Here is a 57,671-nt window from a genome sequence, read left to right as displayed (position 1 = left end):
TTCTTCATGTTGAACAAAAATAATGGGCGCATGGTGTTGGCGGTAGACAGCAATACGCTGATTGACCTTTTCCAACACTGCTGGCAGACGGTACAATTGCTGCGACGGACTTTCGATGCCTTTTTGAAAGTCAATTAAAAGTAATGCACGATTTTTCATGAGCAATCCCCACTTTCTATAAACTAGTTGTTTTCAGTATAACGAAAAAAGGCGCTCTCTAAAAGTGTCTCGAAAATTCCCAAGCGAACGTTCAAAAAAACAGCATATTTACTCGTTTTCCTATATAATAGTAAGAGAAACAGATAGTTTGTAGAAAGAAAGGCGACAAGATGAATTATAGAGAATTAATGCAAAAGAAAAATGTTCGTCCTTACGTATTGATGGCTCGTTTTGGTTTAGAAAAAGAAAACCAACGTAGCACACGAGAAGGGCTTTTAGCGACAACTGATCATCCCACGGTTTTTGGTAACCGTTCTTATCATCCATATATTCAAACAGATTTTAGTGAAACACAATTAGAACTAATCACGCCTGTAGCAAATAGCGGCACAGAAATGCTTCGTTTTTTAGATGCCATTCACGATGTGGCTCGTCGTTCGATTCCAGAAGATGAAATGCTGTGGCCATTAAGTATGCCGCCACAATTACCAACAAAAGATGAAGAGATTAAAATTGCTAAATTAGATCAATATGATGCAGTGTTATATCGTCGTTATTTGGCAAAAGAGTATGGCAAACGAAAACAAATGGTCAGCGGAATTCATTTTAATTTTGAATATGACCAAGCCCTGATTCAGCAATTATATGATGAACAATCCGAAGTGACAGATTGTAAACAATTTAAAACGAAAGTGTACATGAAAGTTGCCCGTAACTTTTTACGTTATCGCTGGTTAATTACGTATCTTTTTGGGGCTTCACCAGTTAGTGAAGACGGCTACTTTAGAGTCTATGACGACCAACCGCAAGAACCTATTCGCAGTATTCGGAATAGTACGTATGGCTACAGAAATCATGACAATGTGAAAGTATCGTATGCCTCATTGGAACGCTATTTAGAAGATATTCATCGCATGGTGGAAAATGGTTTACTTTCTGAAGAAAAAGAATTTTATGCGCCTGTGCGCTTACGTGGCGGGAAACAAATGTCTGATCTGCCTAAAACAGGTATTCGCTATATCGAGTTGCGTAATTTAGACTTAAATCCTTTTTCACGTTTAGGCATTGTGGAAGATACCGTGGATTTCTTACATTATTTCATGTTGTATTTATTGTGGACAGATGAAAAAGAAGAAGCGGATGAATGGGTGAAAACTGGGGATATTTTTAATGAACAAGTGGCTCTTGGTCATCCTCATGAAACGATTAAGTTAATTGCAGAAGGCGATCGGATTTTTTCAGAAATGATTGATATGTTAGATGCTCTAGGCATTCGCAAAGGCAAAGAAGTTGTCGGTAAGTATTATCAACAACTGCGGAATCCACAAGACACCGTTTCTGGCAAAATGTGGACGATTATTCAAGAAAACTCCAACAGTGAACTGGGAAACATTTTTGGAAACCAATATCAAAGTATGGCCTTTGAACGCCCTTATCAATTAGCTGGTTTCCGTGAGATGGAATTATCCACACAAATTTTCTTATTTGATGCGATTCAAAAAGGTCTGGAAATCGAAATTTTAGATGAACAAGAGCAATTTTTGAAACTGCAACATGGCGAGCACATTGAATACGTCAAAAATGCCAACATGACTAGCAAAGATAACTACGTGGTACCATTGATTATGGAAAACAAAACCGTGACAAAGAAAATTTTGTCTGCAGCAGGTTTCCATGTGCCTGGCGGTGAAGAATTTTCATCTTTTATTGAGGCACAAGAAGCACATTTGCGCTATGCCAATAAAGCGTTTGTCGTGAAACCAAAATCAACGAATTACGGTTTAGGAATTACCATTTTTAAAGAAGGCGCTTCGTTGGAAGACTTTACGGAAGCGTTACGGATTGCTTTTAAAGAGGACACAGCGGTTTTAATTGAAGAATTTTTACCTGGAACAGAATATCGGTTCTTTGTGTTAGATAATGATGTAAAAGCCATCATGTTGCGCGTGCCAGCCAATGTTACCGGAGATGGCAAACATACTGTAGAAGAATTGGTGGCCGCTAAAAATAGTGATCCATTGCGGGGAACCAATCACCGTGCACCACTAGAATTAATCCAGTTAAATGATTTAGAAAAACTAATGTTGAAAGAACAAGGTTTAACTATCTATTCTGTGCCAGAAAAAGAGCAAATCGTGTACTTGCGAGAAAATTCTAATGTTAGCACGGGCGGGGATTCGATTGATATGACCGATGTCATTGATGATAGTTATAAACAAATCGCCATTGAAGCCGTAGCTGCTTTAGGAGCCAAAATTTGTGGCATTGATTTAATCATTCCTGACAAAGACGTAAAAGGCACACGTGATAGCTTAACGTACGGGATTATCGAAGCAAACTTTAATCCAGCCATGCACATGCATGTGTATCCTTACGCTGGAAAAGGACGCCGTTTAACAATGGACGTTTTAAAACTTTTATACCCAGAAGTGGTTCAATAAAAAAGAATACCGCCAAAAAGTCATAATAGATTTTTTGGCGGTATTCTTTATAAAAACGTTTTCTTGGTGAACCCAATAGGTTATACTAAAACTATTACCAATGAAAGTTGTATGACGGTGGCTCTGAGTTAGAGAGGCAGGTGATGCCTATGTGTATCCGATGCACTTTAACGAAAGGAGCATTTTTTTGTCAATCGAAGCGGCATTGGAATTGATGATTAGTTTTGCTCTGAGGCTAAGGCGAAAGCGTTTAGCTCCGAGAAATAAGAAGGAATTTCCGAAAATAGTTCTTCAATTTTTGGAGAATTTCGGCTTATTTCCGAAGGAGTTGCTTTTGTTCAGCTGATTAGCGTTTGTTGCGTTACTGATTTTCGGTATCCTTGAAGCAACGAAAAACAATAAAAAATAACCGTTCATAAGCTTGACAGGCCGAACGGTTAAATAGTAACAAAAATTTAACTCAGTAAGCCACCAGTTCTTATAACTGGCGCTGGTATAAAGGAGAGGTATGTACCCGCATACCTCTCTTTTTCATCTTTATAATAGCACAATTCTATTATAAATGGAAGCGCTCATAACTTATGTTTAAACAATCCAATGACTCATAACTTTTCTTGAGCTTTTTATGAGTGAAATAGTTTTTGCCAGAAGCCTTTTTTAGCTTTTGGCTCTTCTTTTGGCGTTTCGGTTGCTTGAGGATATTTTTCTGTAACGTCAATCACAGGTTCATCGACTGCATGATTTTCAGCTAGCAGTAAGCCGAGAGAGTCAGGGTTGTTCTCCACAAAATTGTTAACAATCTTAAAGGTTGCGCCATGCTGATTTAATAATTTAATATAGGTACTTTGCAGGTCAGAAGAGATTTCGCCGTTTAAAAGTACTGTAACTTCAGGATGCTTCGCTAATTCTTCTAATAAATGTTGTTGGTTCTGTGCATCTTTCATTTCAGCGACGGTCATGGAGAGACGGCAGCGTTCACGAAATGTGCCCATGTATTTGTGTTGTTCTTCAGGATTGACGAGGGGCGTACCATACATTCCTTTATCCAGACGTTGTTGTAAGTCATCATTCGCCATTCAGTAACACTCCTTTCCTAACGTTTCCCTCCATTATAGCATATCTTAGATAAGTCGTTGGTCAGTCGGCTTGAGAAGAAGTTTTTAAGAAAGGAAAAAAAGTGGTTGCATTTGTGATGGTTTTCTCATACACTGTAATTAAGAATGAGAATCATTCTCAATTAAATAAAAATGGAGTTTTCTCATGAAAAAGATTGGTTTGTTTGTTCTACTATTACTTTTCAGCTTATTGTCATTAGTGATAGGGGTGAAGGACATTGCACTTTCTCAGTTGTTTCAATTAGATGCGCAGCAACAATTTGTTTTATTTACCACCCGTGTTCCCCGCACGTTGAGTTTAATCATTGCTGGTAGTACGATGAGTATTTCTGGATTGATTATGCAGCAACTCACACAAAATAAATTTGTCGCTCCTAGTGTCGCTGGAACAACCGATAGTGCAAGGTTGGGTATTTTAGTTGCAATGTTATTTTTCCCAACAGCTCCGTTTCTCTATCGAACGGCAATTGCTTTTATTTTTGCGCTAAGCGGGACCTTATTATTCTTAGCGCTCATTCGATTATTACCAAGTAAGAATCAAGTAATGGTCCCTTTGGTGGGCGTGATGTTTGGTAACATTCTAGGCTCAATTGCCACATTTTTTGCCTATCAATACCAATTGGTTCAAAATATGTCTGCTTGGTTACAAGGAAATTTTTCCACAGTTATGAAAGGGAATTATGAATGGTTATTTTTAATGATTCCTTTGTGGTTTGTTATTTATTTATTTGCTTATCATTTCACTGTCGTTGGTATGGGTGAAGCATTTGCAAATAGTCTTGGCGTCCATTACCAGCGAATTCAATTTTTAGGTTTGACGCTGGTTGCTTTAGCAAGTGCCATCGTTTTATTGATGGTGGGGAATATTCCGTTTTTAGGAGTTGTGATTCCCAATCTCGTGTCTTTACGTTATGGCGATCATATGAAAAATACCTTGTGGTTAACTGGGATTTGTGGAAGTTTATTCTTGTTAATCTGTGATATTTTAGCACGAGTATTGATTGCCCCCTATGAAATTCCTGTCAGCGTGGTTGTCGGAACATTAGGGAGCATTTTGTTCATTTTATTATTACTAAGGGGGCGCAAACGATGAAACGGCCTTTAAAAAAATGGCTTTCATTACTTTTGCTTTTAGCTGCCGTAGTAATTGTGAGTCTTTGTTATTTAACTTATAACACGTATGGCAATTGGTCCTTTGCTTTGGCGTTACGAGGGAAAAAGTTATTGGCTTTTATTTTTGTCGGAATCGCTGCGGCTTTTTCAACCATTAGTTTTCAAACGGTCACGCAAAATCATTTCCTAACGCCAAACATTTTAGGGATGGATTCCTTGTACGTCTTTGTGCAGACGGTGTTTTTTTTTCTTTTAGGAGGCGCACAAGCGTTAGGTCAAGTAAGTCTTGGTTCGTTTTTAATGAACGTCTTTTTAATGGTGTTTTTAAGTACTAGTTTATCGTATTTTCTATTACGCAAAAATCAATCCGACTTATTTTTATTATTGATGATTGGCATGATTTTAGGTACTTTTTTCAGTAGTATTAGTACGTTTTTACAAGTGATTATGGATCCTAACGAATACGACTTACTCCAAGGAAAGTTGTTTGCCAGTTTTGGTAACGTCAATAGTCAGTATCTCGTTTTCGTTGGTGTGACGGTACTCATAATTTGTGGGATACTTTGGCGGGAAAGTTACCGTTTAGACGTTTTACATTTAGGGAACCATCAAGCACAGAATTTAGGGATTGCTGTGAATCAGTTTCAATTAGTGTTGTTGTGTTTGATCAGTAGTCTGGTCGGCTTATCAACAGCATTAGTGGGACCGATTACATTTTTAGGTTTTATCGTGGCCAATATGAGTTATCAATTCATGAAAACCTATCGCCACCGAGAACTGTTTGTGGCAGGGAGTTTAATAGCAGTTTTTTTACTGGTGTTTGGTCAATTGATGGTTGAACAGGTCTTTCATTTGAATACCCCGCTAAGTGTGGTGATTCAATTTGTTGGGGGCGTTTATTTTATATGGAAAATTATTGCAGAAAGGAAGCAACGCACATGATCCAGATGAGTGATGTATCAAAAAAATATGGCGATAAATTTGTCGTTTCAGACATTGATTTACCTATTTCTGAAGGCAAATTAACAGCCTTTATTGGACCAAATGGCGCTGGGAAAAGCACGCTGCTAGCCATGATGAGTCGCTTAACTCCCAAAGATACCGGGGAAATTTATCTGGACAAGCAAGAAGTAAAAACCTGGAAGCAGTCAGCTCTTTCACAAAAAATTGCCCTTTTAAAACAAGCCAACGGTGTACAACTTAAATTAACTGTGCGAGAACTGGTCAATTTTGGTCGTTTTCCTTATTCCAAAGGTCGCTTAAAAAGCGCTGATCATGAAAAAGTAACAGAAGCGTTGGAACAATTGGGCTTAACTGAAATGGCGGAAGAATACATTGATACCCTTTCTGGGGGCCAATTACAACGGGCGTATATTGCCATGATTTTAGCCCAAGATACCGATTATATTTTATTGGATGAGCCCTTAAATAACCTCGACATGAATTATGCGGTTCAAATGATGCAGATTCTTAAACGCTTAGTGGATGAACTAGGAAAAACGATTCTGATTGTTCTACATGATATTAATTTTGCCGCAAGCTATGCAGATGAAATTGTCGCCATGAAAGGCGGAAAGCTCTATGCGCATGGCGCAACAGAAGAAGTTATTCAAACAAGTATTTTAAATGATCTTTATGAAATGAATATCCGGATTTGTGAAATTGAAGGAAAACGCTTTTGTCTTTATCACTAAATCGGGCAATTTAAAAATAACGTTTTTGGAGGAAAAGAATGAAAAAGAAATTTTTAGCAATGATTGCAGTTTCAATGATGGGACTGTTAATGTTAAGTGCTTGTCAAACAAATAAAAAAACAGCAGATTCTGCAACAACAGAAACAACAGCTAAAACGGAAGTCACAGTCAAAGACACCAATGGTCAATTAACCGTTCCCAAAAATCCTAAGAAAGTCGTTGTTTTTGATAATGGTTCCTTGGATACAATGGATGCACTAGGTGTCGGTGACCGCGTGGTAGGTGCGCCAACTAAAAATATCCCTGCGTATTTGGAAAAATACCAAAAAGTTGAATCAGCAGGCGGTATTAAAGAACCAGATTTAGAAAAAATCAATCAACTAAAACCAGACTTAATTATTATCTCTGGTCGTCAACAAGATTATCAAGAACAATTAAAAGCCATTGCGCCAACCATTTACTTAGCTGTAGATGCCAAAAATCCTTGGGCATCAACGAAACAAAATATCGAAACGTTAGGCACTATTTTTGATAAAGAAGAGGTAGCTAAAGAAAAAATAACTGGCTTAGAAAAAGAAATTGCTGACGTGAAAAAACAAGCAGAAGCTAGCGCGAATAATGCGCTTGTTGTGTTAGTTAACGAAGGACAACTTTCCGCTTACGGAAAAGGCTCTCGTTTCGGTTTAATTCATGATACATTTGGCTTCAAAGCAGCAGACGATAAGATTGAAGCTTCCACTCATGGGCAAAGTGTTTCTTACGAATATGTTTTAGAAAAAAATCCTGGGATTCTCTTTGTGGTAGATCGCACCAAAGCAATTGGTGGCGACGATTCAAAAGATAACGTCGCTGCAAACGAATTGATTCAAAAAACCGATGCTGGTAAAAATGATAAAGTCATTATGCTTCAACCAGATGTTTGGTATCTAAGCGGTGGCGGATTAGAATCAATGCATTTGATGATAGAAGATGTTAAAAAAGGATTAGAGTAAAAAAAGCCTAGGACAAAAATCACTTTGGATTTTTGTCCTAGGCTTAAAAGCTGATAAACGGCGGGAACAAAAGCAACTCCTTCGGAAATAAGCTGAAATTCTCCAAAAATTAAAGAACAATTTTCGGAAATTTCTTCTTATTGCTTTCTCGTCAAAGACTCGTCGCAGTTTTGTCCTTGAGAGTTCTCGGAGCTAAACACTTCTGTCCCGACCTTCTTAATGAAAAACAAAAAAGTTTTAAATTAAAAATGTGGTTGACGGCCTCGAAAATGTTTGCTAAACTATCCGTAAATCAGTATGATTGATGAAACAAATAAAAGAACAAAATGTGATGAGAAGGAAAGTACTTTTTAAAATAGCTTGCAGAGAGCCTCGTTTGGTGAGAAGAGGTAGTGACGTTAAAGGGGAAAATGGCCTTTGAACAGGTTGGTTGAAGCCGTTTGCTTAAACCAATTCAGGTGCGCCTGTTATAGCGCTACAGTATGATTGTACTGGAAACGAGCGGATCTTTTTTAGCGAAGAGATCAACAAAGGTGGTACCGCGATTGCATAAGCATTCGTCCTTTTTAGGACGAATGCTTTTTTTATTTGTTTAAAAAATATGAGGGGGCAACAACATGAAATTGGGGAAAAAAGTAGTAGGTTTGATTGCAACAGGGTTTCTTTTAGCCGCATGTGGCGGAACCAAAGAAGCGGCAGAGAAAGTAGATTCGGGAAATTTAGCAGCTGAACAAAAAATCAGTATTAGTTCACCTGCACCAATCTCAACATTGGATACAACACAAACAACAGATAAAAATACCTTTACAATGGCGCAACACTTATTTGAAGGCCTGTATCGGTTTGATGATGATAGTGCCACGGTGCCAGCTCTTGCTAAAGACGTCAAGATTAGTGACGATGGGCGCAAGTACCACTTTACCTTACGGGAAGGGATTAAGTGGAGCAACGGCGAGCCGATCACGGCCCAAGATTTTGTTTATTCTTGGAAAAAACTGGTGACACCAGCGACGATTGGACCGAATGCTTATTTACTAGATAGTGTTAAAAATAGTTTTGAAATACGCAACGGTGAAAAGTCAGTCGATGAATTAGGGATTTCAGCCCCTAATGACAAAGAATTTATTGTTGAATTAAAACAGGCCCAACCTTCCTTCTTAGCAGTCGTTTCGATTGCTTGGTTAGCGCCGCAAAATCAAAAATTTGTCGAAGCGCAAGGAAAAGATTACGCCTTGGATAGTGAACATTTACTTTATAGCGGGCCATTTACGCTAGCCAATTGGGATGCGACTTCAGATACTTGGACATTGAAAAAAAATCCAGAATACTATGATGCGGATCAAGTGAAACTGGAAGAAGTTGCGGTTAGCACAATCAAAGAAGATAATACTGGGATTAACTTATATCAAGCGAATGAACTAGACTTAGTTCGCATTAACGGACAATATGTTCAACAATATCAAGAGGACCCAGGCTATGTCAGTTATCCAGATGTGGCCAACTACTTCTTAGATTTCAACAAAAAAGAAGGAACGCCATTAGCAAATGTTCATTTACGAAAAGCAATTGGCCAAGCAATAGATAAAGAAGCCTTAACACAAAGTGTCTTAAACGATGGGTCAAAACCCCTCAACGGATTAATTCCAAGTAAACTTTATGCGAATCCAGAAACAGATGAAGATTTCCGAGCTTACAGTGGCGAATATTTGAAAAATGACGTCAAAAAAGCCCAAGCTGAATGGACGAAAGCCCAAGCGGATGTCGGTAAAAAAGTGAAACTTTCATTGCTGGCGGCAGATACAGATCAAGGAAAACGAATTGCGGAATATGTTCAAAGTCAGTTACAAGAAAATCTGCCAGGTTTAGAAATTACCATTTCATCGCAACCAAGTAATAATGTGAACCAATCGCGACGTGAAAAAAATTACGAGCTGTCTCTTTCGGGATGGATTGCCGGCAGTAGTGAATTAGACTCTTACTTTAACTTATATGCGGGAGAATCAAGTTACAATTATGGCAATTATCATAATGCCAAATACGACCAACTAGTAGAAGATGCACGAACGATTAATGCCAATAATCCAGAGAAACAGTTTGCAGAATACAAAGAAGCGGAAGAAATCTTGCTGAACCAAGATGCTGCCCAAGTACCGCTGTATCAAAGTGCCTCAAATTATCTAATCAATCCTAAATTGAAAGGCATTAGTTATCACTTGTATGGGGATTATTTCCACTTGCGCAATGCCTATTTAACAGAATGATTCAGGAAGAAGGAGTAAGAAATGGAAAAATTAGTCGAACGATTTTTAACTTACGTGAAAGTTAACACCCGTTCAGATGCCAACAGTCAAACCACACCGACGACGGTCGGTCAAGTGGTTTTGGCCAGAATGATTGAAACAGAACTTCATGAATTAGGTTTGGCCGATGTGCATTATAACGAACAAAACGGCTTTTTAACGGCACGGTTGCCTGGTAACCAACCTGCAGCGAAGAGTATCGGCTTGATTGCACATCTAGATACGGCGGATTTTTCAGCAGAAAATATCCGTCCCAAAGTCATCACTAATTATGATGGTCAAGATGTCCTCTTGAATCAAGAACAAGGCATCGTTTTATCGGTTGCTGAATTTCCCAATTTAAAAGAGTATCAAGGGGAAACGTTGATTACTACAGACGGAACCACACTTTTAGGAGCAGATGACAAAGCGGGAATTGTCGAGATTTTAGCTGCTGTTGAGTATTTTTTGGCACATCCAGAAGTACCGCGGGGCGATGTTTGGCTCGCCTTTGGTCCAGATGAAGAAATTGGACGCGGCGCCGATCAATTTGATGCGCCGAATTTCCCAGTCGCTTTTGCGTATACAATTGACAGTGGCCGTGTGGGGCATTTCGAGTATGAAACGTTTAACGCTGCTCAAGCTGTGATAACAATTGAGGGAACCAGTGTCCATCCGGGAACGGCCTATGGTTCGTTAGTAAATGCCATTAAATTAGGCGAACAACTTGATCAATCACTGCCGCAAAAGGAAGTGCCAGAACAAACACGTGGAAATGAAGGATTTTATTTACTCAATAAATTTACAGGAAGTATTGAAAAAGCAGAACTTGTCTATATCATTCGGGATCATGATCGAGAAAACTTTCAAGCGAGAAAGCAATTTTTGGAAAAACAAGTCCAACGTTTAAATGCGCTGGCGGATAAACCCAGACTAACAATTACTTTCCAAGACCAATACTATAATATGAAGGAAATCATCGAAAAAGATTGGACCCCTGTGGAATTAGCCGTCCAAGCAATGGAAAGTTGTGACATTGAACCAATCATCACACCATTTCGTGGCGGGACAGATGGTTCTAAGATTTCTTTCATGGGCATTCCCACGCCTAATCTATTTACAGGCGGCGAGAATTTTCATGGGCAATATGAATTCATTACCGTTGAATCAATGGCCAAAGCTGTTCAAACGATCATTGCCATCATTCGCTTAAATGCTAATTAAAGAAACACGCGAGGGAAATGCCGATTTTCCTTGCGTGTTTCGCTGTTTTTCGGTAAAGTATGTAGAAAAGTAGGGAGTTTTGCTCATGAATTATCCATTGATTTTTGCAGAAAACCAACGAATTGAAACCGAACGCTTGATTTTAAGACCTGTCACATTAGCCGATGCAGAAGATATGTACGAATATGCTTCAGATGAGGAAACGGTCCGCTATGTGTTTTTGAAAAACCAAACAATCGCTGAAACACGACAAAACATTGCTAAATATTTTATGGGAGAACCTTTAGGAAAATATGGGATTGAAGTGAAAGAAACGGGCAAAATGATTGGGACGATTGATTTGCGGGTCAATGAAACCAATAATGTTGGAGAATTAGGCTATGTCTTGAACCGTGCCTTTTGGGGCAATGGCTACATGCCTGAAGCCGCGACGGCGTTAGTCGAACTGGGTTTTGCAAAAATGAAACTCATGAGAATCTTTGCTTTACATGATCAAGACAATCCAGCTTCTGGTCGTGTCATGGAGAAAATTGGTTTTACCTACGAAGGAACACTGCCCAATGCCCGAATTAGTAAAGGGAAAATTGTCACAGATGTTTATCGTGGGATGACACTGGAAACATGGCAAAATCGACAAAAATAGAAGCAGAAGACAAGTTAAGAGAGGAATTAGAGAAATGTTGATGTTTACAGAAAAAGAATTCGCAGCCTTTGAAGTTGCTGGATTAGATGAACGAATGGCGGTTATCCGTGCGCAAATTCAACCTATTTTTCAAGAATTAGACACGTATTTTGCCGAACAACTAGCGCCTGAACTAGGAACGGAGTTGTTTGTCCATATTGCGCAACATCGCCGTCGCACCGTGTATCCACCAGAAAATACTTGGTCAGCACTTAGTCCGAATAAGCGCGGGTATAAAATGCAGCCGCATTTTCAATTAGGCATTTGGGGCGACTATGTGTTTATGTGGTTGTCATTCATTGATAATCCTAAAAATGAAAAGCAGATTGCGCAAGCCTTTTTAGAGAATCAGCAATTATTCCAAGCATTACCAGAAGATACGTATGTTTCCTTGGATCATACGGTTTCTCAAATTACTCCGCTGCCAGAAACGGATTTAGAAAAAGCCTTAACTCGTTTTAGAGATGTAAAAAAAGGTGAGTTTGAAATTGGGCGCATCATTCCCAAAGATAGCGATTTGTGGCAAAATCCTGAAAAAGCACGAGCTTATATGTTGGCAACCTATCAACAACTCCTACCATTGTACCAATTGGCTATTGCCCAATAAGAGAAACAGACAGTTATTTTATGTCTTAGTGTTATTTTATCGAATTATCCAATCGTCAAAAATGAGAAAAGCTCACAATGTTAGTGTTCAACACTAACATTGTGAGCTTTTCTTTAGTTTAGACAATGGAAATTTAAGAAATTAAAGATGCTTTTTTTAAAAAAGGGGATAGTCTTTACTGTTTTCCCTTGTTTCCTTTAAATAACGCAACGTAAAAGACACGATATATAAGGAACTTGTTAAAATAAGGGTTGTTAACTGGAAAAAACTGTTGTTTTTAAGAGTATTTTCTTTGCTATCATAGAGGTATATAAAAGGTTGTGAGAGATACTTAAATTCAAAAGGAGGTTTTAAAATGAAAAAAAAGCGTTATTTAATTATTGCGTGCCTACTATTTTCCCCTAGTTTTTTTATAAATGTTGAAGCATCTGATGGTGGTTCTAGTTCGGTGGGGGTGGGATTCTATCGAAAAAATCCAGCGAAAGTCGCTCCCCAAAAGCCCTCGCCGAAAACAGATGCGCCAGCCGCTAGTCCGCAGGGGAAAGCAAAGGGACAAGCTGGCACTCCACAAAGGTGGTGGTTCGGCACAAGCCACCACGACTGGCTCGCAGCTCCCTAGCACAGGGAGCAAGAGTCAGGTAAATCTTAGCATTCTCGGCTTAGCCTTAATTGGTCTTGTCGGAATGGTACATAGAAAGAAGGGGCAGCATGAAACAGATCAGATTTAAACACCTAGTAACATTGGGATTATGTTGCTCGTTATTAGTGAATTCAATTACGGGAATCACGGCTATTGCCGAAACTGTGACGATTGAAAGTAGTCCGACGGTGGAATCTACGAAAGAAAGCACAAAAGAAAGTACAGAAGAAAGTGCAAAAGAAAGTGCAAAAGAAAGTACTCAGAAAAGTGAGACTTCAAAGCAAGAAGAAGCAACGACAGAAACAACAGGAGTAACAGAAAAGACTGTAAGTAGTGATACAGAAACGCGAGAACAAAGCACAACGCAAGAAGTTGTAAAGGAAGAGGAACCAGAACAAACAAAGGTAGAACCACAAGTCTCCCAAAATCTATTACAAAATCGAGCAATTGGAGTTAAGGCAGGCAACTTAGCTCAGTTTAGTACACAATTCGTAAATTTGGCCAATTCATTTCAGACTGGCACAATGTTCAATGTTCCAGAAGCTCGAATTGGCGTCCTATTTAAGTCTGATGTAGGTGCACTTACGATGTCTGATTTTGGGGTATCTACTAACATGACTTTAGATACCTGGGAAACATATGGGACAAATACCTATACTCCGAGAGAACTTCAAAATATATCAGTTCCTGTTACCATTGCTTCAACAACAAATGGTTTCGACATAACGATTCCAAAAAGGACCTTATCGGTTACCGTTAAAAATAGAACTATATTGCAAAGATACTATTTAAATAATATAGGTCTAACAGTGCCAAAATATGTAGAAAATATCAGTATATCTAAAGTAGGAACAGCTAAACAGCTAATAAAATATTTTAATGTAGCTTCATCTCAAGTGGCAGATACGCCATTTAATATAGAAGTTGAGAAATCCAATAACACTAGCTACCTTGTTAAATTTCCAACAGGCGGAACACTGTGGGGAGCTCCAGCTAGTTACACAGGGTATAATGTAAGGTTATCTACTACCAGAACCGATGTGGCAGACTTAAGGGCAGAGTTTCCAACAGAAGACATTCAATTAACAGTGTCACATAAAAAAGTCACCGAAAACTTCAAAGATGTAAACGGCACCGCCATCCCTGCACCAACTGGTTTCACTCAAGGGAAAAAAACAAGTATCACCAATAATAATTACACCTTCAAACAAAGTGGCGCTTTGCCTGAAACTTACAAAGCTAGCAACGGCAAAAACTACAAATTCAAAGGCTGGTACAAAGGCAAAACCAAACCAGCAACCTTAAAAACAACGAAAACACCAAGTTACGCAGTGACTTATGATAACAATGATGATTTGAATGTGGTGTATGAGGTGGACACGGCTAAAGACTACAAATTCCCAAGTAGAACCGTGAATTTCCAATTTGTCAATGAAGCCGGAGCAATTTTATTACCAACGCCTTTTACAATAACAACCGATTTACAACAAGAAATTAATTCCACTTATACAAAGCTTGGATCAATTACTGGAACTAATTCAGGAAATACCAAACAGGTGACGATTCCCGCCAAAACGATTAGAGCAGATGTGTCTTTAGGCGGAGTGAATAACTATGGAACAACCAACACGAGAATCACTATTCCAAAATTTTATGAAAATATATCTCTTTACACAGGAAATGCCTATACACAAGCTACGTTGAATGAGTATTTAACTGTAAATAATGCACCCGGTAAACCAGTCAATAATCCGCCATTGCATTATGGTTTAAGTAAAGTGACAGCGACACAATTTAAAATAAGCGAAGTTACTAATGGTTCCAATTATAGATACAGTCGATTGTTTGCAGCATCTAATCAATATAATTTAGAAAAATATTATACACCAGTAGGAACAATTTACTATCAATTAACCAATCGCAAAGTCACCGAGAACTTCGTCGATGCCAGCGGTACCAAAATCACACCACCAACTGGCTTCACCCAAGGCAATCAGATTCCGATGACTAGTGACACTTTCAAGTACACGAGCGCAAAAGTTTTGCCAGCTAGTTATTCAGCAGGTGGAAAAACCTATGTCTTCCAAGGTTGGTACAAAGGCAAAAACAAACCGAACACGTTGACCACCAGCACTACGCCAACGTATGACACAACCTTTGATGACAATGACGATATGACAGCAGTCTACAAAGAAGCGAGCATCAGCGCTAACTTAACGATGCGTGGTGCAGTCGATGTCATTGACAATGGTGGAACCATGGAATATTGGGAAGTGCTTTTAAAAAATACTGGAGAAGCACCATTAACCTCAATTAAGATTAAACCAACCACTGACTGGGAGTCTGGAATTAGTACACCCACGGAACTGTTTATTTTAGGTACTGGTCAAAATACGAAAGTTCGACCAATCACGAAAGAACAGTGGGAAGCAGGCTTTGAGATTCCTTTAGACAAAAGTCTTCCTGTTGGTGGGCAACTAACAATTAATCTCATAGGAACAAAAGTTACTGGACAACCAAACCAAGTGCTAAAAGCCGCTGTGGAAGTGTCAGGAAACTTTAACAAACTGACGGCCTCAGATACTGTTCGGATCAAAGATTTAGATCAAGAAACAAAGGAACCAACTGGGGAAGGATTTATCAGTGTACCAACTTTCGATTTTGGTCAAGTTGGCGTTGCTAGCGCTACGAAGCAACATGGTTTGAAGAAAGCCGCTGATTACTATGGCAACGGTACTCGTAATCCCTATGTCCGAATTAGCAAAACCCAACCGAATTGGAGTTTAACCGCACAATTGTCACAACCAAAATCAGCTACTGATAGTCTACCGACAGCGACCCGCTTGATTTTGGGGCAAGTCCCTATTTACAGCGTAGGAAATTATAACCTGCCCACGGAATTAATGACCAGTGTGGGCGTTACGAGATCACTTGGCTTAACAGCCGACAATAGTAGCGTGAGCATTATTGGTAACCAAGAATTTAGCGGCGCCGATGTTTATCAGTTGGATTTCCAATTTGACAAAGTCAAACTCGAAGTGCCAGCCAATCAAGGCGTCAAAGGGCAACAATACCAAGCCGCAGTTACGTGGAATCTTGTGACTGGACCTTAAAAAATACGTAAATAAAATAATAAACCGCCCCCAAAAAAGTTAGACTTTTTGAGGGCGGTTTATTATTTTTATGGAAAGCCAATTTTATCTAATGGATAATAACGAAAAGTTAAAACACCTTCCACACTCTCTTGTTTAACAAAGCCAAAATAACGACTGTCATCTGAGCGCGGGCGATTATCCCCCAAGACAAAATACATGCCTTCTGGAACGGTCAGGGATTGGGTGGCTTCTAAGGTCTCTAGCGTAAAATCTTGGGTATAATTTTCATTTTTAGAGACATTTCGTTTAGCACTTGCTAAGTAATCTTCACTGAGTGATACACCATTAATATAAAGGGTATCATCGCGATACTCGACTGTTTCGCCAGGTAAACCAATTAAACGTTTGGCTACTCGTTGGCCGTTGCGCGGGCTAGGAAAAGCGATAATATCAAAACGTTGTGGCTTTTTAATCGAGGTCACCCATAAACGGTCGTTGTTATGAAGTGTTGGTTCCATTGAAGAGCCGTTCACCGCAGCAGGGGAGAAAACATAGTGTCGAATCAGCAAGACAGCGACGACTAACAAAACCAACTGAACCAATCGTTTTAATAATGAGGACATGGACTTCACTCCTTTGTCCTTTTAGTGTACTACAGACAAGGAAAAGAAAAAAGTTTTCCCCTTAAGAAAGGTGTGCTAAAAAACGTTTCATAAAGCGTTGGCGAATTAAAATACCAACATAAGCAGCTGCGACAGCCTTGATGATACCAGGAATAATAAACGGAGCAAACCCGCCAGCAAAAGCGTTTGGCCACGGTAGATTTGCGGAATATTTCAACCAAATCATACCGAAAACTAAGGTAACTAAGGCGCCGGCAATATTTGCGATAATGGCCCAAGTATAGTTAAAGGTTGTTTTTTCTAAAATATAACCAGTTAATAAGCCGTTAAAGATAAACCCGATTAAATAGCCGCCAGTTGGTCCGAAGAGTACACCGAACCCGCTAGACATCCCCGCGTAAACGGGTAAACCAATTAATCCTAATAAGAAGTAAATTAAAATAGCGTAGGTCCCCGTTCGCTTACCCAAAACGGTAGCGGTTAAGCCAATGGCAAATGTTTGTCCAGTTAAGGGGACAATCCCCAATGGAATTGTAAATTGTGAAAGTACAGCAATAATCACAGCGAATTCTGCTGCTAAAATTAAAGAGCGTAACGATGCTTTATTCATAAGAAGCCTCACTTTCTATTGTTAACCAATTATTTTTATTTGGTTAACAATAGTTTAGCGGAAGTAAACAATTTTGTAAAGAGGGCAAAGAAAAAAACCTTGCCAAGAAAGGCAAGGTTTTGAAAGAAGGTAAGAACCGCAGTTCGACCTTTTGAAATCTTAAAGTTTTTGGTTGTAGTATTCAACGACAAGTGCTTCGTCGATTTCTGGGTAAAGTTCATCACGTTCTGGTAAACGAGTGAAGCTACCTTCTAATTTTTCAGTGTCAAAGCTTACGAATGCTGGACGTCCAACAGTTGCTTCAACCGCTTCTTTAATTGTTGAGATGTTTTGAGATTTTTCACGAACACCGATCACTTGACCAACTTCAACGTGATATGATGGAATATCAACACGTTTGCCGTCTACAGTGATGTGGCCATGGTTAACTAATTGACGTGCTTGACGACGAGTAGTTGCAAGACCTAAACGGTAAACAACGTTATCTAAGCGTTGTTCTAGTAAAACCATGAAGTTAACACCGTGTTTACCTTCTTTGATTTTGCTTGCTTTAATGAACAACGTACGGAATTGACGTTCGTTCATGCCATACATATGACGTAATTTTTGTTTTTCAGTTAATTGCATTCCGTATTCAGAAACTTTACCACGGCTGTTAGGTCCGTGTTGTCCTGGTTTGTAAGGGCGACGAGCTAGTTCTTTACCAGTACCTGATAAAGAGATACCTAGACGACGAGATACTTTCCATGATGGTCCAGTATAACGAGACATTAAAAATTCCTCCAATAAATAAATGTTTTTTTGGAGTAAAATAATTAGATGAAAAATTCATATTCGTTCAGTTCATTCTTCAACCTTCGCCTTTGCAGCCGCGGTTACGCAGTTGAACCAAGTTTGGCAATGAACTGTTGACGAGTTATTATTCTTCTGCTGCAATTATTTTACACAAAATCTAGTATACTTAATAGGATAGGAAACGTCAAGGTTTTAAAGTGAAATATGAAAAAAAGGTAGACAAAAATACTTTTCCTCATTAGAATAAGGGGAGATGTTTTGAAAATATAAGTTGAAAACGGAATGAAAGGGAGTTTACAATGAAGTCTGGTTCACCATTGTTTGAACAAATTGATAAATCCATCGACAAGAAAGTGAATTTATTCTCAAACAGCTTTTCCCGCTACGCTGTTCGTGCAATGCTTGCTTGCCTATTTTTAACGTTGGGAACAGCCGTTGCTTTTGCAATCGCAATTAAAGGAGAAGGAATTTCTCATGGTTTAGGGAAAATGCTTTACGCCTTCATGTTCAGTTGGTCACTTGTAATGATTTTATATATGAATGCCGAACTTGGTACCTCGAATATGTTGTACATGACTGTTGGGGTCTATCGTAAAAAAGTCAACTTTTCCTTAGCTGCAAAAATTTTATTTACCTGTATCTTATTCAATTTAATTGGTGGCGTCTTGTTTGGTTTCTTGGTATCACTTACGGTGCCGTTCCAAGATTTGCCAAAAGATAGTTTCTTCTTTACATCGATTGCTGGAAAATTAGAAAAAACTACCCTACAGATTTTAGTTGAAGCTATGTTCGCCAATATTGTGGTTAATACAGCCGTATTAGTGAGTATGCGAATGAAAGATGACGCCGGCAAAGTCGCGGCCATTATTTTCATTATCTTTATCTTTGCGTTCCTTGGTTTTGAACACGTGATTGCCAATTTCCCAGCCTTCAGTTTAGCTTACTTTGCTTCAAACGGCGCAATTGAAGCTTTCACAGCTGGTAATGTTATTCATAATCTTTTCTGGGCCTTTATTGGTAACTTTATCGGTGGTGGCTTAATTATGGGTCTCGGCTATGCCTGGTTAGATAAAGACAACAAAAACTTAACGTATTTTGATTAATTGACCAACCAACTATACTAAAACATGGTACACTGTTTTAGTATAGTTTTTTTTTTTATAAGGAGCGAAGGAATGGACACACTTCAATTTCAGAAGAACCCAGAAACAGCAGCAAAAATGTCTGCTTATATGAAACACCAATTTGTTTTTGCAGGCATCCCCGCCCCAGAACGTCAAGCGTTAAGTAAACAACTTTTAAAAGAAAGTCATACGTGGCCAAAGGAAAAATTATGCCAAGAGATTGAGGCTTATTATCAAAAAACAGAACGAGAATATCAGTATGTCGCTATTGATTTAGCCCTTCAAAATGTTCGGAGATTTTCATTAGAAGAGGTCGTAGCGTTTAAAGCCTATGTTCCACAAAAAGCGTGGTGGGATAGTGTGGATGCTTGGCGAAAATTTTTTGGGTCGTGGGTGGCGTTGCATCTGACTGAATTGCCAACGATTTTTGCCCTTTTTTATGGCGCTGAAAATTTCTGGAATCGGCGTGTTGCGCTGAATTTACAGTTGATGTTGAAAGAAAAGACCAATCAGGACCTGTTGAAAAAGGCGATTATTTATGATAGAACTACAGAGGAGTTCTTCATTCAAAAAGCGATTGGCTGGTCATTACGCCAATATAGTAAAACGAATCCGCAATGGGTCGAGGAATTGATGAAAGAATTAGTGTTGAGTCCTTTAGCACAACGAGAAGGCAGTAAATATTTAGCGAAAGCGAGCGAATAAGGAGAAATGATGGAAAGAAAACTTTTTGCATTTGATATTGATGGGACGTTGTTAAATTCGGAGAAGAAAGCATTGGATAGCACGAGAGAAGCGCTAGCAAAATTGCGGGAGCAAGGACACTTAGTTACGCTGGCAACTGGCAGAAGTCGTTACATGGCGCAAGAGGTGATTTGGGATTTAGATTTTACTAATTACGTATTATGTAATGGCGCCGCGGCTTTTGTGGATCATGAGCAATATTATCAAAATTTATTGCACGCTGAAGCGTTGGAACGTTTGGCACAAGATAGTGATCAACGCGGCTTAGGATTTGCTTGTGTGGGCTTAGATGATATTAAGAAGAGCAACCAACACCGTGCTGAAAAAATGGAAATTGCGATGAACTCTTTTCATTTTCATTCACCTGCTTATGATGAACACTTTTATCGTCAAAATGATATTTACCAAGCGCTGGCTTTTTATGACGCAGAAGATCAGTGTACGTTTGAAGAAGAATACCCAGAATTTCGCTTTATTCGCTGGCATCAACATAGCGTAGATGTTGTGCCTAAAGATGGCTCAAAATCAGCTACGTTAACGTATTTAGCCAAACGTGTGGGCATTGATGCAAAAAATATCATTGCCTTTGGGGACGGCGAAAATGACCGAGAAATGCTAAGCCATGCAGGGATTGGCGTCGCAATGGGCAACGCGAGTCCTTCCATTCAAGAAGTGGCCACAATGGTCACAGATACCAATGATAATGATGGCATTTGGAAAGCCTTAAAAGAAATGAAGGCCATTTAAAAAACTGGGCCGTTTGTCTGAAAACAAACGGCCCAGTTTTTTTCTTTATTCGATGACTAAAACGCCCTCTTTTAAAGCAAATGGATTTTCTTTGTTAATATGATCGTAGAACATGATGCCATTAATATGATCAATTTCATGTTGAACCACAATCGCTTCGTAGTTTTTTAAACGAACTTTGTGTTTTTCGCCAGCCATGTCAAAATAACTGACGGTAATTTTGTTATGGCGAACGACATACCCAGGCACATCCCGATCGACAGATAAACAGCCTTCCCCTTCACCTAAACAGACATCTTGCACAGAATGGCTCAAAATTTTAGGGTTGTACATTACCGTACTTAATGAAGGCGTTTCGTTTTCTGGGTCGTTACTAGGAACATGGACAGCAATAATTCGTTTAGAAATATCTAATTGTGGTGCAGCTAAACCAACGCCACCACGTAATTGTAATTCTTCGGCTTTGACTGGATCTTGACTATTTTTTAAGAAAGTCAACATGTCTTCGCCTAATTGTCGGTCTTCCTCAGTGATAGGGACAGGCACTTCTTCTGCCACAGCACGAAGTGTGGGATTCCCTTCACGAATAATATCTTTCATTGTAATCATTCAATGGTTCCTCCTTTGAAACATAAAAAAATTCTTCTTTTATTTATTCATGCGCTGAAATAATCAGTTGTTTACCACCATTTAGTGTATCACAAAATCACTAAAAAAGGGGCTAGATTGTTTAAAAAAACTATCGAATAATAGAGATTAAGCTTGCATTTTAGCGGTGTTTCCTGTAAAGTAAGCTTGTGTGGAAACACACCATCTATCACTTGGTTTAGCGAGTCACCAACGCTTCACTCAGTGATCAGACGAATAATAGAGAAAGAGGTGGAACAAATGGCAATTTCACAAGAAAGAAAAAACGAAATCATTAAAGAATACGCACGTCATGAAGGAGATACTGGTTCTCCAGAAGTACAAATTGCTGTCTTAACTGAAGACATTAACCAATTGAACGAACATGCGCGTACACACAAAAAAGATCACCATTCTTACCGTGGTTTAATGAAAAAAATCGGTCACCGTCGTAACTTGTTAGCTTACTTACGTAAAACTGACATCCAACGTTACCGCGAATTGATCCAACGTTTAGGATTACGTCGTTAATCATTACGTATAAAGCGAGGTTCAATCAGAATCTCGCTTTTTATCTTATTGTCACTATTGAAGGTCCTCTTTGGAAAGTTTTTAGGAACTACTAACCAAATGAAAGAGCAACAACGACTTGTTACTTTTTCATTTGTTTAGTAGCCGTCTGACTTTTCCAAAGAGCAAGAGTAAAGGAGAAGAATTATGACAGAAAAACAAGTCTTTAAAACAACTTGGGGCGGCCGCCCACTAGAAGTAGAAATCGGCCAATTAGCCAAACAAGCCAATGGAGCTGTCTTAGTACGTTACGGCGATACGGTCGTTTTAAGTGCTGCTGTTGCCTCTAAAGAAGCAAAAGATGTAGACTTTTTCCCATTAACTGTAAACTATGAAGAAAAAATGTATGCGGTAGGAAAAATTCCTGGCGGCTTCATTAAACGTGAAGGTCGTCCAAGTGAACGTGCGACATTAACCGCTCGTTTAATCGACCGTCCAATTCGTCCAATGTTCTCAGAAGGCTTCCGTAACGAAGTCCAAATCACGAACATCGTTATGAGTGTGGATCAAGATTGTACACCAGAAATGGCTGCAATGTTTGGGTCTTCCTTAGCGTTAGCAATTTCAGATATTCCGTTTGATGGACCAATTGCTGGTGTTGACGTTGGTCGTATTAATGGCGAATATGTTTTAAACCCAACGGTAGAACAAGCGGAACAAACAGATATTGAATTAACTGTTGCTGGAACAAAAGAAGCCATCAATATGGTTGAAAGTGGTGCCAAAGAAGTATCAGAAGAAGATATGTTAGGTGCCTTACTTTTCGGTTTTGATGCCATCAAAGAACTAGTGGCGTTCCAAGAAGAAATCGTTGCCGCTGTAGGTAAACCAAAAATGGACGTGGACTTATTACAAGTGGACGCTGATCTTAAAAAAGAAATTTTTGATGCGTACTACAATACAATGAAAACAGCCGTAATGACGGAAGAAAAATTAGCGCGTGAAGTTGAAATTGACAAAGTAAAAGATACAGTCAAAGAAGTTTACGCTGAAAAATTTGCGGAACACGAAGAAGAAGCGCAATTACTAAAAGAAGTGAAACAAATTGCGGAAGATCTTGAAAAAGATGTCGTACGTGAGTTAATCACGATCGATAAGATTCGCCCGGATGGCCGTAAATTAGACGAAATTCGTCATTTATCATCAGAAGTAAGTATTTTACCACGTGTGCATGGTTCTGGCTTATTTACTCGGGGTCAAACACAAGCTTTATCCGTTTGTACATTAGCGCCTTTAGGGGAACATCAAATTATCGATGGGTTGGGTGTCCAAGATAGCAAACGTTTCATCCATCATTATAACTTCCCACAATTCTCTGTTGGTTCAACAGGACGCGCGGGCTCACCAGGTCGTCGTGAAATCGGTCACGGTGCGTTAGGTGAACGTGCCTTAGCACAAATTATTCCATCAGAAGAAGACTTCCCTTACACAATCCGCTTAGTAGCAGAAGTGTTAGAATCAAATGGTTCTTCTTCACAAGCAAGTATTTGCGCGGGAACATTAGCATTAATGGATGCGGGTGTGCCAATTAAAGCGCCAGTTGCAGGTATTGCAATGGGTCTTGTTAGTGATGGTGAAAACTATACAATCTTAACAGATATTCAAGGCTTAGAAGATCACCTTGGCGATATGGACTTTAAAGTAGCGGGAACGAAAGACGGAATCACTGCTTTACAAATGGACATCAAAATCCAAGGAATTACAGAACAAATTTTAACGGAAGCATTAGACCAAGCGAAGAAAGCACGGATGGAAATTCTAGAAGAATTAACAACAACGATTGCTGCCCCTCGTGAAGAATTAAGTCAATATGCACCGAAAATTGAAATGATTCAAATTAAACCAGCGAAAATTAAAGATGTCATTGGTAAAGGTGGCGAAACAATCAACAGCATCATTGATGAAACTGGTGTTAAGATTGATATCGATCAAGACGGTAACGTAAGTATTGCTTCATCAGATGCCGAAATGATTAAAAAAGCCATCAAGATTATTGAAGAATTAACCAAAGAAGTCGAAGTCGGTCAAGTTTACTTAGCAAAAGTTGTCCGCATTGAAAAATTTGGTGCGTTTGTTAACCTAATTAAAGGCAAAGATGGCTTGATCCATATTTCTCAATTAGCAAACGAACGTGTGAACAACGTTGAAGATGTCGTGAAATTAGGCGACGAAGTCCTTGTCAAAGTAACTGAAATTGACAAACAAGGCCGTGTCAACGTTTCAAGAAAAGCATTATTAAACGAAGAAAACAAAGAAAAATAATTTCTTTTTAAACCAACGAAAACCAAGGAAGCTTCCTTTCTTTTCGTTGGTTTTTTCGTTGAAAACAAGCCCTAAAAAAGAAATGATAAAAAAAGCTAAAGACGATCGCCAACTCTTTTGTTTATAGTCAATTAGTGGTAAAATTAATACTATCAGTCTGAAGAATATCTGGGGTGTCTTTGTGAAAAAATTTAATCCAAATAAAAATATAATCATTACCTTAATTTTAGTCATTATTTTAGTAACCATTATTAGTTTAACTGCTGCGCAACGTTCTGAAAAAGGCAAAACCAATGTCGTTCAAGGTGGCGTCAATAATAGCGTTAGTATGGTGGATCGTGTGATTTCTTTTCCAGCTCGTGTGGTGGAAAACGGCTTGTCTTCAATGGGCAATTTAATTAACACGTTTAAAGAAAACGAACGTCTGAAAGAAAAAATTGATAGCTATAATGAATTAGCTGTCCAAAACAATAACTATAAACGCGAAATTGATAGTTTAAAACAAGAATTGAATCTGAACGAAACGTTGGCCAACTATGAAAAAGTAACTGCGAATGTCATTACGCGTTCGCCTGATACTTGGCAAGACTTATTAATTATCGATAAAGGAACCAATGACGGCATTGAAGCGGGCATGGCGGTCATGGCGCAAAAAGGGTTAGTGGGGCGTGTCATTGAAGTCAATGCAACGACTGCAAAAGTGGAACTACTAACGTCTAAAAATGTCAACTCGAACCATTTCCCTGTGCGAGTAACTTCCGCAAATGGCGAATCGTTTGGTTTACTTAAAAATTACGACAATAAGACGAATGCATTAATTGTGTCACAATTAACTGGCGATGCCACTCTGAAAGAAGGCGATGTCGTTCAGACTTCTGGCTTAGGTGGTAATTCCCCAGCCGATTTAGCGGTAGGGACAGTTATTAAAGTGAAACCAGATAGTTTTGGTTTAGATCGTGAAGTGTATGTGAAACCTTATGCGGATGTCTATGGTATCTCCGTTGTGACGGTCGTGAAAAGATCGGCAGGGGAAAGCGAATGATTCGGAAAGAGTATTTAAAATACGTCACACCTATTCTCTTGTTTTTCTTAATGTTAATTGATGCTCATTTAACAAAGTCTTTTGAAACGTGGACAAGCAATGTTTACTTCGCCAGTTCTCATCTGTTATTACTTGCGTTTATGTTTGCCGTTCCTAATTTCTCTAAACGTTATTTATTAATTACTTCGTTAATTTTAGGTTTTATTTGCGATAGCTACTACATTGGCATTATCGGGATTTATACAGTCGCACTGACGCTTTCGGTTATGTTGATGTATACATTTAAAGAAGTAATTCAAACAAATTTATTAACTGGTTTTTTTGGGATCGTTATTTTTACCACGTTGTATGAACTGATTGCGGTACTGATTCAAGTGGCCTTTCATTTAGCGGATGTCAGCCCAATTTTATTTATTACACGTGTGTTGGGCCCTACACTGCTATTAAACATGGTGTGGTATGTTATTTTATCTTATCCGCTGAAAAAACTGTTTTCCGTAAAATAAAAATTGAAAATTTTGTTCGTTTGCGAAAAATGCTCATTTGTTAGCATTTTTCGCTTTTTTTATTTTCTTTAAATAACAAAACAATGAGAAGGTTACCCTGGAACCTTGAAGAAAGTTGTGAAAAAAGTGAAGCTTTTTTTTGTCATTTACAAGAAGAAAATTGAAATATTACTGTAACATCCATATTATCTCAGTGACATACAGCTATGCTACAATTGCTCTATCGTTGAAAAAGAGAAATTTATTCAAATTTTAATAAATAATAAAAAAGCTTAACAAAAAAGGATTTTCGGAGGACAACAGATTGAAGAAAAGTGTATTATCGGCTCTAATGGTATGTTCCATTACCTTAACAAGCGTAGCGTTGCCATCCGCAGCATTTGCAGATGAATACGATACAAAGATTCAACAACAAGATCAAAAAATTAATGCGTTAACTAGCCAAATGTCAGATGCAGAAGCAAAAGTTGCCGCGATTGAAAATGATATGGTTGAAACGGCCAAACAAATCGATACATTAACAGCTAAAAAGAACAAGCTATCATCAGAAGTATCTAAATTATATAGTGAAATTTCTGATTTGAATGTCCGTATTCAAAAACGTGAAGTACAAATGACAAAACAAGCACGCGATGTCCAAGTGAATGGTCAAAGTGATTCAATTATTGATGCTGTCTTAGATGCAGATTCAGTAGCAGATGCAATTGGTCGCGTTCAAGCGGTCTCAACAATGATGAGCGCCAACAATGAATTACTAGAACAACAAAAAGAAGACAAAGCGACTGTTGAAAAGAAAACAAAGAATGTTGAAAAACAAATTGCTGAATTAGAAGCAGCAACAAAAGAATTAAATGACAAAACAGAATCATTAAAAACATTGAAGATTCAACAAGAAGTGGCTAAAAATGATTTAGAAGCACAACGTTCTGAAGAACAAGGGAAAAAAGACGGCTTCATTAAACAGAAAAAAGAAGCAGAAAAACGTTTAGCAGAAGAACAAGCACGCCAACGTGCAGCTGCTAAAAAAGCAGAAGAACAAGCGGCAGCGCAAGCACAAGCCGCAGCACAAAAAGCGGCAGCAGAGCAAGCGCAAGCAACAAAAGCAGCCAATGAGGCAGCAGCATCTGCCGCTGAAGAAAAAGCCGCAACACCAGTAGTAGAATCATCAACAACTACTGAAAGTACCACAACGCAAGAAACAACAACTTCAAGTACTGAAACAGAAAGTGTTGTAACAACACCTGTGGCATCAGCACCTGAAAAAGAAGTTCCTGTAACTAACCCAACGACTCCTGAAAAAGGCAATGAAGCAAAACCAGGGAATGGTGGCGTGACTTCAGGAAAACAAGCCGCAATTAATGCAGCTTTAGCAGATGTTGGTAATTCTTATGCAACAGGTTGGAATCAGCCAGGCGAATGTTTAGTATCCGTTCGTCGCTGGTTAGCGGCAGGCGGTATTAACTTCGGTTATGGTGGTCCAAACAGTGGCTATGTTGCTTCTGGCGCAACACAAGTTAGCTGGAGTAACGTGCAACCAGGCGATGTTGTTCAATATGAAAGTGCCTATAGTCCAGATAGCTGGATTGGTGGCGTGCATACTGTCTTAGTTACAGGTGTAAGTGGTGGAAGTGTTCAAATCGTTGAAGCGAACAACCCAGGAGGTTCTGGTTATGTTTCTTCTAACTCTAACTGGTCACCAGCACCACCAGCAGGATTCCGCGCTGTTGTATGGCGTTTTCCAGGCTAAATAGTCATCTATTAATAATTGATAACAAGGAGTGGTAACTAACAAAAATCGTTAGTTGCCGCTTTTTTTATTCATTTAATTTTAAATATATGCATAAAATGTATCTGAAAATATTGTAATCTGGCCGTTTTTTTGCAATTATAGAGGTATATACATATTAGGAGCGGAGGAATCAGCATGAGCGGAACGCACGATACAAAACAAGCAATCGCTTCAGCTTTAATAGAATTATGTGAACAAAAGGATTTTCGTAAAATAAGTGTCCAAGATATTACCAAAAAAGTGGGCTTGAATCGCCAAACATTTTATTATCACTTTACAGATAAATATGATTTATTACGTTGGATTTATCGTCACGATGCATTGATTTACTTAGAAACAGATATTTGTTTGGAAAACTGGGAGGAACAAGCCCTGAAGTTATTAAAAGCGATTAAAGAGAAGAGCCATTTCTACTATACAACGGTGACCTCAGATTCAGAAGTTCTTCTTAATGTTTTTTCCGCTTCGACCAATCGCTTATTTATATCATTATTTGAACAAGTCGATGTTGAGAATCATTTAACAGATAAAGACAAACAATTTTATGCGAATTTCTTTTCCTATGGATGTAGTGGCGTCTTAACGAAATGGATTCTTGAGGAATATCCTCAGACTCCTTTGGAAATGGCGACGCAATTATTCCGTTTAGCGAAAGATACAGAATTTATGGCTTATCATTTGTATGAACAAGAAGCCAATGAGTAATGTGTGAAGGATAAAAAGTTTTATGAAGGAGTGAAACGTTGTGGTAACTGTGTTATTTGTTTGTTTAGGCAATATTTGTCGCTCGCCAATGGCAGAAGCGATTTTTCGTCAGAAAGTCCAACAAGCCGGTTTAGAATCGATTATTCAAGTGTTTTCAGCAGCTACTAGCCACTGGGAAGTTGGCAGTCAGCCACATAAGGGAACCAGAAAAATTTTGGAGCAACAAGGAATTTCCTATCAAGGAATGCGGGCGACACAAATCCAGCCAAGTGATTTTAAAAAATATGATTATATCATTGGGATGGATGCGAATAATGTGGCAGATTTAAAAGCATTAGCTCCTCAAGAAGAGCAACGGCGGATTCATTTATTTATGGAAGTTGTGGCTGGTAAAGAAACCATGGACGTACCTGATCCTTATTATACTGGTGATTTTGAGGAAACTTACCGCTTAGTGGAAGCAGGTACCTCTGAATGGTTGAAAAAAATAAAAGCACAGCTGAAAGATTAAGACTATAGTCCGATAGTACTTTCTGTTTCCCCTTGGTACAATAGTGTTAACAAATTGTTCAGGGAAAAAGAGACAGGAGGGAAGTAAGATGAACAGTAGTTATTTATCCTATGTTTTTGAATTGAGTTTGTATTATTTATTGTTGATAATGAGTCTGCCGCTAGTGTATGCTGTCACGTATCATTTATCTTTTAGTAGTATGTATACAAGTGAATGGTTAATGATCTCTGTCTTCTTATCTCCGTTAGTTTTATTATTTGCAGGTATTCGTTATGGTTTTGCTCGTTTGAAACAGCAAGAACGCCAAGCGATGAAATAAAGCAAAAAATCCTTGAAAAGTGTCAAAACTTTTCAAGGATTTTTTTATTAAGCCACCCAATCGGCTAAAGTTTTTTGCTCCAATTGGAAAGCCTTCAACATATCGTCGTTGGCGTCTTTAATAGGTGTCGTTGCTGCCAATGTTCCTTGAACAGCAATTCGCGTCGTTGCTTGTAAATCGCCACAGGTAATTAAGGTAATCATATTTTGACCAGGAACGTCATCAATTAACTCAACACGGGTTGGTTCGATTTTTTCTACAGAAGTTATTTTGTATGTATAAACAGTAGATAAATCAGTGATATAAATGAGTTCGTCTTTTTTGGTTCTTTCTAAAGGTGAAAATAAGGAAACGCCATCTTCCGTTCGATGACTAGCCAAGGCATAATTGTTTTTCCCCATGACTTGATCTTCTTTCATGGTCCCGGCACCGGTTAATAAAGCGACATTTGACAATCCTTTAAAAATGGGCAAATTAATTTCGACACTTGGTATCGCAATGGCACCAATCACAGGTAAGTTTTTGTTTTCAAATTGGGCTTTCATCACCGCTTCTGTGCTCAAGGACTCAACTGAATCAAAGTCAAACGTTGTTTCACGAGCCATATTTTTCTTCACATCAGCTGGTTTCAACTTGCTAACGGCGTACGAGCGGCTATTTTGTTGAACCACCCAACTGCGTATCTGATTGTTAAAAATTAAGGCCAAGCCAATGATAAATAGTAAAACTAATAAGCTGTTGATTAACCAATTTTTTCCTCTTTTTTTCTCTTTTGGGCGCATATTCTCCCTCCTTTTAATGTATCAAGTTTACCACAATTTATTTGAAAAACCTATTTATTTTCTTTGGGGAATAGGTAAGCTGGCCGGACCTTGATTTAATAAAAAACAACTGAATCGATTGATTTTTCAAAAAAATCCTCATTTTGTAATGGAATTTTAAAGTAAAAGAAACAAGCTTTTCTTTTGAAAATATTGTAAAATGGTAAGGAGGCTAGTAGAGGGGAGATGGGAATTTGCTTGATTTAATTTATGTACATATAGATGTAACCAGCAACGCGGTTTTATCTAAAGGAATTACCCATTCCGATTTTGTTCGTTCAATTGTGCATCATCCACAGAACTTACTATTATTAGATCCTTCTGCCGAAGCTGGCGAATACGATATGCATTCAGGCTTGAAAATTATTCGTGGAGAAGAAAGCGTCAATCGCTATTTTCAATCGCTACAACGTCGTTGGATGACTGAAGAGATTAAATGGATTGACTTTTCCGATGTGACGATGCTAAAAGAGCTAACGCCATTAGAAATTTCGGAACTTCTTTATTTTGGACACATGAAGAATAGTTTGCATTCGCCTTTCTTTTATAAGCTACAAAATGATTTTGTCTTTTTTGAATTTGCAGATCAGATGACGCGTGTCTATTATCGTTATATTGATGAATTTTATCGAATCTTTGCTGATAAAATTACACGTGTTGTTTTAGAGAAAGTGAACCAGAAAAAGGCCTTCTTTAAACGAAATACGCCTGTCGAAAAATTAAGTCCTGAATTACTTAAAAATATGAAAGGTATCTTGCAAGAAGGTGTTATTTTTTGCTTCCAACAAACGGAAGTGGATAAAGAAGAATATCGGATTCCTATTTACTTGGTGGAAGATTCACTTAGCAAGATGAAAAATACCTCTTACCAAAAAGAAGAAATTTTGGCAACGCTTGTCTATAATAGTGAAAAACGCATTTGGCACATTGAACAAGAGAATGATTTCGGTGAAATTTTTATGTTAGCCCATGAAGGCTGAGAGAGCTCTAACTTTATCAACTAAAGTAGGGCTCTTTTTGTAGCTATGATTTGAATGAGAAATCAAGTATAATAAAATGATAAAAAGGAAAGAAGGTTGTTTAATGAAAAAAATACTCTATGGCGCTCTGACTGGCTTGGCACTCTTTTTGGTAGCTGGCTGTACAGCCAAAACGCCTACTGCTGTTTCATCAACAAATGAACAAAAAGAAACAGTAATATCAACTAGTGAAACAAGTTCATCCGTACAACAAGAAGCAACGACGACATCAGAGAAGACAAGTGCGGTAGCTGTCTCTTTAGAAAAAGTAACGACAGCATTTGAGAAAAAATATCCAGAAGCTAAAATAACAAGTCTGCAGTTAGATACAGATTTTGGCCGTTATTTTTATGAAATAGAAGGCGTGGATCAGCAAAAAGAATATCAAGTTGAAGTGAACGCAGAGACTGGCGAATTCACAAAAGAAAAAGTCGAAACCTTGGATGCCGATGAACAAAATGGCGTTAAAATGCAAGAAGAGGTACTTGATTTAACAAATATCATTTCCAGAGAACAAGCCACAACCTTGGCTGAAAAAGAAGCGAAAGTCGGCCAGGCAACAGATTGGAAGTTAGAGAAAGAATTAGGAATCACTTATTGGGAAGTGAAAGTGAAAGAGGGCCAACAAAAAATAGAGGTAAAAATCGATGCTCATTCTGGTAAAATTTTGACAACTGAGCGGGACGATTAATGGATAAACAGTAGCTGGCATACGTTTGAGTAGGAGCTGATTCCCTTAAACGTTGGTCCAGCTATTTTTTTGCTTGTTCGACAAACGTGTTTTTCTAAAGTCCCTATGGTAAAATAACGATGTATTAATGGTTGAGAGCGTCAGAACATAGGAGGAAATTTGTTTGGCTAGAAAAATGGATTTACGTATTTGGGTAGAAGGAACAGTCGTCGCAGCAATGGCAATGGCCCTCTCTTTTTTACCGATTGAATTTGCCAATAGTGGCTTGGACCTATCGTTGGGAATGGTCCCATTAGTTCTTTATTCGTTTCGTCGTGGGTTGCTTCCCGGAGTTGCAGCAGGCTTTGTTTGGGGCATGTTAAATATTATTCTCGGCACAGCCATGAAAAATTTCTTGTCCGTTCCACAGATTATTTTTGAATATCCCTTTGCTTTTGCGTTTGGAGGAATGGGTGGCGTATTCGCTAGAAAAATTCAACTGTATTTTCAAGCGAATCGTTTAAAATCAGCCATTCGTACGATTATTTTAGGAAGTGTTGTCGCAGTCTTCGCCCGCTGGTTTTGGCATTTTTGGGCGGGTGTATTGGTTTGGGGCATGTATGCACCAGAAGGGATGAGCCCATATCTCTATTCCTTTGTTCTAAACGGTACAAGTACTGTCGTCAATTGTTTGTATGTAAGTCTAGTTCTAGGCTTATTGGCAAAAGTAGCACCGCAATTATTTGTTCCTAAGAAATAAGTTGAGTCCTAAGTCAGAAGGTTCCTTTACTTCTAACTTAGGACTTTTTTCTTTTTAAAGCAACTAGCTATTTCGTTGTCGAGTACTGTATAATATGAATAAAAAAAGAAAAAAGGCGGTGGTTTCACTGAGTGAATTGTTAGAAGTCTCTTTTTATCCGAAGGCTTTGCCACAGGTGGCAAAAAGAGCAACCATTTTCGGTCCGTTAAGTGAGCAGGAGCTAGTTGAGCAATGGCAACAAAAACAGTCATTTGCTAGGCTGGACGAAAGAACAATAATGCCAGAAAAGCTGTTACAGCAATCAGCTAGCAAAAGTTATTTAAGCATCCGTTGTTTAGGACTGGCCTTAGACCCGAAGATTTTGCTAGAAAAGTTGCAACACCTGTTTCCTCTCTTTATCTGGACAAAGGGACAAGTCGAAACAAGCGACACAGAGAATTGTTATTTTTGTGAATTTATACCAATCTGTTCCAATGCAGCACAACCTTGCAACCTCGAAGCAAGCTTACAACAAATGAATTATCCAACCACGCAATCATTGGTAGAAATTGTTAACGAGTGGCTAAATAACGTACGACAAATAGAACAAGCATCCGTAACGGGTACATATTATCAACAGGCAAGTTTACCCCAACAAGTGGGCAGACAATCTAAAATAAAAACAAAAGAAGAGCAGCAAATTCAATTTCTACAAGAAAGCTTACGACAAGAAAAAGCGGCTAAAGCGCGCATGAAAGTAGCGAAAGAAAAAGCAGAACAAGAGCTATTGAGATTAGAAAAAGAGTTGTTAGCAAGTAGTTGGGCACACTTCGAGGAGCAACAAATCAAGGAATTAGAGGAAGAGGAATGGTACGATCTTGTTAAAATTGATTTGTTTTACTACGATGAGTTATCAAAAAAAGCTAAATTTCTGAAAGAAGCTTGGGAGATTAATCAACAGTTACTAAAGGTGTTCCCTCAAAAAGAAGGCACTACTTTTTTACCAGAATTGGCTCACCATGGTCGCTGGGCCTCTTTGACAGACCAAGTTTCTGAATTAGAGATAAAAACGCTCTATGAACAAGGCGTGTTAATCAAAGAACGAATGAAGCTTACACAAGGCTCCTGGCTCACCAAACCAAGAGTGAAACTTTATCAAATAGACTTGGAACAATTAGAAAGAATTGGCACACTGTTTGATCTTTTACAAACAGAAAATCGTTTAATTGAGGTCGCTTTGGCGCACCCCTAGAATAAAAGAAACCACCAACCTGCAATCGCCAGAGTTGGTGGTTTCTATTTATTTTATAAAGACTTCAATATTCTAGTGAATTTGACGTTGGTGACGATTGGCTAACGTGCTGACTTTCATGACAGAAGCAACAGGAATCATGCGCAACTGTTGTTCATCCGTTTGTAAACGAACGACGATATTGTCCGAAATATTTTTTGAGACAATCCAGCCGATCACCGTTTCGAATTTATGCGCTGTAGGGACTTCTTTCAATTGTAAGACCACTAAGGATTTTTGGGCGGCAGCGACTTGGAGCTCTTGTAAAAGCGCACTGCGTTCCTTTTCTTTATTCTTTTGATCTTGAGAATCTTCTAAAAATGCCGAAAAGAAATGTTGGGAAGAGAGCGTAATCAGTTTAGAAATGCTCTTGATGGTAGCTTTATGTTGATCCATTCTTCTGCCTCCTTTACGAATAAAATAGAATAAAACTCAAATGACTAATTACCTGTATTTTACCTAATTTTGTGATAAAATTCAAGAAAATATGTTCGCCTTCAATAATTATGAGAATTTACCAACGTTTCTGTTTTTCGAAAAAGAAAGTAGTATAATGTGTGAGCATATAAGAAATACATAAGATTATCGGATGTAGTCAATAGATAGAAAAGGATGAATAGTATGTCAAAAAAACCATCAGGTTACCAAAAAAAAGTTCTCACGGTGTTGTTGGTATCGTTTGGCTTTGGCGGGTTGTTAGCGCAGTTTTCGCCGATGAAATCAGGTGGGTTTTCAAGTTGGTTTGATGATTCATATGTCAAAGCTAGTGCTGAATCAAGTAAAACAAAAGAACCAGCACCAGTTAAAATTGAGAAAAAAGTCAAACCTCTAAGCTATGGACAACAGGTCAATCAAGAAATTGAAAAGAAGCAATATAATGGACATCTGGATTTGCCGTTAGAATTGCAGACAGATGCTAAATGGAAAGACACCGCATACGGATTTGGCAATGTAGATAAGCCGAATACAATCGAAATTAATGGCTGTGCGATTGTGTCGCTTGCAATGGTTGGTTCATACATGGATCACCAAGAAGTTACCCCACTAGATGTGTTAGCGTGGGCAAAAAATGACTTCTTTATGGAAGGGCAAGGAACGGCGTGGTCTATTTTTAGTGCATATGCTGAAATGAAAGGCTATAACTGTCAAGAAATTGGGGATATTGAAACAGTGGCAGCTTTCTTGAAGGAAGGTCATCCAGTCATTATTTCTGTAAAACCGGGCTATTTCACTACAACTGGTCACATTATGGTGATGAGTGGTGTGGATGAAAAAGGCGATTTTTGGATTAATGATCCAAACGATTCAGAAGAAAAGGGCCATTCAAAACGGACATTTACAGCCGAAGAAGTGATGAATGAAGCGTTAAACTTCTGGGCATTTTATTAGGAATAAGAAAAGGTGTGGAACAACAGGCAGTACCCTTTGTTCGCATCTTTTTTAGCAAATAAAAGGAGGCAGGACAATGGAGCGATGTACTTGGGCAACGAATACAACTGAAGAGATGCAAGCCTATCATGATGATGAATGGGGACGTCCAGTTCATGAAGAGCAACAGTTATTTGAGTTATTGACCTTGGAAAGTATGCAAGCGGGCTTAAGCTGGGCGATTATTTTGAATAAACGAGAAACGCTCAGAGCAGCTTATGATGCGTTTGATTATCGGAAAATTGCGCGATATGATGAGGAAAAAATTTTAGCTTTACTAGCAAATCCTGGTGTGATTCGTCATCGTTTAAAAATTCAAGCGACCATCACGAATGCGCAAGTTTTTCAAGAAATTCAGGCAGAATTTGGCTCCTTTGATCGCTACCTCTGGAACTTTGTCGATCAGCAACCAATCGTTAATCACTGGCAGCACCCAGAAGAGGTTCCAGCCTCCACGGAATTATCGCAACAGATTAGTCGAGCGTTAAAAAAACGAGGGTTTAAGTTTTTAGGCGCAACGACAGTCTATTCCTTTTTACAGGCGGCGGGATTGGTGAATGATCATTTAGAAACGTGTCAGTATAAATAAGTATAGAAGAATTAAAAAGGAAGGAACTAGCAAAACGAATTGCTAGTTCCTTCCTTTTTTTGCAGTGATTATGGACACTCATTTAACATCGTTGAAACAGTTTTCGCCAACTTTTCTATTAAGAATAGTGCAGGTAGTTGGGACGTTACGTCTGCAATGGAACTTTTCTCGGTTGTGATATAGTAGGGGATCGTGACTGTTGAAAGTTGAGCAATCGTGCTTTTTTCACTATTTGTAATAGCAATTACATCAATCCCCATTTCGATAAAATAATCAATATTTTGCCGAACTTTTTGTGTTTCACCCGAAACTGATAAGGCGATAACGCCCACTTTTTTAGCCGTTTCTTCAGATAATTTGCTAACGGGATGGGAAAAAAGGTGGGATACAGAAGCAGATAAATTATAGATACTGGAAAAATAAATTTCACCAAATTCAGCTAGGACTTTGGACGTTCCTTCGCCAATAAAAAGAACAAATTCTTTTTTTGCCAGTAATTCCGCAGCTTGAACAATCCGTCCTTCTAATAATTCTTCTGATGAGCGTTGCAAAAAATGAATCAGCATCGTTTCATCTAAAGATTTTGGTTGGGCTGTTTTTTTTCGTTCGCTTAGATAATTCTTCAATTTAAATTTAAAATCTGTATAGCCTTCACACTCGAATTTTTGACAAAAACGCCAGATTGCCGTTTTACTGAAATGAATTTCATCTGCTAATTCTCGAATTGTCATATAAGGAACTTTTTCAATATTGTGGCTAATATACTTGTAAATCTCTAATTCTGTTGGATTTAATTGTGGATCGTAGGTTAAAAACAGCATGCTGATCCCTCCTGTCGTTTGTGAACGTAATGTCCTTTTTTAGGGACATGGTCTTATTTGTAGATTATAGCACTCAATCAGAAAACTAGCTATAAAAAAAGGCGCCACTTAGCTACAATCAATAGAGAAACAACTAAAAATTCATGAAACAGAAGAGAGAGTGGGGAAAAATGAGCAATAAAAAATTAATTATCAACGCTGATGATTTTGGTTACACGCCAGCGGTAACGCAAGGAATCATTGAAGCACACAAACGTGGCGTGGTTACTTCAACAACCGCATTACCAACTTCTCCTTATTTTTTAGAGGCCATGGAGAGTGCTCGAATCAGTGCACCGACTTTAGCTATCGGTGTCCATTTAACATTGACATTGAACCAAGCAAAACCTATTTTACCTCGAGAAATGGTTCCTTCCTTAGTAGATGAAGCTGGTTATTTTTGGCATCAATCGATTTTTGAAGAAAAAGTCAATTTAGAAGAGGTTTATAACGAATGGGATGCTCAAATTATTTCATTTATGAAAAGTGGCAGACGCCCTGATCATATTGATTCTCATCATAACGTTCACGGAAAAAATGAAAAGTTATTAGGTGTGGCTTTGGCACTTGCTCGCAAATATCAATTACCTTTACGTAACGCTTCAAGAAGTATTGAAACAAAAGACTATTTAGAGTTATATCAGGATGTTCGCACGCCAGATGAAATGTTGTATCAATTTTATGACAAAGCGATTTCAACTGAAACCATCTTGCAATTGCTTGATATGGTTGTTTGTAGTGAAGGAGAGGTCTTTGAAATCAATTGTCATCCTGCGTTTATCGATACTATTTTACAAAAGCAATCAGGGTATTGTATGCCTCGAATTCGTGAAGTGGAAATATTAACGTCCCAAGAAGTCAAAGAAGCGATTGAAGAACGCGGCATCTTGTTAGCCAATTATGAATCGCTAGCAATGTAAATCAAAGAAGCGTGAATAGCGTGTGAGTAAGTTCTTAATCCGAGCGCTTACTTACACGCTAAATTATTGAAAGAAAGAGGACGTACATGAGTAAAAGACAACCAATAAATCTGAATATCAGCGATTTTTTAAAAGTTTTCGCTGTAGCATCAGTTATTTTACAAACGGTTTTATCATACGTGTTGACACATTCTCCACAAACGGAAGCAATGAATTCAATCGGTAGTTTTTACCGAATGTCTAAATATTCGGCACCTATGTTTATTTTTGCAATTATTTACAACACGGTGTTAAAGAGTCAAGCTGAATCGTATCTTGAATTTTTAAAGGAAAAATTTTATGAATTGGTGCTTCCTTATGTGGTCTGGTCAAGTCTCTATCTATACGCTTTTCCTAGTTTACAACAACGAATGCCCTATGAAACGCCCCTAGGATTTCTAGGAAAAGTTCTCAGTGGTGATGGCGCGGCACATCTATGGTATGCCGTAATGATGTTGCAATTCCAATTATTTATGCCGTATTTTATTTGGTTGGCAACCAGAATTACAAAAAACAAAAAAGTGATTTTACCAATTGTCTTTTTTACAATCGGTGCGCATATCCTGTGGTGCTTCTGGTACCAGAAAATGATTTTTCCATATGCAGAAACTTCTCTTTGGTACTTAATAGATCGTTCAGGGCTTAGTTATCTCATTTATGGTATTTTCGGGGTCATCACAGCGAAGTATCAAGGGGAAATTTTTACTTTCTTGAAAAAGACGAGAGTGGCGCTATTTCTGTTGTTTCTTTTTATTTTTTGGCAGGCAGTCCAAGGGAATTTATTTGATGGAACACAGATGACACCGAACGATCTACCTTATTTGGATCCTCTTCAAAGTGCCTATAGTTTACTGATTATCGGGTTGGTTTTTTATTTGGGAACACAAGGAATAGCCAAAAAGATTCGTCTTTTACCAATGGTTAAATGGGTAGCCACTTATGCGTATCGCAGTTATTTAGCGAATGTTTTTGTTTTTCAATTGGTCTTGAAACTGGTCCACCCGTTTTTAACCAATCAACCAGTCAGCTTGGTTATTCTTGTGTTGTATATGGGTACATTTGTTGGCTCATTTGGGTTAACGGTTGTAATCGAGTATTTTTTCAAAAGCATCTTTAAGTTGGGACGCCTTGTATCTGTATAGGGACATGTTCTTAAATAGAAATCATCGTCCAAAATCATGGGAAAGCATACTCAATTGTTACAAGAATTGTTACACTCTTTGAGGAATAAGTTCTGCTTATCCAATTAAATAGTAAGCTCAGTAAATAGTTAGGGGAGAAAGAATAAATGATAGGTCTTATTTTAACGGGACATGGGGTATTTTCAACTGGAATGCATCAATCAGTTAGTATGATTGCAGGAGAGCAAGCAAATGTTCAGGCGGTCCCTTTTTTCAATGATACAGGGCTTGATGTATTAGAGTCAAACATTCGTAAAGCCGTTGACTCTATGCTGGAGACATGTCCAGCAGTGGTCATTTTAACTGATCTTTTAGGTGGCACACCGTTTAGAATTTCAATGACTGTCGCAAGTAATTATCCAAATGTCGAAGTGCTAGCAGGAACAAATTTACCGATGGTTCTTGAAGGGCTTGCATTACGCACAATCAGCACGAACGTAGAAGATTTTGTTTCAATGGTCACAGATTCAGCCAGAGACGGGATTGTTCATAAAAAACTAGAACAACCACAAGCAAATACTCAAGAAGAAGCAGACGGAATCTAACCAATTAGAAAAGAGGAGGAAGCACTATGCCGAATATTTTATTAACAAGAATTGATAATCGCTTGATTCATGGTCAAGTCGCAACACAATGGAACGGTTCTTTAGGCGCCAACTTAATTTTAGTCGCAAATGATGCAATTTCTGAGGATACAATGCGCCAACAATTGTTAAACATGGCGGCCCCTGCAGAAGTACAAACCCGTTTTTTCTCCATTAAGAAAACGATTGAGGTCATTCATAAAGCCTCAGAAAGACAAAAGATTTTTCTGTTAGTTGATAATCCTGTTGATGCATTGCGTTTGGTAGAAGGTGGTGTGCCAATTGAAAAATTAAACATTGGTAATATGCATATGGAAGAAGGCAAAAAACAAGTAGCTACCGCTGTTGCCGTTAATAAAACAGATGTAGACGCCTTTAAAAAGTTACAAGAATTAGGTGTTAAACTTTCGATTCAACGTGTACCGTCAACGCCAGAAGAAAGTTTAGATGCATTATTTTCATAAAAAAAGTAATGTTGGACAATAATTTTGAAGAGAAGAAGTGGGAAGAATGATTATTCAAAGTAAAAACGTATGGATTAACGAACAATTTCAACCAGCTCAAGTTGAAGTGTCAGAACAACGAATTGTTGCAATTCTACCGTACAATGAAAAAGCTGTCGATAAAGAATACGGAGCAAAGCGCATTCTTCCAGGATTTATTGATATTCATGATCATGGTTGGCATGGTGGGGATGCCAATCATGCCAATCATGAATTTATCAAAGAGTGGCAAGCTTACCTTCCAGAAGAGGGGATTACAGCTTTTTTACCAACAACGTCAACCACATTTCCAAAAGACTTGGAACATTCATTTGAAGTGATTGGTTCATTTATTGAGGAAGACCAAGGAACCAACGGGGCACAAATCTTAGGGATTCATGCGGAAGGACCAATGATTTCTGAAGAATTTCGTGGCTCTCATAATCCAGAGTTATTAGTAAAACCATCCGTTGAGACATTTAAAAAATGGCAAGAGTTAGCAAAAGGGCACATAAAATTAATGACGTTGGCACCAGAAAATGATGTAGAGAATGCCTTGACTACATATTGTCATGAACATGATGTAGTCATTTCAATTGGCCATACGGCTGCAACCTATGAACAAGCAATGGCAGCTGTCGAAGCAGGTGCAAAAAGTTTTACCCATACGTTTAATGGAATGGAAGATATCAGTCACCGGAAACCAACCGCAGTAGTTGCTGCTTTGGATAGTGAAGAAACGTTTGCTGAAATTATTGCTGATGGGGTGCATGTTGATTATTCATTAGTACGTGTGTTAGCCAAACTAAAAGGCAAGGACTATTTAATTGCTGTGACAGATTCTATCTGGGCCAAAGGGTGTCAACCAGGCGTTTATCCAAAACCAGAAAAAGGGATCGAAATGGTTATTGATGAACAAAATGTGGTCCGTTTAGCCAATGGCAAGTTAGCTGGAAGTACGAACCATTTAAATAATATGGTTCGCAACCTTGTTGAAAAAGCATTACTTCCAGAAGTGATTGCTATTAATTCAGTCACGAAAAATCCAGCTCGTTTGTTGAATGTGAACGAATCTATGGGAGAAATCAAACTAGGGCTTTTAGGTAATTTTACAATTATTGATGAGAAATACGAAGTGCTAGAAACCTTAGTAAATGGTGAAACAGTTTATAAAAAGTAGACGAAGTCTAATAGGAGGAAAAAAATGTTAGTACAGGCAATTTTGGTAGGGATTTGGGCTGGGATAGCAGGGGTTGATAAGCTTGTCTTACAGACACATATTCATCGTCCGATTGTTACAGGGCTGATTGTTGGTTTAATATTGGGAGATGTCAACACAGGGTTAATCACTGGAGCAACGCTAGAGTTAGTTTGGATTGGTGCAGTAGCAATCGGCGGTGCGCAACCACCTAACGTAGTAATTGGGGGAGTTATTGGAACAGCGTTAGCAATTATCACAAAATCTGACCCACAAGTGACCGTAGGTTTGGCTGTTCCTTTCGCAGTTGCAGCGCAAGCGTTAATTACCTTGTTATATACAGCGATGTCACCAATTATGCACAAATTTGATGCTTATGCAAAAAAAGCAGATACAAGAGGCATCGAAAGAATGTCTAGTTTTTTACCAATCGTTTTATTCATTTGTTATTTTTTTGTAGTATTTTTATGTATTTTCTTTGGTGCTGATAAAGCCTCTAGTTTCATTTCTATTCTACCCGAATGGAGTATTCATGGCTTGAGCGTTGCAGGTGGTATGATGCCAGCAGTAGGTTTCGCCATGTTATTAAAAACGATGTGGGAAACATCCTACGTGCCGTTCTTTATTTTTGGTTTTGTTATGGCTGCCTATTTAGGGTTAGATACATTAGCGGTTGCAGGTTTAGCTGTCGCAATTGCTTTATATGAATTTTACTCACAAAGAAATAATACAGTTACTGCATCAAATAATAATGGAGGGTTTGAAGAAGATGGCATCTGAAGAAACATATAATGATACGATATCCGAAAAAGTAATAACAAAAAAAGAGTTAAAAAAAATAATGTTCCGTTCGTATCTGCTACAATCTTCATTTAATTATGAAAGAATGCAAGCAGGCGGCTGGACCTACTCATTAATTCCAGGATTGAAAAAGATTCATCGTGATAAAGAAGACTTAGCTCTTTCTTTGGAAAATCATTTACAATTTATGAACACGAATCCACAATTGGTGACATTCATGCATGGTGTGATTATTGCAATGGAAGAGTCAAAAGAATCACCAAAATCCATTCAAGCGATTAAAACAGCGTTGATGGGCCCGTTAGGCGGAATTGGGGATGCGTTATTTTATTTAACCGTTTTGCCGATTGCAGCAGCGATTGGTTCACAACTATCATTAGAAGGCAATATCTTAGGACCAATTGTTTTCTTGTTGTTATTTAATATTCCGTATATGGCTGCCAAAATTGGGTTAATTAATCTAGGCTATAAAATGGGTGTCAAAGCAATTTCAGTTTTAAGCGAAAGTACTAAAAAATTATCTCGTTCAGCAACAATTGTAGGAATTTCCGTGGTGGGTGCGTTGATTCCGAAGAGTGTACAATTAACGACAACTTTTGTTTTTCGCTTGAAAGATACTAAGTTAGACCTTCAAACACAATTGTTTGATACAATCATGCCCAATTTACTACCTTTAGTGTTTACGCTGTTTTGTTTTATTATGTTGAAAAAAGGACGTACGCCGATTGCTTTAATTATTTTTACTGTGATTTTTGGGTTGTTAGGTTCTTTAGTCGGCATTATATAAAAAAGATTTGGAACAATAGCCAAAATCGCTATTGTTCCAAATCTTTTTCTAAATTTAATCGAGTGATTATTCTTTATACGCCCACTTGAAGTCGTATTTAGCACCTGTTGGATGATAAATAATTTCTTTCACGTTTGGTGCACGTAAGTGTGATTCTGCTTTTTGGTAAATTGGCACAACACCCATATCAGCAATTACTGTTTTTTCAGCGTTGATTAGATCTTCCCAGCGTTTTTCAGGATCGTTAACATCTGTGGTTTTGGACGCAGCAATGAATTTATCGTATTCAGGATTGCTGTAACGTCCACGGTTATTAGAAGTTGAGCTTTCTAATAAATCTAAGAAGTTAATTGGGTCTGAATAGTCGGCACTCCAACCACGAACAGCGATTTGGAAATCCCCTTTTAAGGTACGATCTAAGCGAACAGCCATAGGGACAGGCGTCACAGTTACTTTTAAGCCTTCCAAAGTATCAGATAGTGATCCTTGAAGATATTCGCCCATTTTTTTAGCGCCTTCAGAGTCGTCTACCATTAAATCAACCGTTAAGTTGGAAACACCAAGTTCTTGTTTCGCTTTGTTCCAGTATTCCACAGCTTTTTTCTTGTCGTATTTGACTAATTTGTCGCTGCCGGCTTCTTTAACAAAGTCTTCACCCGTTTTTGGTGATTTCGCGACATCCACAGGAACGAAGCCTTGTGAAGGAAGAGAGCCATTGGCTAAAATGTTTTTAGCTAATGAATCGCGATCGATGGCATAAGACATAGCACGACGTAAGTTTGCGTTGGTCAATGGTGATTTTTCATCTGCTTGATTCATTTCTAAATAGAAAGAAGAAGCGGCTTTTAATTGGACCAAGTCAGGCGAGTTTTGCATTTGTTGGGCCAGTTCGCCAGATAAATACGTATCATCCACTTCACCAGTTTCATAAAGATTTAAGGCAGTTGGGGCTTCTTTCACCACGTTGATAGCGACTTTATCTAACTTGACCGTCTCTTTGTCCCAATATTCTTCATTTTTAGTTAGAGACCATTTAGTATCTGTTCCGGGACCATCAAACTCAGTTAGCGTAAACGGACCATTGTAGACTGCTTTATCGCTACTCTTTGTATAATCTTTACCAAAACGTTCAACGATATCTTGACGTTGCGGCAAGAAAGAAGGGAAAGCCAATAAATCGTCAAAATATGGTGTTGCTGTTTCTAGAGTGATTTCTAATTCATGATCATTGATTGCTTTAATGCCCAATTCTTCTTTAGGTAGTTCCCCTTTAGAAATTTTTTCAGCATTTTTTACTGGTTCAAACATGTAGGCATATTCTGAAGCAGTGGCAGGGTCCACTGTTCGTTGCCAACCGTAAACGTAATCTGCAGCAGTAACTGGTTTGCCATCAGACCATTTTGATTCTTCACGTAATTTAACTTTGTAAACTAAACCGTCTTCTGAAACAGTCGCTTTTTCGGCTGCACCAGCAGGTGCGGGTTTGTTGTCTTTATCTAAACGATAGATTCCTTCGTAGACATTATTTAAAGTGGTAAAACTCACTTCATCTGTCGCAAGGGACGGATCGGCACTAGGCATTTCTTGGGATTCAACCATTGTGTATACTTGGTTGTCGCTGCCGCCGTTGCTTGCTCCTTTATCGTCACTGCCACCGCCGCAGGCCGCTAAAGCTAAGCTTGATAATACAAGTAATGAAGTAAATAAAACAGATTTCTTCATTTGACACGCTCCTTTTCATTTTTAGCAATACTCTCAGTATAATGTAAAAATGAAAAGGAGAAATTAAAAAATCGTTAGAAATGATTATTCTTTTATCAATTTTTAAAAAATGTCTAATCTTTTTTATGAAAAAAGTGGACAAACGTTGATAAGTAAAGATTTGAGGTGATTTCCATGCAGAAAACATTCGATTTTTGAGTATTTATTCATCATTGATTTGATTTTTTTGACATAAAATAAACATCCCTTTTACAAAAAACAAATGAGAAGAAAAAAAGATTGTTACAAAAGCAAATAAGTGCTTTTGTAACAATCTTTTTAATCTTTTAATCGTTGGATATCAATGACAGTTCCTGTGTAGGCATCTGCAGTGAATTCGTATTGAACAATGCCGTCGTCTTCAATGCGGCAAATTCCTCCAGTATACGTTTTGGAGTGGATGGCGAATTTCCGCAAGGGCTTTTTCTCAAATTCAATCCACGAACCTTCAATCGGTCCTTCTTTTAAAAAAGCAGCTTTTACATTTTCTAAGACGAGATCAGCGGAGATTGTTTTTTTCTTATGGTAGAACAAGGTTGAGGCAATGCCGCCTACTAAACCAAGACCAACGCCTAGCGCTAAGCCGCCTTTAAAGTATGTCAACTCATTTTCTTCGTTCATTTGTATGACCTCCCTTGGTCGGTTTCTGCTTACTATTACTTTTGTCAGTATCACTCTTATTTTACCATAGAGAAGGGGCCGCTGAGAAATAAAAAAAGTTTTTCAATCATTCTTTTAGAGCATTCTCATTGTCACGTTTAAAAAGAGAAAGCGATGTGCATTTTCTAGTATTTGCGTTATAATAAGAGTGAAATCATATGAAAGGAGTACCTATTTTTATCGACAGGATAAAGTGACTTTTTAGAGAAAAAGTGACGCTTGGTTGGCGTAATTTCCAACAAATCAAAAGCAATAGGACATACATCTATGGAAGAAAAAACATTTCAACGAATCAAGGAATTAACTGAATTACAAGGAACCAGCGGATTTGAAGACGACATTCGCGCGTACATGAAAGAACATATCACCCCGTTAGTGGACGATGTTCAATATGATGGTTTAGGTGGTATTTTTGGGATTAAACGTTCAAAAGTGGAAGCAGCGCCACGCGTAATGGTAGCAGCCCACATGGACGAAGTTGGCTTCATGTTAACTCAAATTAACGATAATGGTTTATTCCAAGTGGTTCCTTTAGGTGGCTGGAATCCCTATGTTGTTTCAGCACAACGTTTTACGTTAAAAACAAGTAAAGGGAACTATCCATGTATTTCTTCATCTATTCCGCCACACTTGTTGCGTGGTACGAGTGGTCAAAAACAATTAGAAGTCTCTGATGTGTTATTTGATGCAGGATTCTCTTCAAAAGAAGAAGCTGAAAGCTTTGGTGTTCGTCCAGGGGATTCCATTGTTCCACAAACAGAAACGATTAAAACAGCCAATGGCAAAAATATTATCAGTAAATCATGGGATAACCGCTATGGTTGTACGTTGGTATTAGATGCATTGGAAACGTTACAAAATGAAGAATTAGGCCACACATTAATTGCTGGAGCAAACGTACAAGAAGAAGTTGGTTTACGTGGTTCTAAACCATCTGTTCATAAATTTAATCCAGATATCTTCTTTGCGGTGGATTGTTCAGCGGCAGATGATATTCACACGAAAAAAGGGACGTATGGTCATTTAGGTGAAGGAACGTTATTACGGATTTTCGACCCAGGTTTGATCACATTGCCTCGCTTACGTGAATATTTATTAGATACAGCAGCGACACACAATATTCCGTATCAATATTTTGTTTCTAAAGGCGGAACGGATGCTGGGGCAGCGCACACAACTAATAATGGTGTACCAAGTACAGTCATCGGCGTTTGTGGTCGTTACATCCATACGCATCAAACAATGTTTAGTATTGCGGATTATGAAGCAGCGCGGGAAATGTTGTTACAAGCATTACGTGGCTTGGATAAATCAACAGTTAATACAATTGTTTACGGAAAGTAGAGGATGTTTAAATGATTTATCCCAATTCATTAGAAGAACTAGCAACTTATGTTGAAAAAGGTAAAAATGTTTTCTTCTTTACTGCTGATTGGTGCGGAGACTGTCGTTTCATTAAACCAGTCATGCCTGAAATTGAAGAAGCATTTCCAGCGTTTCAATTTATCGAAGTTGACCGTGATCAGTTTATTGACGTGGCTGCCGAGTGGAATATTTTTGGTATTCCGAGTTTTGTCGTAATTGAAAACGGTCAAGAGTTAGGACGCTTAGTAAATAAAGACCGAAAAACAAAAGAAGAAATCAGTGCATTTTTAACTAGCTTAGGCTAATTTTCATGAACCAGAGGAACCATTAAATTAAGAGAGAATCAGCTGGACAAAAGGGCGTTCTGCGTAAGGGTCCTAAATTCATTTTTGACTCTAGTTTCTTAGTCAAAGAAGCCTTTTAGATCAGCCTCCATCGGGAAGGTGACGAAAATGGAAGAACAAATGTATAAAAATATTCTTGTCGGCGTAGACGGTAGTGATCAAGCCAATTTAGCTTATGAACGTGCAATTGAGGTTGCTCGTCGAAACGGAAGCCGAGTCATTGTTGCAAATATTTTAGAAAATCAAGTGTATACAATGATGGGGTATTCGACGTTAAATGATCAATTAATTGATCAAGAAACAGCCGCTGCGGAAGAATTAATGGCCGATTGTAAAAAGTATGCTGAAAGCGTTGATTTTCATAATGTTGAAACAGTTACCATGTTTGGTTCACCCAAAGAAGTCATGAGTCATGAATTACCTGAAAAATACAATGTTGATTTAATTATGGTGGGACAATCAGGATTAAACGCAGTCGAACGTGTGGTCATGGGAAGCGTCAGTAGCTACATTATTCGTCAAGCCCCTTGCGATGTCTTAATTGTTCACTCTGAAGAAAAATAAGCAAAAAGAGTTATTGATTGAATAGAGAGTTGACCTAACGTTTCTTTTGTTTTTACAAAGGATCAGCGGCTTGTCACTCAAAATTGAGGACTTGGAGAATAAGTCGTAGCGACATATTTTCCAAGTCTTTTAGTTTTTCGACAAAAAAGTATGCACAATGGGTCAATTTTTGATAAGATAAGACAGGAAAACGACAGAGGAGGAACAGAAATGATTTTTGCATATAACAAAGAACACGTTGGCGATGTCTTACTTGTCATCGTTGCGGACGATCAAGGTGCGGAAAACCAAGTAAAACGTGTCGGCGATGTGGCACGTGTAAGTTTAGTTGAGGCGCCAGAAACAGTGGTAGCTTGGAATATTTTCAATGCTTCAGCGCTTCTAGGTGACATTAATGGCACCGGCCAAGTGACTTTAACAGACGAACAAATTGAAAAAGTCAATACAGCGATTAAAGATGCGGGATTTTCAGAAACCCTTGAAAAAGACGACACCCCTAAAATTGTGGTCGGCTTTGTCAAATCATGTAAAAAACACCCAGATTCAGATCATTTATCTATCACACAAACAGAAGTAGACAACGGCGAAATCTTACAAATTGTTTGTGGCGCACCGAACATCAAAGCAGGACAAAAAGTAGTTGTTGCCAAGCCAGGCGCAATGATGCCTGATGGTTTAATGATTTGGCCAGGGGTTTTACGTGGTGAAGAAAGTTTTGGAATGATTTGTTCAGCAAAAGAATTACGTTTACCAAATGCACCTGCTAAAAAAGGAATCTTAGAATTGCCTTTTGATGCAGAAGTTGGTTCAGCATTTGCGGTAGGAGAATAAAAGAAAGAAACGACCTGTTGTTCAGACAACAGGTCGTTTCTTTCTTTTATTGATTGCTGCGATTATTTTGTTGTGTTAAAGCTGACTTATCAATGGTTAAATCGATGGTTGCTTTCATTTCTTTAGAACCACGATAATAAGTCACTTCCATTTTGTCGCCAACTTTTTTCTTATAAAGCGCGCTTTGTAAATCTGTAGTAGAGCTTACGTCTTGGCCGTCAACTTTCGTGATAACATCGTATTTTTCCAATCCAGCCTTTTCAGCAGGGGTCGCTGCTTCAACACCACGAACCACTACGCCAGTTTTTACAGAAGCTGGAATTTTTAAAATTTGTTCTTGTTGTTGTGAAGAGATACCTGTTAAATCAGACATCGTAATCCCGAGAGCTGGCCGCGTCACTTTACCATCTTTTTCTAATTGGTTGATAATGTTGACTACGTCATTACTTGGAATGGCAAAGCCCATCCCTTCAACGCTCACTTGACTAGTTGATTGCACAATTTTTACTGAGTTAATTCCAATGACTTGTCCTTCAATATTGATTAGTGGACCACCAGAGTTTCCTGGATTAATAGCAGCATCGGTTTGAATGGCATTAATATTGATGGTTTCACCAGACTCGTTTTTATTGGTAATATTTCTATTCACAGAAGAGATGATTCCTTGTGTGACAGAGTTAGCATAATCAGAGCCTAGAGGGGAACCAATTGCAATCGCAGGCTCACCGACTGTGATTTTACTAGAATTTCCAAACTCAGCGACTTGATCAACTTTGTCGGAAGAAATTTTAATCACGGCTAAATCCGTGTAAGCATCGGTTCCGACTAATTCGCCTTTCACTTTGGTACCATCAGATAAAACAACTTCCAATCCTTGCGCTTTATCTACGACGTGGTTATTTGTCACGACATAAGCCGTTTTACCATCTTTCTTATAAATAACCCCACTACCTTCACTGGCTGCTTCTAAATCGTTACCATTGTTGCCGGAAGAGTCTTGAGTACCTTCATTCCCACCGAACAATCCCCCAAAAGGATCATCTGCCGAAGAATTGTTGCTAGCACTTTGCATATTAATGACAGAAACCACAGAATTTTGAACTTTTTTCACGGCTTTTGTGACATCGCTAGAAACATTGTAACTCACATTGCTGACTTTTGTGTCGCCGTGATTAGTGGACGTCGTCGTCGCCGCATTATTTCCGCCGTTGGGTGTGGGAATAATCCCAGAATAAGCGCCTCCTAGAATAAGGGCACCACCAAGTAAGCCGCCAGCTAAACCAATCCCAAATTTTTGCAATAAACTTTTTTTATCTGAATTAGGTGTAACATCTTTTCGTTGCATAAAATAACCTCCCAATAAGTGCATCTGAATTTTCTATATTAAGTATATCTGTTTCCTACTCCTTTAGTCTATCGAATAGCTTTGAATTTTTTATGAACAACTTAGGGAAAAATTACAGAAAAAATACGAATGAAAAAGTTATACACAGAAAAATGTGAACAAATCGGGAATAACTCTGTGTACAGTTTTCAGGAAAGTTATCCACAGAATGTGGATAATGTGGACAAATCAGTGGCGAATATGTGTTTGTATTGAAAAAGCTGTTAAATAAAGTAATTTTTTAGTTTGTTCTGTGGATAACTCTGTGTATATGTGTATAAGTATGTGGAAACGTTGTGGAAAGTAGCCAAACTTCGTGCTAAAATAGGAACGAAGAGAAAACGAGAAAGTAGTGGAATAGGTGAAAATTAAACTAGTAACAGTCGGAAAACTGAAAGAAAAATACCTGATTCAAGGCATTAATGAATATCTGAAACGTTTAAATAGCTATGCCAAGATGGAAATCATTGAAGTACCAGATGAAAAAGCCCCAGAAAAACTTAGTGACGCTGAAATGCTTCAAGTCAAAGAAAAAGAAGGGCAACGTATTTTGGGAAAAATTAATGACAACGAATACGTCTTTGTTTTAGCCATTAATGGCAAACAATTAGCTAGTGAAGAATTTTCAAAAGAAATTGAACAATTAGGGATTAGTGGCAAAAGTAACCTAACCTTTGTCATTGGTGGCTCCTTAGGTCTCAGTGATTCAGTCTTTCAGCGAAGTAACCAACAAATTTCTTTTGGCCGCTTAACTTATCCACATCAGTTAATGCGTTTGGTATTAGTGGAACAAATTTATCGCGGTTTTCGGATTATGAAAGGGGAACCGTATCATAAATAGGAAGTAGGCTGGTTGCTCAGTAATTTCTATAAATCAAGTCATTGCTTGAAAAATATATGAAGTAAAATCTCTTTAGTCTGTTTGTCTGATAGAAAATAAAAAAATTCAATCAAACTGGATTGAGAGAAACGTTACCGTTCAAACAATAAATAAAAATGAGAGGAATGGCAAAAAACAATGGTCATTCCTCTCGTTTTTTCAAAAAAATTGTCCGATTGTTGTGCCTCAGAAATAGGTTCAGCACCCATAATTATTATTTTAAAATGAGAAAAAATTAAGGGATTATCATAAAAATCAATATTTTTAACGTGAAAAGTTGAATAAGCTCTTCAATGAAGAAAACACTATTGACAGTAATCAAAAATTACCTTAAAGTGAAAGCGTAAACATGTATAACATTTCATGTGACTGGGGAAAACTAGGCATGAAAAGTCTGTCTGAAGTAATTACTTTAGGTTGTCTTTTCATGCCTAATTTTTATATAGAATACTTAGTAGAGGAGGAAGTTGATTAAATTATCAGAAAAAAGTGTTTGGAAAAGTCGGATTGGTTGCTTAAAAATAGAAAGATATGGGGAAAAATATGATTAAAAAAATAATAGTCGTTGTTGCTTTCATGCTTACAGGCTTCTCGCTAACTGCGATGAGTGCATCTGCAGAAGAAATAACTGATTTATTTTTACAAAAAGAAGTGACATATTCTGGTGTGGAAGGAGGAAAAATTGGAGAGAATTGGAAATACCCTCAATTTGTTGGCGAAAAAGCTGTCGATGGCGATGAAACAACACGCTGGTCCGCTGATAAGCAAGATGAACAATGGTTAATTGTTGATTTGGGTGAAGTAAAAAACATTGGCGAACTCGTCTTACAGTTGCATGCAGAAAGTCCTGTGTATGAAATCTTAGTTTCAACAGATGGTGAAAGCTATCAATCTATCTTTAAAGAAGAGAATGGGCAAGGTGGCCAACCTACTAAAAAATATATTGATGGCAATAATGTACAAGCACGTTTTGTAAAATATCAGCAGATGAAAATGTGGCAACACACAAATAAGCAATTTTACAGTTCAAGTATTATTTCGTTTGAAGCATATGAAAAAAAACGACTGCCAGAAGCGATTAAACTTTTAACAGAGAACCTGACTATTAGTGAAAAAAGAAAGCAACAGCTAGCCTTTGAAGTGTCACCAGCTGGAGTAGACATCACAGAGGATCAGATTGAGTGGTCGAGTAGTGATCCTACCATTGTGACGGTTGACCAAACGGGTAATTTAACAGCAGTTAAGAGTGGTGAAGCGAAGGTAACAGTCAAAATTAAAGGAACAGAAATTAGTGATACAATTCCTGTGACTGTTGTAGCAGAAAATAAACAATATGCGGAAATGCGAGCAAAATGGAAAATGCGATTGTTGGGTACAACGCAGTATGATAACGATGCAGATGTGCAACAGTATCGTGCCCAGATTGCTACGGAGAGTTTAGCATTATGGCAAACGCTTAATCAAGCAGCAGATCGTGGGTATCTGTGGGAACGAAAACCATCGGATACAGTGTCTGCTGATTACACGACTCAATTTACCAATATTAAAAAATTAGCGTTAGGCTACTATGAACCATCAAGTGAGCTTTTTGAAAAACCGGAAGTTTATGATGCGATTGTTAAAGGCATTGAATTTATGATTGATACAAAAAAATACAATGGAACGTATTACACAGGTAACTGGTGGGATTGGCAAATTGGTTCCGCGCAGCCGCTAACAGATACATTGATTTTATTACATGATGAACTATTGAATACAGATGCAGAAAAATTAAATAAATTTACTGCTCCGCTGATGCTGTATGCAAAAGATCCAAACATACAATGGCCAATTTATCGTGCAACAGGGGCTAACTTAACAGATATTTCAATCACCGTTTTAGGTACTGGACTTTTGTTAGAAGATAATCAACGCCTAGTACAAGTACAAGAAGCTGTTCCGTCCGTTTTAAAAAGTGTTTCCTCAGGTGATGGCTTATATCCTGATGGTTCCTTGATTCAACATGGTTATTTTCCGTACAACGGCAGTTACGGGAATGAGTTGCTAAAAGGGTTTGGACGAATTCAGACTATTTTACAAGGTTCCGATTGGGAGATGAATGACCCCAACATTAGTAATTTATTTAATGTTGTTGATAAAGGTTACTTACAATTGATGGTAAATGGAAAAATGCCATCGATGGTTTCTGGTAGAAGTATTTCCAGAGCGCCAGAAACGAATCCTTTTACTACAGAGTTTGAATCGGGTAAAGAAACAATAGCTAATTTAACCTTAATTGCAAAATTTGCACCAGAAAATTTAAGAAATGACATTTATACATCTATCCAAACGTGGCTTCAACAAAGTGGGTCATACTATCATTTCTTTAAAAAACCAAGAGATTTTGAAGCGTTAATTGACTTGAAAAATGTAGTGAATAGTGCGTCACCTGCCCAAGCGACACCAATGCAATCTTTAAATGTATATGGTTCGATGGATCGAGTCCTACAGAAAAATAACGAATATGCGGTGGGTATTAGTATGTATTCACAACGTGTCGGAAACTATGAATTTGGGAATACGGAAAATAAAAAAGGCTGGCATACAGCAGACGGCATGCTTTATTTATACAATCAAGACTTTGCTCAGTTTGATGAAGGATACTGGGCAACGATCGATCCATATCGATTACCAGGAACGACAGTTGACACAAGAGAATTGGCAAATGGTGCTTATACAGGGAAACGCAGTCCCCAGTCATGGGTAGGTGGCTCAAATAATGGACAGGTTGCCTCTATAGGAATGTTTTTAGATAAAAGTAATGAAGGAATGAACTTAGTTGCTAAAAAATCTTGGTTCCTATTAGATGGTCAAATCATTAATTTGGGAAGTGGCATTACTGGTACGACAGGTGCTTCGATTGAAACAATCCTCGATAATCGGATGATTCATCCACAGGAAGTGAAGCTTGACCAAGGTTCAGACAAAGATAATTCTTGGATTAGTTTAAGCGCAGCGAATCCATTGAATAACATTGGCTATGTTTTTCCTAATTCAATGAATACGCTTGATGTTCAAATAGAAGAACGCTCTGGTCGCTACGGAGATATTAACGAATACTTTGTTAATGATAAAACCTATACAAATACATTTGCTAAAATTAGTAAAAATTATGGCAAGACTGTTGAAAATGGTACTTACGAATATTTAACAGTGGTTGGGAAAACGAATGAAGAAATCGCAGCTCTTTCTAAAAACAAAGGCTATACTGTTCTAGAAAATACAGCAAACTTACAAGCCATTGAAGCAGGTAATTATGTCATGATGAATACATGGAATAATGACCAAGAAATTGCAGGACTGTATGCGTATGATCCAATGTCGGTTATTTCAGAAAAAATTGATAACGGTGTTTATCGCTTAACTCTTGCGAATCCTTTACAAAATAATGCATCCGTTTCTATTGAATTTGATAAGGGTATTCTTGAAGTAGTCGTAGCGGACCCAGAAATTTCTGTTGACCAAAATATTATCACTTTAAATAGTGCGGGGTTAAATGGCAGCTCGCGTTCAATCACAGTTAAAACAACTCCTGAAGTAACGAAAGAAGCGTTAGAAAAATTAATTCAGGAACAAAAAGAACACCAAGAAAAAGACTACACCGCAAGCAGCTGGAAAGTCTACAGTGAAGCATTGCAGCAAGCGAAAACTGTGGCAGATCAAACAACAGCAACGCAAGCAGAAGTAGACCAAGCAGAAGCAAAACTACGCTCGGCAGTGAAGCAATTGGTAAAAGTACCAACTAAAGAAGTAGATAAAACCAACTTGTTGAAAATCATCAAAGAAAACGAGAAACATCAAGAAAAAGACTACACCGCAAGCAGCTGGAAAGTCTACAGTGAAGCATTGCAGCAAGCACAAACTGTGGCAGATCAAACAACAGCAACGCAAGCAGAAGTAGACCAAGCAGAAGCAAAACTACGCTCGGCAGTGAAGCAATTGGTAAAAGTGCCAACTAAAGAAGTAGATAAAACCAACTTGTTGAAAATCATCAAAGAAAACGAGAAAAACCAAGAAAAAGACTACACCGCAAGCAGCTGGAAAGTCTACAGCGAAGCATTGCAACAAGCGCAAACTGTGGCAGATCAAACAACAGCAACGCAAGCAGAAGTAGACCAAGCAGAAGAAAAACTACGTTCGGCGGTGAAGCAATTAACATTGAAAAATAGTGGGGAAAATAAAAAGGAGCAAAAAAATAGGGGGAATAATGGACAGTTAAATACTAGTGCGGGAGTTGATCAAACTGGTACGAAACAAGTTAAGCCATCAAGCCAAGGTGGTTTCAGAAAAGCTAGCCAATTTTTACCGAGCACAGGAGAAAAGAAATCGATCGCGCTTGTGATTATTGGCCTTCTAGTTATCGCCAGTGGGTGTCTTCTAGTTTTTCGTAAAAGTAAATCGAAGAAGTAAAAAATTACGGAGTCACTAAAAACATAAGAAAAAGCAGACTTCCATACAAGAAGTCTGCTTTTTCATTAATTACTCCGCTTCCGCGTTTTGCAAGTCAGCGACATCAGTCAGATAAGTGGCTTCATCCAACAAATCTTCCGAATGTGCGACATAAATCGCAGTGGCGCTATCACCAACCACGTTTAGGCTAGTAACGAGCATTTCGATTGGACGATTAATGGCTAAAATCAATGAATACGTCGCAATCGCAATCTCATTGTTATAGTTTAAACCAGTTAAAATAGTGAAAAGGATAATCCCGCCAGCGCCAGGTGCCGCAGGTGTACCAATGGATGACATTAAAGCTAAAATGGCAATCAAGGCAATATTAGCTGGTGTCACTTCATAACCAGCTACGCCCGCTACAAAAATAGCCGCAATTACTTGCATAATCGCTGTGCCGTTCATATTGATAGTCATTCCTAACGGCAAGACAAAGGCGGCAACATCGCTGTCGACACCTAACTCTTCAACCGTTGTTTTTGTATTTAACGGTAAAGTGGCTGCCGAAGAAGAAGTAGAAAATCCAAAGACCACAACTTTCATAATCTTTTTAATAAAAGGAACAGGATTTAATTTTGTCGCAAATAAGATAAATAATGGGTAACCGATCATCAAAAAGGCTAAGAGCGTCGCTGTCGTTGTTACGACGTAGACTAACGCTGGTTTTAAATAATCAATCCCGTAAGAAGCAAACGTCCGAACTAACAACATAAAGACGGCGATAGGAGCAAATTTAGTAATTACAAAGGTTAAAAATAACGTGACCATCGCATTGACTTCTTCAATTAATTTTTTGAAAACACGAATTTTATCCCCTAATGCATTAATACATAAACCAGTAATCACTGCCAACACAACAACGGCTAAAATCGCACCATTGTCGCTAAATGCAGAACCGATATTTTTCGTGACAGCATTGACAATCACCATTAATGGGTTGCCGCTCGTACTTACTTCGACAGGAGCTAGCGTTTCAGATAACGACACATTAAAAGCACCAGTTAAATATACGCTATAGCCCACAATTCCTGCTGTTAGTAGAGCAATCAGTGACATCGATAAAAAGCCAAAAATTGTTTTATAAGAAATTCGTCCTAATTTTTGCGTATCGGTAATATGACAAATGGCTAAAGTAATTGAAGTAAAGACCATCGGCACAATCACTAATTGTAGGCCGTTAATAAATAGTTGACCAATAATATAGAAAAGTCCAATTGCAGATTGTCCTTTTTCAGGATCTGAAATATCTTGGAAAAGAATCTGATTGATTGTCTGCCACACGGCGCCTTGATTGCTGCGAATAAGGTGCTCTCTTAAAAATAAAAAGCCGAGCCCAACGATTAATCCTCCCACCAATGAAATCACCATTTTTTTGGTAAATGAGATACCTTTCACTTCACGTTTTTTCTTTTCCACATTGTTGCCTCCCAAATAAATTGATTAAGCACCGCGCAAAAAAAGCCTTGCACACAAAAAAAGGGCAAGACATCTCGTATCATTCACTATACAAAAATACAGAATTTTACAGAACTTTGCCTTGTTAGCCTCTCGGACTATCTTAAAGGTACTTTTCCACATACTAAGGGAAACTACGAGAATTGTCAATTCTTTTTTACTTAGGGGGGTTATTTTTGAAGAAAGAAAGTGATCTTTACCCTTTCCGCAGATACCGCAGCCAAAAAAGAACTACAACGGATTCTTTTGCAGTATAATAGAAAATAGAAACGAAAGAACAGGCACCAACACAAAGGAGGTATTTTTATGAAAGTCACTCAACTTTCTAGTGAAACCCTTGACCGAGCGCATGAACGTTTTGAAGAAACACTTGCGCAAATGACCGTTGCCGAAGCAAACACGATGCCCGCACCATTAATTAAGTCTGTTACTTGGCTAATGTGGCACACAGCCAGAGAATTAGACCTACAAATTTCCGCACTTAATCATAGTGAGCCGTTATGGCTTAGCCAACACTGGACAGAAAAATTTGCCTTGGATTTGCCAGATGAAACAGAAGACTGGCATCACACACCAGAAGAAGCGGCGAAAGTCGTGGTGGCAGAAAAGCAATTGCTTAGTGACTATTTAGCTGCCAGTGTGGCACTTACTAAAAGCTATTTAGACCAAGTCAAAGAAGAACAATTGTCAGACGTGATTGATAAAAATTGGACCCCGCCAGTGACTAGACAAGTACGTTTAGTCTCAGCGATTGATGATGCAGTGATGCATTCTGGGCAAGCCGTTTATACACGAAGATTAGTCATTGGAAAATGATAAATAAGCAAAAACAGAGCCTGGGCCAAAAATCACTTTGGATTTTTGGCCCAGGCTTAAAAATTGATAAACGGCGGGGACAGAAGCAACACTACGCGTTGCTCCGATCTCAACAACTTCTAAGGTGTTTTCTCGACATGCGTCTCGTCACAGTACAGCCTTCAAAAGAGCTACAGCTCTAAGAGTTGCGATGTTTCACTGTGAAGCATGAACAGATGAAATCATCGTACCTACTTGGTGAAGGTCCTTCGGAAATAAGCCGAAATTGTTGAGAATCACGAAGAACGTAGTGATTCGATGATGAACAATACCTACTTGGTCTCCAAAAATTAAAGAACAATTTTCGGAAATCCCTTCTTATTGCTGAGAAACACTATTGGCAAAGCAAATAGATGTTGAACAGTACCTACTTGGTTCTCGGAGTTAAACACTTCTGTCCCGACCTCTTATTGAGAGAAAAAATACATAAAAATAATGAACGAAGGACTGTCCACTTTTTCCCTAGTTGAAACGTTGTATAAGTGAAAGGAGAAATCAGATGAAAAAGGAGGCAAATTTTGACGAAGTACTATTTTCTTTGGGGCAAGAAGTCATCCAAGTCTTGATTCGCCGAGGAGCAAGTCTTGAAGATGCACAAGATGCAGTGTCGCAAACGTATACAACGATTTTTTCAATATTACCTGAAATTACATCAGA

57 protein-coding genes, 1 pseudogene and 1 other annotated feature (2 of these 59 running past the window's edge) are annotated in these 57,671 nt (G+C 38.3%); of the genes and pseudogenes, 44 read left to right on the top strand and 14 right to left on the bottom strand.

Going from position 1 to position 57,671, the window contains the following annotated elements:
• A protein-coding gene (locus IGL07_RS12445) for a cysteine hydrolase family protein (RefSeq protein WP_002395960.1) crosses the window boundary here: on the bottom strand, window positions 1-159 show its start. 342 nt of this gene lie to the left of the window's left edge; only the first 159 of its 501 coding nucleotides appear in the window; the start codon lies at window positions 157-159; its stop codon lies off the left edge, out of view.
• A 170-nt stretch (window positions 160-329) separates the two neighbouring features.
• Here IGL07_RS12445 and gshAB point away from each other — a divergent pair, with 170 nt between their 5' ends.
• Together gshAB and IGL07_RS12435 are read left to right on the top strand one after the other, a co-directional pair.
• The gene (gene gshAB / locus IGL07_RS12440; RefSeq protein WP_002368430.1) at window positions 330-2,600 is read left to right on the top strand and encodes a bifunctional glutamate--cysteine ligase/glutathione synthetase; all 2,271 of its coding nucleotides are present in this window, start codon (window positions 330-332) and stop codon (window positions 2,598-2,600) included.
• 160 nt (window positions 2,601-2,760) lie between these two features.
• Window positions 2,761-2,946, top strand: coding sequence for a hypothetical protein (locus IGL07_RS12435; RefSeq protein ID WP_048943525.1), 186 nt, complete (start codon window positions 2,761-2,763; stop codon window positions 2,944-2,946).
• 277 nt (window positions 2,947-3,223) lie between these two features.
• Here IGL07_RS12435 and IGL07_RS12430 read toward each other — a convergent pair whose 3' ends face one another.
• Window positions 3,224-3,676, bottom strand: a complete 453-nt coding sequence (locus IGL07_RS12430) for a YueI family protein (RefSeq protein ID WP_010817688.1) — start codon at window positions 3,674-3,676, stop codon at window positions 3,224-3,226.
• Window positions 3,677-3,860: 184 nt separating this feature from the next.
• Here IGL07_RS12430 and IGL07_RS12425 point away from each other — a divergent pair, with 184 nt between their 5' ends.
• From IGL07_RS12425 to IGL07_RS12390, 8 genes are all read left to right on the top strand, one after another.
• Window positions 3,861-4,808, top strand: coding sequence for an ABC transporter permease (locus IGL07_RS12425; RefSeq protein WP_002394759.1), 948 nt, complete (start codon window positions 3,861-3,863; stop codon window positions 4,806-4,808).
• Window positions 4,805-5,770 (top strand): iron chelate uptake ABC transporter family permease subunit, encoded by a 966-nt coding sequence (locus IGL07_RS12420; RefSeq protein ID WP_010817687.1) that lies wholly within the window; start codon window positions 4,805-4,807, stop codon window positions 5,768-5,770. Before IGL07_RS12425 ends, IGL07_RS12420 begins: the two co-directional genes overlap by 4 nt.
• A complete protein-coding gene (locus tag IGL07_RS12415; protein WP_002375575.1) occupies window positions 5,767-6,522 on the top strand; it encodes an iron ABC transporter ATP-binding protein in 756 nt (251 codons plus the stop codon). Before IGL07_RS12420 ends, IGL07_RS12415 begins: the two co-directional genes overlap by 4 nt.
• A gap of 38 nt (window positions 6,523-6,560) precedes the next feature.
• Window positions 6,561-7,514, top strand: coding sequence for a siderophore ABC transporter substrate-binding protein (locus IGL07_RS12410; RefSeq protein WP_010817686.1), 954 nt, complete (start codon window positions 6,561-6,563; stop codon window positions 7,512-7,514).
• Window positions 7,515-7,836: 322 nt separating this feature from the next.
• Window positions 7,837-8,082, top strand: a binding site (T-box leader).
• Between the two features lie 49 nt (window positions 8,083-8,131).
• On the top strand, window positions 8,132-9,775 hold the full coding sequence (locus IGL07_RS12405; RefSeq protein ID WP_195526226.1) for a peptide ABC transporter substrate-binding protein: 1,644 nt from the start codon (window positions 8,132-8,134) through the stop codon (window positions 9,773-9,775).
• Window positions 9,776-9,796: 21 nt separating this feature from the next.
• Window positions 9,797-11,017: a peptidase T gene (pepT, locus tag IGL07_RS12400; protein ID WP_002375580.1), complete on the top strand. Its 1,221-nt coding sequence runs from the start codon at window positions 9,797-9,799 to the stop codon at window positions 11,015-11,017.
• Window positions 11,018-11,102: 85 nt separating this feature from the next.
• The gene (locus IGL07_RS12395; RefSeq protein WP_002415462.1) at window positions 11,103-11,660 is read left to right on the top strand and encodes a GNAT family N-acetyltransferase; all 558 of its coding nucleotides are present in this window, start codon (window positions 11,103-11,105) and stop codon (window positions 11,658-11,660) included.
• 34 nt (window positions 11,661-11,694) lie between these two features.
• A complete protein-coding gene (locus IGL07_RS12390; RefSeq protein WP_002375582.1) occupies window positions 11,695-12,306 on the top strand; it encodes a YktB family protein in 612 nt (203 codons plus the stop codon).
• Window positions 12,307-12,462: 156 nt separating this feature from the next.
• On the opposite strand, the gene IGL07_RS12385 is transcribed toward IGL07_RS12390, so the two are convergent.
• On the bottom strand, window positions 12,463-12,618 hold the full coding sequence (locus tag IGL07_RS12385) for a hypothetical protein (RefSeq protein WP_350327334.1): 156 nt from the start codon (window positions 12,616-12,618) through the stop codon (window positions 12,463-12,465).
• 43 nt (window positions 12,619-12,661) lie between these two features.
• Between IGL07_RS12385 and IGL07_RS12380 the strand changes: the two are divergent.
• Window positions 12,662-13,034: pseudogene (locus IGL07_RS12380) on the top strand (LPXTG cell wall anchor domain-containing protein).
• A complete protein-coding gene (locus IGL07_RS12375; RefSeq protein ID WP_104879611.1) occupies window positions 13,015-16,059 on the top strand; it encodes a WxL domain-containing protein in 3,045 nt (1,014 codons plus the stop codon). Before IGL07_RS12380 ends, IGL07_RS12375 begins: the two are co-directional and overlap by 20 nt.
• Before the next feature lie 68 nt (window positions 16,060-16,127).
• On the opposite strand, the gene lepB is transcribed toward IGL07_RS12375, so the two are convergent.
• The 3 genes from lepB to rpsD form a co-directional block, all read right to left on the bottom strand.
• Window positions 16,128-16,664 (bottom strand): signal peptidase I, encoded by a 537-nt coding sequence (gene lepB, locus IGL07_RS12370; RefSeq protein ID WP_010712890.1) that lies wholly within the window; start codon window positions 16,662-16,664, stop codon window positions 16,128-16,130.
• Between the two features lie 61 nt (window positions 16,665-16,725).
• Window positions 16,726-17,274, bottom strand: a complete 549-nt coding sequence (locus IGL07_RS12365; protein WP_002354975.1) for a biotin transporter BioY — start codon at window positions 17,272-17,274, stop codon at window positions 16,726-16,728.
• 159 nt (window positions 17,275-17,433) lie between these two features.
• Complete coding sequence (gene rpsD, locus IGL07_RS12360) at window positions 17,434-18,045, bottom strand: 30S ribosomal protein S4 (RefSeq protein ID WP_002365342.1); 612 nt, start codon at window positions 18,043-18,045, stop codon at window positions 17,434-17,436.
• Between the two features lie 323 nt (window positions 18,046-18,368).
• Here rpsD and IGL07_RS12355 point away from each other — a divergent pair, with 323 nt between their 5' ends.
• The 3 genes from IGL07_RS12355 (at window position 18,369) to IGL07_RS12345 (ending at window position 20,684) form a co-directional block, all read left to right on the top strand.
• Complete coding sequence (locus tag IGL07_RS12355; protein ID WP_002375588.1) at window positions 18,369-19,172, top strand: formate/nitrite transporter family protein; 804 nt, start codon at window positions 18,369-18,371, stop codon at window positions 19,170-19,172.
• A 72-nt stretch (window positions 19,173-19,244) separates the two neighbouring features.
• Window positions 19,245-19,898: a DNA alkylation repair protein gene (locus IGL07_RS12350; RefSeq protein WP_002354978.1), complete on the top strand. Its 654-nt coding sequence runs from the start codon at window positions 19,245-19,247 to the stop codon at window positions 19,896-19,898.
• A gap of 9 nt (window positions 19,899-19,907) precedes the next feature.
• On the top strand, window positions 19,908-20,684 hold the full coding sequence (locus tag IGL07_RS12345; protein ID WP_002383269.1) for a Cof-type HAD-IIB family hydrolase: 777 nt from the start codon (window positions 19,908-19,910) through the stop codon (window positions 20,682-20,684).
• Between the two features lie 45 nt (window positions 20,685-20,729).
• Here the strand turns inward: IGL07_RS12345 and def are convergent, their stop codons facing one another.
• Window positions 20,730-21,293: a peptide deformylase gene (gene def / locus IGL07_RS12340; protein ID WP_002354981.1), complete on the bottom strand. Its 564-nt coding sequence runs from the start codon at window positions 21,291-21,293 to the stop codon at window positions 20,730-20,732.
• 279 nt (window positions 21,294-21,572) lie between these two features.
• Here def and rpsO point away from each other — a divergent pair, with 279 nt between their 5' ends.
• The 8 genes from rpsO (at window position 21,573) to IGL07_RS12300 (ending at window position 29,015) form a co-directional block, all read left to right on the top strand.
• Window positions 21,573-21,842: a 30S ribosomal protein S15 gene (gene rpsO / locus IGL07_RS12335; RefSeq protein ID WP_002354983.1), complete on the top strand. Its 270-nt coding sequence runs from the start codon at window positions 21,573-21,575 to the stop codon at window positions 21,840-21,842.
• Between the two features lie 186 nt (window positions 21,843-22,028).
• A complete protein-coding gene (gene pnp, locus IGL07_RS12330) occupies window positions 22,029-24,143 on the top strand; it encodes a polyribonucleotide nucleotidyltransferase (RefSeq protein WP_002367402.1) in 2,115 nt (704 codons plus the stop codon).
• 181 nt (window positions 24,144-24,324) lie between these two features.
• Window positions 24,325-25,185 carry a rod shape-determining protein MreC gene (gene mreC / locus IGL07_RS12325; protein WP_002383273.1) on the top strand — a complete coding sequence of 287 codons (861 nt, stop codon included), beginning with the start codon at window positions 24,325-24,327 and terminating at the stop codon, window positions 25,183-25,185.
• The gene (gene mreD / locus IGL07_RS12320) at window positions 25,182-25,691 is read left to right on the top strand and encodes a rod shape-determining protein MreD (RefSeq protein ID WP_002354987.1); all 510 of its coding nucleotides are present in this window, start codon (window positions 25,182-25,184) and stop codon (window positions 25,689-25,691) included. Before mreC ends, mreD begins: the two co-directional genes overlap by 4 nt.
• A gap of 331 nt (window positions 25,692-26,022) precedes the next feature.
• Window positions 26,023-27,438, top strand: a complete 1,416-nt coding sequence (locus tag IGL07_RS12315) for a CHAP domain-containing protein (protein ID WP_025189592.1) — start codon at window positions 26,023-26,025, stop codon at window positions 27,436-27,438.
• Window positions 27,439-27,615: 177 nt separating this feature from the next.
• Window positions 27,616-28,185 (top strand): TetR/AcrR family transcriptional regulator, encoded by a 570-nt coding sequence (locus IGL07_RS12310; RefSeq protein ID WP_002354991.1) that lies wholly within the window; start codon window positions 27,616-27,618, stop codon window positions 28,183-28,185.
• Between the two features lie 40 nt (window positions 28,186-28,225).
• Window positions 28,226-28,696 carry a low molecular weight protein-tyrosine-phosphatase gene (locus IGL07_RS12305; protein WP_010817681.1) on the top strand — a complete coding sequence of 157 codons (471 nt, stop codon included), beginning with the start codon at window positions 28,226-28,228 and terminating at the stop codon, window positions 28,694-28,696.
• A gap of 88 nt (window positions 28,697-28,784) precedes the next feature.
• Window positions 28,785-29,015, top strand: a complete 231-nt coding sequence (locus tag IGL07_RS12300) for a hypothetical protein (RefSeq protein ID WP_002383277.1) — start codon at window positions 28,785-28,787, stop codon at window positions 29,013-29,015.
• Between the two features lie 47 nt (window positions 29,016-29,062).
• Here the strand turns inward: IGL07_RS12300 and IGL07_RS12295 are convergent, their stop codons facing one another.
• Window positions 29,063-29,797, bottom strand: a complete 735-nt coding sequence (locus IGL07_RS12295; protein WP_002354994.1) for a class A sortase — start codon at window positions 29,795-29,797, stop codon at window positions 29,063-29,065.
• Window positions 29,798-30,030: 233 nt separating this feature from the next.
• Between IGL07_RS12295 and IGL07_RS12290 the strand changes: the two genes are divergently transcribed.
• The 4 genes from IGL07_RS12290 (at window position 30,031) to IGL07_RS12275 (ending at window position 33,516) form a co-directional block, all read left to right on the top strand.
• The gene (locus tag IGL07_RS12290; RefSeq protein ID WP_002354996.1) at window positions 30,031-30,816 is read left to right on the top strand and encodes a hypothetical protein; all 786 of its coding nucleotides are present in this window, start codon (window positions 30,031-30,033) and stop codon (window positions 30,814-30,816) included.
• 76 nt (window positions 30,817-30,892) lie between these two features.
• On the top strand, window positions 30,893-31,546 hold the full coding sequence (locus tag IGL07_RS12285) for a PepSY domain-containing protein (RefSeq protein WP_025189590.1): 654 nt from the start codon (window positions 30,893-30,895) through the stop codon (window positions 31,544-31,546).
• Between the two features lie 163 nt (window positions 31,547-31,709).
• On the top strand, window positions 31,710-32,285 hold the full coding sequence (thiT, locus tag IGL07_RS12280) for an energy-coupled thiamine transporter ThiT (RefSeq protein ID WP_002354998.1): 576 nt from the start codon (window positions 31,710-31,712) through the stop codon (window positions 32,283-32,285).
• Window positions 32,286-32,379: 94 nt separating this feature from the next.
• Window positions 32,380-33,516: a hypothetical protein gene (locus IGL07_RS12275; RefSeq protein ID WP_010817679.1), complete on the top strand. Its 1,137-nt coding sequence runs from the start codon at window positions 32,380-32,382 to the stop codon at window positions 33,514-33,516.
• Window positions 33,517-33,588: 72 nt separating this feature from the next.
• On the opposite strand, the gene IGL07_RS12270 is transcribed toward IGL07_RS12275, so the two are convergent.
• On the bottom strand, window positions 33,589-33,951 hold the full coding sequence (locus tag IGL07_RS12270) for a hypothetical protein (protein WP_002354999.1): 363 nt from the start codon (window positions 33,949-33,951) through the stop codon (window positions 33,589-33,591).
• Between the two features lie 216 nt (window positions 33,952-34,167).
• On the opposite strand from IGL07_RS12270, the gene IGL07_RS12265 reads away from it, so the two are divergent.
• Window positions 34,168-34,944, top strand: a complete 777-nt coding sequence (locus tag IGL07_RS12265) for a peptidase C39 family protein (RefSeq protein WP_002355000.1) — start codon at window positions 34,168-34,170, stop codon at window positions 34,942-34,944.
• A gap of 76 nt (window positions 34,945-35,020) precedes the next feature.
• Window positions 35,021-35,572 carry a DNA-3-methyladenine glycosylase I gene (locus IGL07_RS12260; RefSeq protein ID WP_002372857.1) on the top strand — a complete coding sequence of 184 codons (552 nt, stop codon included), beginning with the start codon at window positions 35,021-35,023 and terminating at the stop codon, window positions 35,570-35,572.
• A gap of 68 nt (window positions 35,573-35,640) precedes the next feature.
• Here IGL07_RS12260 and IGL07_RS12255 read toward each other — a convergent pair whose 3' ends face one another.
• Window positions 35,641-36,393 carry a MurR/RpiR family transcriptional regulator gene (locus tag IGL07_RS12255; protein WP_002365331.1) on the bottom strand — a complete coding sequence of 251 codons (753 nt, stop codon included), beginning with the start codon at window positions 36,391-36,393 and terminating at the stop codon, window positions 35,641-35,643.
• Between the two features lie 143 nt (window positions 36,394-36,536).
• Between IGL07_RS12255 and IGL07_RS12250 the strand changes: the two genes are divergently transcribed.
• The 7 genes from IGL07_RS12250 to IGL07_RS12220 all read left to right on the top strand — a co-directional run bounded on the left by IGL07_RS12250 (window position 36,537) and on the right by IGL07_RS12220 (window position 42,424).
• Window positions 36,537-37,352, top strand: coding sequence for a carbohydrate deacetylase (locus IGL07_RS12250; RefSeq protein ID WP_002386284.1), 816 nt, complete (start codon window positions 36,537-36,539; stop codon window positions 37,350-37,352).
• An 86-nt stretch (window positions 37,353-37,438) separates the two neighbouring features.
• Window positions 37,439-38,533, top strand: coding sequence for an acyltransferase family protein (locus IGL07_RS12245; RefSeq protein WP_010817678.1), 1,095 nt, complete (start codon window positions 37,439-37,441; stop codon window positions 38,531-38,533).
• Window positions 38,534-38,679: 146 nt separating this feature from the next.
• The gene (locus IGL07_RS12240) at window positions 38,680-39,117 is read left to right on the top strand and encodes a PTS sugar transporter subunit IIA (RefSeq protein WP_002361048.1); all 438 of its coding nucleotides are present in this window, start codon (window positions 38,680-38,682) and stop codon (window positions 39,115-39,117) included.
• A gap of 26 nt (window positions 39,118-39,143) precedes the next feature.
• Window positions 39,144-39,620 carry a PTS N-acetylgalactosamine transporter subunit IIB gene (agaV, locus tag IGL07_RS12235; RefSeq protein WP_002355007.1) on the top strand — a complete coding sequence of 159 codons (477 nt, stop codon included), beginning with the start codon at window positions 39,144-39,146 and terminating at the stop codon, window positions 39,618-39,620.
• 46 nt (window positions 39,621-39,666) lie between these two features.
• Window positions 39,667-40,818 (top strand): N-acetylglucosamine-6-phosphate deacetylase, encoded by a 1,152-nt coding sequence (nagA, locus tag IGL07_RS12230; RefSeq protein WP_010712881.1) that lies wholly within the window; start codon window positions 39,667-39,669, stop codon window positions 40,816-40,818.
• Between the two features lie 24 nt (window positions 40,819-40,842).
• A complete protein-coding gene (gene agaW, locus IGL07_RS12225; protein ID WP_002375617.1) occupies window positions 40,843-41,616 on the top strand; it encodes a PTS N-acetylgalactosamine transporter subunit IIC in 774 nt (257 codons plus the stop codon).
• Complete coding sequence (locus tag IGL07_RS12220) at window positions 41,588-42,424, top strand: PTS system mannose/fructose/sorbose family transporter subunit IID (protein ID WP_002395657.1); 837 nt, start codon at window positions 41,588-41,590, stop codon at window positions 42,422-42,424. The genes agaW and IGL07_RS12220 overlap by 29 nt, the downstream gene beginning before the upstream one ends.
• A 66-nt stretch (window positions 42,425-42,490) precedes the next feature.
• Here the strand turns inward: IGL07_RS12220 and IGL07_RS12215 are convergent, their stop codons facing one another.
• Window positions 42,491-44,146, bottom strand: a complete 1,656-nt coding sequence (locus IGL07_RS12215) for a peptide ABC transporter substrate-binding protein (RefSeq protein WP_002355011.1) — start codon at window positions 44,144-44,146, stop codon at window positions 42,491-42,493.
• 318 nt (window positions 44,147-44,464) lie between these two features.
• A complete protein-coding gene (locus IGL07_RS12210; protein ID WP_002355012.1) occupies window positions 44,465-44,806 on the bottom strand; it encodes a PepSY domain-containing protein in 342 nt (113 codons plus the stop codon).
• A gap of 306 nt (window positions 44,807-45,112) precedes the next feature.
• On the opposite strand from IGL07_RS12210, the gene pepA reads away from it, so the two are divergent.
• The 4 genes from pepA (at window position 45,113) to ytpR (ending at window position 47,949) form a co-directional block, all read left to right on the top strand.
• On the top strand, window positions 45,113-46,189 hold the full coding sequence (gene pepA / locus IGL07_RS12205) for a glutamyl aminopeptidase (RefSeq protein WP_002355013.1): 1,077 nt from the start codon (window positions 45,113-45,115) through the stop codon (window positions 46,187-46,189).
• An 11-nt stretch (window positions 46,190-46,200) separates the two neighbouring features.
• The gene (locus IGL07_RS12200) at window positions 46,201-46,515 is read left to right on the top strand and encodes a thioredoxin family protein (RefSeq protein WP_002355015.1); all 315 of its coding nucleotides are present in this window, start codon (window positions 46,201-46,203) and stop codon (window positions 46,513-46,515) included.
• Window positions 46,516-46,662: 147 nt separating this feature from the next.
• The gene (locus IGL07_RS12195) at window positions 46,663-47,118 is read left to right on the top strand and encodes a universal stress protein (RefSeq protein ID WP_002385249.1); all 456 of its coding nucleotides are present in this window, start codon (window positions 46,663-46,665) and stop codon (window positions 47,116-47,118) included.
• A 210-nt stretch (window positions 47,119-47,328) separates the two neighbouring features.
• Window positions 47,329-47,949: a YtpR family tRNA-binding protein gene (ytpR, locus tag IGL07_RS12190; RefSeq protein ID WP_002361057.1), complete on the top strand. Its 621-nt coding sequence runs from the start codon at window positions 47,329-47,331 to the stop codon at window positions 47,947-47,949.
• A 46-nt stretch (window positions 47,950-47,995) separates the two neighbouring features.
• On the opposite strand, the gene IGL07_RS12185 is transcribed toward ytpR, so the two are convergent.
• Window positions 47,996-49,294 carry a S1C family serine protease gene (locus IGL07_RS12185; RefSeq protein ID WP_002368406.1) on the bottom strand — a complete coding sequence of 433 codons (1,299 nt, stop codon included), beginning with the start codon at window positions 49,292-49,294 and terminating at the stop codon, window positions 47,996-47,998.
• A gap of 400 nt (window positions 49,295-49,694) precedes the next feature.
• On the opposite strand from IGL07_RS12185, the gene rlmH reads away from it, so the two are divergent.
• Together rlmH and IGL07_RS12175 are read left to right on the top strand one after the other, a co-directional pair.
• Window positions 49,695-50,174, top strand: a complete 480-nt coding sequence (gene rlmH / locus IGL07_RS12180) for a 23S rRNA (pseudouridine(1915)-N(3))-methyltransferase RlmH (RefSeq protein WP_010817675.1) — start codon at window positions 49,695-49,697, stop codon at window positions 50,172-50,174.
• A gap of 582 nt (window positions 50,175-50,756) precedes the next feature.
• Entirely contained in the window at window positions 50,757-54,662 is a 3,906-nt protein-coding gene (locus IGL07_RS12175; protein ID WP_438747461.1) for a polysaccharide lyase family 8 super-sandwich domain-containing protein, read from the top strand.
• 69 nt (window positions 54,663-54,731) lie between these two features.
• Here IGL07_RS12175 and IGL07_RS12170 read toward each other — a convergent pair whose 3' ends face one another.
• Window positions 54,732-56,135 carry a dicarboxylate/amino acid:cation symporter gene (locus IGL07_RS12170; RefSeq protein WP_025189436.1) on the bottom strand — a complete coding sequence of 468 codons (1,404 nt, stop codon included), beginning with the start codon at window positions 56,133-56,135 and terminating at the stop codon, window positions 54,732-54,734.
• Window positions 56,136-56,465: 330 nt separating this feature from the next.
• Between IGL07_RS12170 and gst the strand changes: the two genes are divergently transcribed.
• Both gst and IGL07_RS12160 read left to right on the top strand, forming a co-directional pair.
• Entirely contained in the window at window positions 56,466-56,975 is a 510-nt protein-coding gene (gst, locus tag IGL07_RS12165) for a DinB family glutathione transferase (protein ID WP_002409189.1), read from the top strand.
• Between the two features lie 538 nt (window positions 56,976-57,513).
• Window positions 57,514-57,671, top strand: the 5' portion of a protein-coding gene (locus IGL07_RS12160; protein ID WP_002383292.1) for an RNA polymerase sigma factor. Its footprint extends 307 nt past the window's final position; 158 of the gene's 465 nt are visible here — the first part of the coding sequence; its start codon is at window positions 57,514-57,516; its stop codon lies off the right edge, out of view.

It is taken from the genome of Enterococcus sp. DIV1368f (assembly GCF_051712245.1).
GTDB lineage: Bacteria > Bacillota > Bacilli > Lactobacillales > Enterococcaceae > Enterococcus > Enterococcus faecalis.
The sequence above is the reverse complement of the archived record's forward strand: the minus strand, read 5'-3'. Positions and strand labels throughout refer to the sequence as shown.

What these genes read in the sequence shown, in the direction of transcription:
- gshAB (WP_002368430.1), top strand. Translation starts at nt 330, where the DNA reads ATGAATTATAGAGAATTAATGCAAAAGAAAAATGTTCGTCCTTACGTA.
- IGL07_RS12435 (WP_048943525.1), top strand. Translation starts at nt 2,761, where the DNA reads ATGCACTTTAACGAAAGGAGCATTTTTTTGTCAATCGAAGCGGCATTG.
- IGL07_RS12430 (WP_010817688.1), bottom strand. Translation starts at nt 3,676, where the DNA reads ATGGCGAATGATGACTTACAACAACGTCTGGATAAAGGAATGTATGGT.
- IGL07_RS12425 (WP_002394759.1), top strand. Translation starts at nt 3,861, where the DNA reads ATGAAAAAGATTGGTTTGTTTGTTCTACTATTACTTTTCAGCTTATTG.
- IGL07_RS12420 (WP_010817687.1), top strand. Translation starts at nt 4,805, where the DNA reads ATGAAACGGCCTTTAAAAAAATGGCTTTCATTACTTTTGCTTTTAGCT.
- IGL07_RS12415 (WP_002375575.1), top strand. Translation starts at nt 5,767, where the DNA reads ATGATCCAGATGAGTGATGTATCAAAAAAATATGGCGATAAATTTGTC.
- IGL07_RS12410 (WP_010817686.1), top strand. Translation starts at nt 6,561, where the DNA reads ATGAAAAAGAAATTTTTAGCAATGATTGCAGTTTCAATGATGGGACTG.
- IGL07_RS12405 (WP_195526226.1), top strand. Translation starts at nt 8,132, where the DNA reads ATGAAATTGGGGAAAAAAGTAGTAGGTTTGATTGCAACAGGGTTTCTT.
- pepT (WP_002375580.1), top strand. Translation starts at nt 9,797, where the DNA reads ATGGAAAAATTAGTCGAACGATTTTTAACTTACGTGAAAGTTAACACC.
- IGL07_RS12395 (WP_002415462.1), top strand. Translation starts at nt 11,103, where the DNA reads ATGAATTATCCATTGATTTTTGCAGAAAACCAACGAATTGAAACCGAA.
- IGL07_RS12390 (WP_002375582.1), top strand. Translation starts at nt 11,695, where the DNA reads ATGTTGATGTTTACAGAAAAAGAATTCGCAGCCTTTGAAGTTGCTGGA.
- IGL07_RS12375 (WP_104879611.1), top strand. Translation starts at nt 13,015, where the DNA reads ATGAAACAGATCAGATTTAAACACCTAGTAACATTGGGATTATGTTGC.
- lepB (WP_010712890.1), bottom strand. Translation starts at nt 16,664, where the DNA reads ATGTCCTCATTATTAAAACGATTGGTTCAGTTGGTTTTGTTAGTCGTC.
- IGL07_RS12365 (WP_002354975.1), bottom strand. Translation starts at nt 17,274, where the DNA reads ATGAATAAAGCATCGTTACGCTCTTTAATTTTAGCAGCAGAATTCGCT.
- rpsD (WP_002365342.1), bottom strand. Translation starts at nt 18,045, where the DNA reads ATGTCTCGTTATACTGGACCATCATGGAAAGTATCTCGTCGTCTAGGT.
- IGL07_RS12355 (WP_002375588.1), top strand. Translation starts at nt 18,369, where the DNA reads ATGAAGTCTGGTTCACCATTGTTTGAACAAATTGATAAATCCATCGAC.
- IGL07_RS12350 (WP_002354978.1), top strand. Translation starts at nt 19,245, where the DNA reads ATGGACACACTTCAATTTCAGAAGAACCCAGAAACAGCAGCAAAAATG.
- IGL07_RS12345 (WP_002383269.1), top strand. Translation starts at nt 19,908, where the DNA reads ATGGAAAGAAAACTTTTTGCATTTGATATTGATGGGACGTTGTTAAAT.
- def (WP_002354981.1), bottom strand. Translation starts at nt 21,293, where the DNA reads ATGATTACAATGAAAGATATTATTCGTGAAGGGAATCCCACACTTCGT.
- rpsO (WP_002354983.1), top strand. Translation starts at nt 21,573, where the DNA reads ATGGCAATTTCACAAGAAAGAAAAAACGAAATCATTAAAGAATACGCA.
- pnp (WP_002367402.1), top strand. Translation starts at nt 22,029, where the DNA reads ATGACAGAAAAACAAGTCTTTAAAACAACTTGGGGCGGCCGCCCACTA.
- mreD (WP_002354987.1), top strand. Translation starts at nt 25,182, where the DNA reads ATGATTCGGAAAGAGTATTTAAAATACGTCACACCTATTCTCTTGTTT.
- IGL07_RS12315 (WP_025189592.1), top strand. Translation starts at nt 26,023, where the DNA reads ATGGTATGTTCCATTACCTTAACAAGCGTAGCGTTGCCATCCGCAGCA.
- IGL07_RS12310 (WP_002354991.1), top strand. Translation starts at nt 27,616, where the DNA reads ATGAGCGGAACGCACGATACAAAACAAGCAATCGCTTCAGCTTTAATA.
- IGL07_RS12300 (WP_002383277.1), top strand. Translation starts at nt 28,785, where the DNA reads ATGAACAGTAGTTATTTATCCTATGTTTTTGAATTGAGTTTGTATTAT.
- IGL07_RS12295 (WP_002354994.1), bottom strand. Translation starts at nt 29,797, where the DNA reads ATGCGCCCAAAAGAGAAAAAAAGAGGAAAAAATTGGTTAATCAACAGC.
- IGL07_RS12285 (WP_025189590.1), top strand. Translation starts at nt 30,893, where the DNA reads ATGATAAAAAGGAAAGAAGGTTGTTTAATGAAAAAAATACTCTATGGC.
- IGL07_RS12275 (WP_010817679.1), top strand. Translation starts at nt 32,380, where the DNA reads ATGAATAAAAAAAGAAAAAAGGCGGTGGTTTCACTGAGTGAATTGTTA.
- IGL07_RS12270 (WP_002354999.1), bottom strand. Translation starts at nt 33,951, where the DNA reads ATGGATCAACATAAAGCTACCATCAAGAGCATTTCTAAACTGATTACG.
- IGL07_RS12265 (WP_002355000.1), top strand. Translation starts at nt 34,168, where the DNA reads ATGAATAGTATGTCAAAAAAACCATCAGGTTACCAAAAAAAAGTTCTC.
- IGL07_RS12260 (WP_002372857.1), top strand. Translation starts at nt 35,021, where the DNA reads ATGGAGCGATGTACTTGGGCAACGAATACAACTGAAGAGATGCAAGCC.
- IGL07_RS12255 (WP_002365331.1), bottom strand. Translation starts at nt 36,393, where the DNA reads ATGCTGTTTTTAACCTACGATCCACAATTAAATCCAACAGAATTAGAG.
- IGL07_RS12250 (WP_002386284.1), top strand. Translation starts at nt 36,537, where the DNA reads ATGAAACAGAAGAGAGAGTGGGGAAAAATGAGCAATAAAAAATTAATT.
- IGL07_RS12245 (WP_010817678.1), top strand. Translation starts at nt 37,439, where the DNA reads ATGAGTAAAAGACAACCAATAAATCTGAATATCAGCGATTTTTTAAAA.
- IGL07_RS12240 (WP_002361048.1), top strand. Translation starts at nt 38,680, where the DNA reads ATGATAGGTCTTATTTTAACGGGACATGGGGTATTTTCAACTGGAATG.
- agaV (WP_002355007.1), top strand. Translation starts at nt 39,144, where the DNA reads ATGCCGAATATTTTATTAACAAGAATTGATAATCGCTTGATTCATGGT.
- nagA (WP_010712881.1), top strand. Translation starts at nt 39,667, where the DNA reads ATGATTATTCAAAGTAAAAACGTATGGATTAACGAACAATTTCAACCA.
- agaW (WP_002375617.1), top strand. Translation starts at nt 40,843, where the DNA reads ATGTTAGTACAGGCAATTTTGGTAGGGATTTGGGCTGGGATAGCAGGG.
- IGL07_RS12220 (WP_002395657.1), top strand. Translation starts at nt 41,588, where the DNA reads ATGGAGGGTTTGAAGAAGATGGCATCTGAAGAAACATATAATGATACG.
- IGL07_RS12215 (WP_002355011.1), bottom strand. Translation starts at nt 44,146, where the DNA reads ATGAAGAAATCTGTTTTATTTACTTCATTACTTGTATTATCAAGCTTA.
- IGL07_RS12210 (WP_002355012.1), bottom strand. Translation starts at nt 44,806, where the DNA reads ATGAACGAAGAAAATGAGTTGACATACTTTAAAGGCGGCTTAGCGCTA.
- pepA (WP_002355013.1), top strand. Translation starts at nt 45,113, where the DNA reads ATGGAAGAAAAAACATTTCAACGAATCAAGGAATTAACTGAATTACAA.
- IGL07_RS12200 (WP_002355015.1), top strand. Translation starts at nt 46,201, where the DNA reads ATGATTTATCCCAATTCATTAGAAGAACTAGCAACTTATGTTGAAAAA.
- IGL07_RS12195 (WP_002385249.1), top strand. Translation starts at nt 46,663, where the DNA reads ATGGAAGAACAAATGTATAAAAATATTCTTGTCGGCGTAGACGGTAGT.
- ytpR (WP_002361057.1), top strand. Translation starts at nt 47,329, where the DNA reads ATGATTTTTGCATATAACAAAGAACACGTTGGCGATGTCTTACTTGTC.
- IGL07_RS12185 (WP_002368406.1), bottom strand. Translation starts at nt 49,294, where the DNA reads ATGCAACGAAAAGATGTTACACCTAATTCAGATAAAAAAAGTTTATTG.
- IGL07_RS12175 (WP_438747461.1), top strand. Translation starts at nt 50,757, where the DNA reads ATGATTAAAAAAATAATAGTCGTTGTTGCTTTCATGCTTACAGGCTTC.
- gst (WP_002409189.1), top strand. Translation starts at nt 56,466, where the DNA reads ATGAAAGTCACTCAACTTTCTAGTGAAACCCTTGACCGAGCGCATGAA.